Origin of the sequence: Nocardia sp. NPDC058518, assembly GCF_042719655.1 — a bacterium.
Classification (GTDB): Bacteria; Actinomycetota; Actinomycetes; order Mycobacteriales; family Mycobacteriaceae; genus Nocardia.
The window spans coordinates 173,014-230,684 of record NZ_JBHXNJ010000011.1; the positions used below are offsets into that span (position 1 = coordinate 173,014).

Annotated in this window: 39 protein-coding genes (2 of these 39 only partly in view); 14 read left to right on the forward strand and 25 right to left on the reverse strand. The window is 68.4% G+C overall.

All coding sequences use genetic code 11. From position 1 onward, the window contains the following. Positions 1–126, reverse strand: the 5' end (the start) of a protein-coding gene (locus ACFWPX_RS20480; protein WP_378928718.1) for a thioesterase II family protein. The gene continues 627 nt to the left of window position 1, outside the view; the window shows 126 of its 753 coding nt (coding positions 1–126); it begins with the start codon at positions 124–126; the stop codon falls past the left edge of the window. Between the two features lie 256 nt (positions 127–382). Here ACFWPX_RS20480 and ACFWPX_RS20485 point away from each other — a divergent pair, with 256 nt between their 5' ends. After that, a complete protein-coding gene (locus ACFWPX_RS20485) occupies positions 383–1,045 on the forward strand; it encodes a GNAT family N-acetyltransferase (protein WP_378915912.1) in 663 nt (220 codons plus the stop codon). A gap of 70 nt (positions 1,046–1,115) precedes the next feature. Here the strand turns inward: ACFWPX_RS20485 and ACFWPX_RS20490 are convergent, their stop codons facing one another. Next, the gene (locus tag ACFWPX_RS20490; protein WP_378915847.1) at positions 1,116–2,387 is read right to left on the reverse strand and encodes a SidA/IucD/PvdA family monooxygenase; all 1,272 of its coding nucleotides are present in this window, start codon (positions 2,385–2,387) and stop codon (positions 1,116–1,118) included. 103 nt (positions 2,388–2,490) lie between these two features. Here ACFWPX_RS20490 and ACFWPX_RS20495 point away from each other — a divergent pair, with 103 nt between their 5' ends. The 3 genes from ACFWPX_RS20495 (at position 2,491) to ACFWPX_RS20505 (ending at position 5,033) form a co-directional block, all read left to right on the forward strand. After that, the gene (locus ACFWPX_RS20495; RefSeq protein WP_378928719.1) at positions 2,491–3,198 is read left to right on the forward strand and encodes a siderophore-interacting protein; all 708 of its coding nucleotides are present in this window, start codon (positions 2,491–2,493) and stop codon (positions 3,196–3,198) included. 129 nt (positions 3,199–3,327) lie between these two features. After that, a complete protein-coding gene (locus ACFWPX_RS20500; RefSeq protein ID WP_378928720.1) occupies positions 3,328–3,747 on the forward strand; it encodes a TIGR03667 family PPOX class F420-dependent oxidoreductase in 420 nt (139 codons plus the stop codon). Positions 3,748–3,821: 74 nt separating this feature from the next. After that, a complete protein-coding gene (locus tag ACFWPX_RS20505; RefSeq protein ID WP_378928722.1) occupies positions 3,822–5,033 on the forward strand; it encodes a pyridoxal phosphate-dependent aminotransferase in 1,212 nt (403 codons plus the stop codon). 159 nt (positions 5,034–5,192) lie between these two features. On the opposite strand, the gene ACFWPX_RS20510 is transcribed toward ACFWPX_RS20505, so the two are convergent. Next, entirely contained in the window at positions 5,193–6,032 is an 840-nt protein-coding gene (locus ACFWPX_RS20510) for an NmrA family NAD(P)-binding protein (protein WP_378915838.1), read from the reverse strand. After that, positions 6,029–6,454, reverse strand: coding sequence for a nuclear transport factor 2 family protein (locus tag ACFWPX_RS20515; RefSeq protein WP_378915836.1), 426 nt, complete (start codon positions 6,452–6,454; stop codon positions 6,029–6,031). The genes ACFWPX_RS20510 and ACFWPX_RS20515 overlap by 4 nt, the downstream gene beginning before the upstream one ends. Positions 6,455–6,543: 89 nt before the next feature. On the opposite strand from ACFWPX_RS20515, the gene ACFWPX_RS20520 reads away from it, so the two are divergent. Continuing rightward, positions 6,544–7,152, forward strand: coding sequence for a TetR/AcrR family transcriptional regulator (locus tag ACFWPX_RS20520; protein ID WP_378915835.1), 609 nt, complete (start codon positions 6,544–6,546; stop codon positions 7,150–7,152). 101 nt (positions 7,153–7,253) lie between these two features. On the opposite strand, the gene ACFWPX_RS20525 is transcribed toward ACFWPX_RS20520, so the two are convergent. Next, the gene (locus ACFWPX_RS20525; protein WP_378928723.1) at positions 7,254–8,990 is read right to left on the reverse strand and encodes an ABC transporter ATP-binding protein; all 1,737 of its coding nucleotides are present in this window, start codon (positions 8,988–8,990) and stop codon (positions 7,254–7,256) included. Beyond that, positions 8,987–10,819, reverse strand: coding sequence for an ABC transporter ATP-binding protein (locus tag ACFWPX_RS20530; RefSeq protein WP_378928724.1), 1,833 nt, complete (start codon positions 10,817–10,819; stop codon positions 8,987–8,989). Before ACFWPX_RS20530 ends, ACFWPX_RS20525 begins: the two co-directional genes overlap by 4 nt. Before the next feature lie 408 nt (positions 10,820–11,227). Here ACFWPX_RS20530 and ACFWPX_RS20535 point away from each other — a divergent pair, with 408 nt between their 5' ends. The 4 genes from ACFWPX_RS20535 (at position 11,228) to ACFWPX_RS20550 (ending at position 15,676) form a co-directional block, all read left to right on the forward strand. Then, positions 11,228–11,803 carry a putative glycolipid-binding domain-containing protein gene (locus tag ACFWPX_RS20535; protein WP_378915828.1) on the forward strand — a complete coding sequence of 192 codons (576 nt, stop codon included), beginning with the start codon at positions 11,228–11,230 and terminating at the stop codon, positions 11,801–11,803. A gap of 45 nt (positions 11,804–11,848) precedes the next feature. Continuing rightward, a complete protein-coding gene (locus tag ACFWPX_RS20540) occupies positions 11,849–12,790 on the forward strand; it encodes an RluA family pseudouridine synthase (protein WP_378915826.1) in 942 nt (313 codons plus the stop codon). A 127-nt stretch (positions 12,791–12,917) separates the two neighbouring features. Further along, complete coding sequence (locus ACFWPX_RS20545) at positions 12,918–13,652, forward strand: type II CAAX prenyl endopeptidase Rce1 family protein (protein ID WP_378915823.1); 735 nt, start codon at positions 12,918–12,920, stop codon at positions 13,650–13,652. A 182-nt stretch (positions 13,653–13,834) separates the two neighbouring features. Continuing rightward, a complete protein-coding gene (locus ACFWPX_RS20550) occupies positions 13,835–15,676 on the forward strand; it encodes a hypothetical protein (RefSeq protein ID WP_378928725.1) in 1,842 nt (613 codons plus the stop codon). Between the two features lie 12 nt (positions 15,677–15,688). Here ACFWPX_RS20550 and ACFWPX_RS20555 read toward each other — a convergent pair whose 3' ends face one another. The 12 genes from ACFWPX_RS20555 to rpsJ all read right to left on the reverse strand — a co-directional run bounded on the left by ACFWPX_RS20555 (position 15,689) and on the right by rpsJ (position 22,258). Beyond that, entirely contained in the window at positions 15,689–16,891 is a 1,203-nt protein-coding gene (locus tag ACFWPX_RS20555; RefSeq protein ID WP_378928726.1) for an MFS transporter, read from the reverse strand. A 122-nt stretch (positions 16,892–17,013) separates the two neighbouring features. Further along, entirely contained in the window at positions 17,014–17,283 is a 270-nt protein-coding gene (gene rpsQ / locus ACFWPX_RS20560; protein WP_056818470.1) for a 30S ribosomal protein S17, read from the reverse strand. Next, positions 17,280–17,519, reverse strand: coding sequence for a 50S ribosomal protein L29 (gene rpmC / locus ACFWPX_RS20565; RefSeq protein WP_056818473.1), 240 nt, complete (start codon positions 17,517–17,519; stop codon positions 17,280–17,282). The genes rpsQ and rpmC overlap by 4 nt, the downstream gene beginning before the upstream one ends. Next, complete coding sequence (rplP, locus tag ACFWPX_RS20570; RefSeq protein WP_056818475.1) at positions 17,519–17,935, reverse strand: 50S ribosomal protein L16; 417 nt, start codon at positions 17,933–17,935, stop codon at positions 17,519–17,521. Before rplP ends, rpmC begins: the two co-directional genes overlap by 1 nt. Before the next feature lie 3 nt (positions 17,936–17,938). After that, the gene (rpsC, locus tag ACFWPX_RS20575) at positions 17,939–18,733 is read right to left on the reverse strand and encodes a 30S ribosomal protein S3 (RefSeq protein ID WP_266296840.1); all 795 of its coding nucleotides are present in this window, start codon (positions 18,731–18,733) and stop codon (positions 17,939–17,941) included. Beyond that, entirely contained in the window at positions 18,734–19,135 is a 402-nt protein-coding gene (gene rplV, locus ACFWPX_RS20580; RefSeq protein ID WP_067448312.1) for a 50S ribosomal protein L22, read from the reverse strand. Beyond that, positions 19,132–19,413: a 30S ribosomal protein S19 gene (gene rpsS, locus ACFWPX_RS20585; RefSeq protein WP_056818481.1), complete on the reverse strand. Its 282-nt coding sequence runs from the start codon at positions 19,411–19,413 to the stop codon at positions 19,132–19,134. The genes rplV and rpsS overlap by 4 nt, the downstream gene beginning before the upstream one ends. A gap of 14 nt (positions 19,414–19,427) precedes the next feature. Continuing rightward, positions 19,428–20,264 carry a 50S ribosomal protein L2 gene (rplB, locus tag ACFWPX_RS20590; RefSeq protein ID WP_378915816.1) on the reverse strand — a complete coding sequence of 279 codons (837 nt, stop codon included), beginning with the start codon at positions 20,262–20,264 and terminating at the stop codon, positions 19,428–19,430. A 32-nt stretch (positions 20,265–20,296) separates the two neighbouring features. After that, on the reverse strand, positions 20,297–20,602 hold the full coding sequence (rplW, locus tag ACFWPX_RS20595; protein ID WP_067448314.1) for a 50S ribosomal protein L23: 306 nt from the start codon (positions 20,600–20,602) through the stop codon (positions 20,297–20,299). Then, on the reverse strand, positions 20,599–21,273 hold the full coding sequence (gene rplD, locus ACFWPX_RS20600; RefSeq protein WP_101464455.1) for a 50S ribosomal protein L4: 675 nt from the start codon (positions 21,271–21,273) through the stop codon (positions 20,599–20,601). The genes rplW and rplD overlap by 4 nt, the downstream gene beginning before the upstream one ends. Then, positions 21,270–21,935 (reverse strand): 50S ribosomal protein L3, encoded by a 666-nt coding sequence (gene rplC / locus ACFWPX_RS20605; RefSeq protein WP_378915814.1) that lies wholly within the window; start codon positions 21,933–21,935, stop codon positions 21,270–21,272. Before rplC ends, rplD begins: the two co-directional genes overlap by 4 nt. A 17-nt stretch (positions 21,936–21,952) precedes the next feature. Further along, positions 21,953–22,258 (reverse strand): 30S ribosomal protein S10, encoded by a 306-nt coding sequence (gene rpsJ / locus ACFWPX_RS20610; RefSeq protein WP_040804197.1) that lies wholly within the window; start codon positions 22,256–22,258, stop codon positions 21,953–21,955. Positions 22,259–22,813: 555 nt separating this feature from the next. Here rpsJ and ACFWPX_RS20615 point away from each other — a divergent pair. The 4 genes from ACFWPX_RS20615 to ACFWPX_RS20630 all read left to right on the forward strand — a co-directional run bounded on the left by ACFWPX_RS20615 (position 22,814) and on the right by ACFWPX_RS20630 (position 26,727). Then, positions 22,814–23,290, forward strand: coding sequence for a hotdog fold domain-containing protein (locus ACFWPX_RS20615; RefSeq protein WP_378915813.1), 477 nt, complete (start codon positions 22,814–22,816; stop codon positions 23,288–23,290). A gap of 65 nt (positions 23,291–23,355) precedes the next feature. Beyond that, complete coding sequence (locus ACFWPX_RS20620; protein ID WP_378928727.1) at positions 23,356–24,234, forward strand: ABC transporter ATP-binding protein; 879 nt, start codon at positions 23,356–23,358, stop codon at positions 24,232–24,234. Then, complete coding sequence (locus tag ACFWPX_RS20625) at positions 24,231–25,466, forward strand: ABC transporter permease (RefSeq protein WP_378928728.1); 1,236 nt, start codon at positions 24,231–24,233, stop codon at positions 25,464–25,466. Before ACFWPX_RS20620 ends, ACFWPX_RS20625 begins: the two co-directional genes overlap by 4 nt. 76 nt (positions 25,467–25,542) lie before the next feature. Next, positions 25,543–26,727 carry a lycopene cyclase family protein gene (locus ACFWPX_RS20630; protein WP_378928729.1) on the forward strand — a complete coding sequence of 395 codons (1,185 nt, stop codon included), beginning with the start codon at positions 25,543–25,545 and terminating at the stop codon, positions 26,725–26,727. Positions 26,728–26,783: 56 nt separating this feature from the next. Here the strand turns inward: ACFWPX_RS20630 and ACFWPX_RS20635 are convergent, their stop codons facing one another. Genes ACFWPX_RS20635 through ACFWPX_RS20645 form a run of 3 tightly spaced genes read right to left on the reverse strand, consistent with a single transcriptional unit; the run spans position 26,784 to position 29,436 of the window. Beyond that, entirely contained in the window at positions 26,784–27,629 is an 846-nt protein-coding gene (locus ACFWPX_RS20635) for an ABC transporter permease (protein WP_378915804.1), read from the reverse strand. Then, the gene (locus ACFWPX_RS20640) at positions 27,626–28,435 is read right to left on the reverse strand and encodes an ABC transporter permease (protein ID WP_378915801.1); all 810 of its coding nucleotides are present in this window, start codon (positions 28,433–28,435) and stop codon (positions 27,626–27,628) included. Before ACFWPX_RS20640 ends, ACFWPX_RS20635 begins: the two co-directional genes overlap by 4 nt. Continuing rightward, positions 28,435–29,436, reverse strand: a complete 1,002-nt coding sequence (locus ACFWPX_RS20645; RefSeq protein ID WP_378915798.1) for an ATP-binding cassette domain-containing protein — start codon at positions 29,434–29,436, stop codon at positions 28,435–28,437. Before ACFWPX_RS20645 ends, ACFWPX_RS20640 begins: the two co-directional genes overlap by 1 nt. Positions 29,437–29,751: 315 nt before the next feature. On the opposite strand from ACFWPX_RS20645, the gene ACFWPX_RS20650 reads away from it, so the two are divergent. Beyond that, positions 29,752–31,263 carry an aldehyde dehydrogenase family protein gene (locus tag ACFWPX_RS20650; protein WP_378928730.1) on the forward strand — a complete coding sequence of 504 codons (1,512 nt, stop codon included), beginning with the start codon at positions 29,752–29,754 and terminating at the stop codon, positions 31,261–31,263. A 4-nt stretch (positions 31,264–31,267) separates the two neighbouring features. On the opposite strand, the gene ACFWPX_RS20655 is transcribed toward ACFWPX_RS20650, so the two are convergent. The 4 genes from ACFWPX_RS20655 to ACFWPX_RS20670 form a co-directional block, all read right to left on the reverse strand. Next, entirely contained in the window at positions 31,268–32,506 is a 1,239-nt protein-coding gene (locus ACFWPX_RS20655) for a TetR/AcrR family transcriptional regulator (RefSeq protein ID WP_378915793.1), read from the reverse strand. A gap of 146 nt (positions 32,507–32,652) precedes the next feature. Continuing rightward, positions 32,653–33,675, reverse strand: a complete 1,023-nt coding sequence (locus ACFWPX_RS20660) for an alpha/beta hydrolase (protein WP_378928739.1) — start codon at positions 33,673–33,675, stop codon at positions 32,653–32,655. Between the two features lie 244 nt (positions 33,676–33,919). Beyond that, the gene (locus ACFWPX_RS20665) at positions 33,920–50,830 is read right to left on the reverse strand and encodes an amino acid adenylation domain-containing protein (RefSeq protein ID WP_378928731.1); all 16,911 of its coding nucleotides are present in this window, start codon (positions 50,828–50,830) and stop codon (positions 33,920–33,922) included. Positions 50,831–50,901: 71 nt separating this feature from the next. Further along, positions 50,902–57,671 carry the 3' portion of an amino acid adenylation domain-containing protein gene (locus tag ACFWPX_RS20670; RefSeq protein WP_378928732.1) on the reverse strand. The gene runs 703 nt beyond the window's last position, so the window shows 6,770 of its 7,473 coding nt (coding positions 704–7,473); its start codon lies off the right edge, out of view — the gene reads right to left on this strand; its stop codon occupies positions 50,902–50,904.

The window sequence follows — 57,671 nt, forward strand, 5'->3', positions numbered from 1 at the left end:
CATACGCTTGGCGAACACCCGGTAGGCCGAGGCGCCGGCACCCGCGTGCGGGAAGACGATCAGCGGCGGTAGGGAATCGGTCCTGGGGGCCTGAAATTGCCTGATCCAGCCGAGTTCTCTTGCCATGTCGCTCTCCCTCACCGGCCGCGCAAAGCTACGCGGCCGTTTCGCACTATCCAACGCCGCGCTCACGCACGGGCCCGCCCGGCGCAGTCGTCCGGGACCGGGGCGAATCCTGTTGTACCCGAATCCGACCCGAATCGGAGACGGCCCGGCTATTACCGGGCGATCGGTCGGGCAACAGTAACACCCAGCCATTAGTATAGGCTAGCCTTACCAATCGAGGTGACCAAGGTTACGATTGAAACGGAGCACGAGCAAGATGAACCCCGCCGGGACCCCCACCGCGCTACCCCGCGAGCAGACCGATCTGCCCGCCGAGGTGGCCGCCACGCCCGCGCCCGTGCTGCCCGTCTTCGCGGCACCGTTCAGCTTGCGCCTGGCCGATCCCGACGGCACCGACCCCGAGCTGCTCGCCGAATGGATGGCCCGCCCGCACCTGCTCGAATCGTGGGAACAGGACTGGGACGCCGAGCGCCGCCGCGAGAACTTCCGCGTTCAGCTGGCCGGAACCTATTCCCGCCCTTGCATTCTCAGCCTGGACTTCGCCGTGCTCGGCGAGCCCGAACACGGTGTCCGCGATATCGCGTACCTGGAGTTCTATCGCGCCGCCAAGGATGAGGTCGGCCGTTTCTACGACAGCGATCCCGGCGATATCGGCTTCCACATCGCCACTGCCGACACCGCGGTGATCGGCAAGGGCATCATGTCGGCCTGGATCTCCACCATGACCACCGCCGTCTTCGCGGCCGATCCCGATTGCCGACGTGTTCTCGGCGATCCCGACCACCGCAACGTGGCGATCGGGCGCAGTCTGGCCAAGGCCGGGTTCCAGCTGATCGGCGAGATCGATGTCCGCCCCGATCGGCGGATCGCCCTGCATTACGTTCCGCGCACTCCGGACGATGTGGTCGCGCCGCGCTGAGCACAAGAAGCTGAGCAAAAGAGCCCCTTCCCGTCGAGTTCTCGACCGGAGGGGGCTCTTTCGTGTGAGCTCAGCGAGCGACAGCGGTGGCCCGTGCCCGAGCGGGCACCGTCTGTAGCACCCGGTCCGAGAGTTCGCCGAGGCAACTGAGATTCGGGAATCCCGGTCCCTGCGCCATCGCGGCCATGTTCGGGAGATAGAGCTTCCCGCCGAGCCCGGTGACGGCCAGGTCGTAGCCGATCGACGATTCGATCCGCGACTGCGTCAACGCTCCGCCGACGGCGAGTTCGAGCAGATCCGCGGTCCGCTGATCGAACATCTCGAGGAACCACAGCGGCTGACCACCGGTGGCATCCACCACCAGATCGAAGTTGTGCACCTGATCGGCCCGCAACTCGTTGCTCAGCGTCAACGCCAGCGATTCACCCTGCGGCGCGACCTTGGTGACCCGGCCCTGCAAGTGGTGAACGCGGTTGTCGCCCAGCAGGCTTTCCTGCACGCGCACCGAGAACACCCCGCGGTCGGTGCGCCGGATCACGTCGCGGCGTTCCTGAATACTCAGCGCCGCCCACTTCACGGGATCGCTGAACAGCGAGTTCTCGAAGAAGCTCTCGCCGCGGGTGTAGAGGGTGGCCAGCGGGGAGATCACCGAGATGGTGAGCATCTCGTGGCGAACCAGCTCGTCCAGCGCCGAGCCGCCGGTCTCGCCGCCACCGATCACCGCGGCCCGCGAGGCGGCGGGCAGCGTGCGTTTGCCCGCCCGGTCCCAGAATTCGGCGATGCTGAGCACGCGCGGATGATCGAGGAGCGCGCGGCTGCTGCGGCCGGGGCCCGTGATCATCAGGCCGTCGGCGGTCAGCTCGCTGCGGGCGCCGTCGGCGTCGACCACGTCGACCTGCCACTGCTCACCATCGCCGTGACTGATTCGCTCCACACGACCGAGCACCAGCTCGAGGTCGATGGACTTCGCCACCCACTGTAAGTACTTGGCCCACACATGGTGCTGCGGGCTCGGCCTGCCGCGGTCGATCCACTCGGCGTAGGTGCCGTGTTCGATCAGGAACGTGGTCCAGCTGAAAGCGGCCATCGCATGGTCGATGTCGCGGTTGCGGCCGCGCGCCCAGGTGGAGTGGTACGGGAAGCCGACGTCCTTCTCCGGGCTGGTGCCGAGACGGTGCTGCCCGTCGGTCCAGCCGCCGGTGGGTAGCCAGTTGCCGCCGACCGCATGCGCCTCGACCACGACAACGCGCGGAGCGGGCATCCCGAGCGAGCGCAGAACGTGCGATTTAGTCGCCACCGCAAGGGCTTTCGGCCCCGCACCGACTACCAGGAGGGTTTCCACCGGTTCGTTCTCCGCTCTCTTACGCACAACCTATATTTGCATAGGCTTACCTTATTAAACCACCGGGGCGGACAAACAAGTGTCGTTAGGCTAACCTAACGACATGGGTAAGGGATTGAATGGTCTGATAACCAAGGCCTGGGGCGGCGCCGACTACCAGCTGACGGTGACGTCCAACGAGCAGATCACCGACAAGTTCATCCGCATCGGTTTCACCGCGGGCGGCCTGCTCGCCGACCACCCGGTGCATCCGACCCAGTGGATCCGCCTGTGGATTCCCGACGCGACCAGCGACAAGCTGCACCACCGCGGCTACACACTGGTCGACCAGAACCCCGACGCAGACACGATGAGCATCGACTTCGCCCTGCACAACGGCCCGGCGGCCGACTGGGCCCGCCGCGCGAAGCCGGGCGACCTGCTCGACGCCACCGTGCTCGGTTCGGACTTCCAGCTCCCCGAGCAGACACCCAGCGAGTACGTGATCTTCGGTGATACCGCCTCGCTGCCCGCCATCAACTCGCTGCTCGACGCCATCGGCGACACCCCCGCGCGCGTCTGGCTGGAATGGCAGTACGAGTCCGACCAGACCATCCCGGTCAGCAACAAGCCCCACCACACCCTCACCTGGCTCCAGCGCGTCGACGACGGCCGCCTGCTGCGCGAGGCCGCACAGGAGATCACCTGTGTCCCAGGGACTTACGGCTGGGTCACCTGCGACGGGCACACCACCCGCTCGATCGTGAAGACCCTCAAGACCCAGCACGCCCTGCCCAAGACCTCGATCAAGGCGCAGGCCTACTGGAAGTAACAGTTCCCCCGGATGAATCCGGGGGCCACACGGACCGGTTCCGTGGTAGGCCGCGAGGCGGGTAGCGGCGCGGCTGGATTTCGGTAAGGGTGGAGGCGGAAGTTGTCCCCTGCCTGCGAGGAGAACACCGTGTCCATTCTCGATGCCGCCACCCCCTTCGGCGAAGAGGTCGGCAAGCGGCTGGCCGAGGAATCCGTGATCTGGCTGACTACCGTCGGCGCGAACACCACGCCTCAGCCGAATCCGGTGTGGTTCCACTGGGAGAACGACGAGTTCCTGATCTTCACCATGCCAGAGGCGAAGAGACTGCGGCATATCGCCGAGAATCCGCGGGTGTCGCTGAACTTCAACAGCACCGACACCGGCGGTGAGGTGGCGGTCTTCACCGGCACAGCCCGAGTGGGCGAACCACCGACCCAGGCCGAAATCGCCCACTACGTACGCAAATACACCAAAGGCTTCGTCAGTATCAAGATGACCGAATCGGAATTCTTCGAGGCCTACTCGGTGCCGATCCGCGTCACCCCGGAGCGACTGCGCGGCTTCTGAACCGCCGCGGTAGGGGTGCCGGATCCCGGCGAGTACTGTGGCGAGCTCCGTCCGTATCACGGTGGGGAGCCGACATGCAGTTCAAACAGTCGAGCAAGCTCGCGAACGTTTCCTATGAAATCCGCGGCCCGATAGCCGAGCATGCCGCTCGGCTGGAGGTCGAGGGACACCGGGTGGTCAAGCTCAATACCGGTAACCCGATGCAATTCGGGTTCGACGCACCGTCGGAGCTGCTGCGCGACATCATCGCCAACCTGCCGATGTCGGCGGGCTACGCGACCTCGAAGGGATTGCTGCCCGCCCGGCGCGCGGTGGTGCAGTACTACGAGGGCCGCGGGGTGGACGACCTCGATATCGAGAACGTCTTCCTCGGCAACGGCGCCTCCGAGCTCATCATGATGGCGATGACCGCGCTCATCGAGAACGGCGACGAAGTCCTCGTCCCCGCACCGGACTTCCCGCTGTGGACCGCCGCGGTGCACCTCAACGGCGGCAAAGCGGTGCACTACCTGTGCGATGAGGGCGCCGACTGGTATCCCGACATCGCCGATATCGCGGCCAAGATCACCGACCGCACGCGGGCCATCGTGATCATCAACCCAAACAACCCGACCGGTGCGGTGTATCCGACCGAGGTGCTCGAGCAGATGCTCGAGCTGGCCCGCCAGCACAATCTGATCGTGTGCTCCGACGAGATCTACGACAAGATCCTCTACGACGACGTCACCCACACCGTCACCGCCTCGCTCGCACCCGACCTGCTGTGTCTGACGTTCAACGGTTTGTCCAAGGCCTACCGGCTCGCGGGCTTCCGGTCCGGCTGGCTCACCGTGTCCGGGCCGACCCGTCATGCCGAGAGCTACCTCGAAGGCCTGACGATGCTGTCCGGGTTGCGGCTGTGCGCGAATGTGCCCGCGCAGCAAGCCGTTCAGGCAGCGCTGGGCGGGCACCAGAGCATTCACGAACTCACCCTGCCCGGTGGGCGACTACTCGAACAGCGCGATCGCGCGTGGACTGCCCTCAACGCGATTCCGGGTGTGTCGTGCGTGAAGCCCAAGGGTGCGCTGTACGCCTTCCCCAAACTCGACCGTGCCACCTATCGGATCGACAACGACGAGAAGTTCGTGCTGGATCTGTTGCTGGCGACCAAGATTCACGTGGTGCAGGGCACCGGCTTCAACTGGCCCTCGCCCGACCACTTCCGCATCGTCACCCTGCCGCAGGCCGATGAGCTCGACCAGATCATCGGCCGGATCGGCGAATTCCTCTCGACCTACCACCAGTAATACGCCCCTGAGCGGTACGACCGCCATCGCCAGGGCTGCCGTGTGCGGACCAATCGGAGTCTTGCATCAGATGAAATTGCAATCAGATGTACGGAAGGAGACGCCGCGGGCGGCGAACCTGGCGATCATCGACTGCCACCAGCGTCTACATCAGCTGCTTCATCGCATTTCCCTTTCGCAGAGGGCTCGGAAGGCCCGCGCGGGCTGACCGGTGAGGCGCTGGACATCGTCGGTGACGCGGTCCTCCGCCCCTTCGGCAATGGCACGGTCCATGCCGGCCAGCATCACGGCGAACTCCACCGGTACCAGAGCCGTGAGGCGTTCGCGAAACTGGTCGTAGGACAAACGGCGGTGGGTCACGGGCCGACCAGTGACCTCGGTGACGATCGAGGCGATGTCGTCGTAGCTGAGGGTCTCAGGTCCGGTGAGGACGAGGTCGGTGTTGGGGGCTTGCCAGTTGGTCAGGGCGTGGGCGGCGACGGCCGCGATGTCCTCGGCGTCGACGAAGCCGACCCGGCCGCTGTCGGTCGCGGTCCAGATAATGCCGTCTTCATGGATGCTGAGCGCGTGGGCGTGTGTGCCGGTGAAGTTCTGCATGAACCACGAGGGCCGCAGCACCGCCCACTGTTCGAACAGATCGGGCAGAGCCTGGTGCACCGTTCCCACTCCAGGGCCGCCCTTGGGTATGGCCGAGGAACTCAGCAGCACCGCGCGGTGCACGCCGCCGGTGCGGGCCTGCTGGAGGAAAGGCAGCATGACTGCCGCCGGGTCGGGCTCGCCCACGGGCGGTATGAGATAGACGCGGTCGACGCCATCGAGGGCGGCAGTGTGGGTAGCGGGGTCGTACCAGTCGAAGAGGACCGGCTCAGCGCCGGGGACCGCGGTGGCTTGACGGCTGGCCGCTTTGACACGATGACCGGCGGCTGTCAGCTGCGCTGTGGTGCGGCTGCCGGTGGTGCCGGTGGCGCCGATGACCAAAGTGGTGCCGGTGGTTGTCATCGGCTGCTTCCGGTGAAGTCGGTGCTGGGTTCAAGGACGGCGAGGGGGTTCCAGTAGTCACGGTAGGAGGTGATGCGCCCGTCCTGAACCGTGACGACGGCGATGTAGGTCATGTCGAAGGGAGCGTCGGTCTGCACCAGACGGCCGACACCGCGCATCTCGACCACGATGGTCTCCGGATCGGTGGTCTGGTGGATCCGTAGGTCAGGGAAGTCGTGCACATCGATGTGATCGGGGTAGTTGCGCATGTAGGCCGCGATGGCCTCCTTGCCCTCCAGCCGCTCGGGCCAGCCCGGTGCGGCGAAGGGGAACTCCATGATGCCGCCCTCGGCCCACAGGCTTACCCACCCGGCGATGTTCTTGTCCAGTAGCAGCCTCAGGCTGTGGCGGTAGAGATCCGCCGGAGAAGTCGGTGCGGACATTTGGTCTCCTTCCATCGCATAGAATGCGGACCTAAGGTCCGCTTTTGACAATACGGACCCGGGGTCCGTATTGCAAATGGAGGAATCGCATGCCCGAGCACAAGATCCGCAAGGACGCCGCCCGTAACCGGAATGCCGTCCTCGCGGCCGCCGACACTCTCTTCGCCCGTGGCGAGAGCCCCGACGACATCACCATGGCCGACATCGCAGCAGCGGCGGGCGTCGGCAAGGGCACGCTCTTCCGGGCTTTCGGCGACCGTGCCGGGCTGCTCCGCGCGCTGTACGAGGCACGACTCGAACCGATCAGGAAAGCCATCGAATCCGGACCACCACCCTTGGGGCCCGCCACCCCACCGCACCAGCGCGTGCCCGCCCTGCTCGACGCTGTCTTGTGTTTCAAACTCGACAACCGGCGCCTCGCGCTTGCCCTGGAGGAAAGCGGGAGCAGCAGCCCGTATCAGGCCGAGCATTACGTACGGTGGCACGGCTTGGTCCAAGCCGTACTGGAGCAGATCCCCGGCCTGACCGACAGCGACTTCACCGCCCACGCCATGCTCGCCGCCACCCGCGCCGACCTCGTCGAGCAATTGGCCGGACAAGAGCGCATGACGCGCGAAAGGATGCGGACGCAGCTGGCGAACTTCGCCAACAGGGTCCTGGTCTCCGACTCACAACAGGGGTTGGTCGCCGAGCCCTGATCGAGAATCGGGCGGCCAGAACATGACCACGGTCAACCCACAGCCAGTGGCTGTTCCCCGGCCGCCTCGGCGGTGTCGCAACACCGCCAAGGTTCCCGTAGTCAGGCGGGGACGGGCTCCAGGCGCCAGCCCGTTGCCCGTTCGCGCTCGTTCCAGAAGGCGGCGTAGCGGCCGTTCAGGGCGAGAAGCTCCGCGTGCGTACCGCGTTCGGAGATGCGGCCCTTGTCCAGGAACAGGATCTGGTCGGCGTGGGCGATCGTCGAGAGACGGTGCGCGACGACGAGAACCGTTTTGTCCCTGGTGAGTTCGTGGATGCCACGGACCACGACGGCTTCGCTGTGCGGGTCGAGCGCGCTGGTCGCCTCGTCGAGCAGCACGATCGGGGCGTCCTTGAGCAGGGCGCGCGCGATCGAGACCCGTTGACGCTCACCGCCGGACAGCGAGGTGCCACCTTCGCCGACCGTGGTGTCGAAACCGTCGGGCAGCCGCTCGACGATCTCGTCGACCCTGGCGGCTTCGGCCGCGCGCCGCAGGTCGTCGTCGTCCGCGTCGGGTTTGCCGATGCGGATGTTGTCGGCGACCGAGCGGTTGAACAGGTAGACGTTCTGGAAAACCAGGGCGAGCTGGTCGAGCAGGGTGTCCGAAGGCTGCTGACGCACATCGTGTTCGCCGACCGACACCACGCCGGAGTCCACGTCGTAGAAGCGGGCGGCGAGGCGGAGCAGGGTGGTCTTGCCCGAACCGCTCGGTCCGACGATGGCGGTGGTGGTGCCTGCCGGGACCGTGAAGGTCAGGTCGGACAGGACCGGTTCGTCGGGGCGGTAACCGAAGCTCACTTCGTCGAAGACCACCGCGGGCGCACCGGGCGTGACCGGCTCGGTGGGACTCGGCAGGGGCGATTCGGCCAGCAGGTCGGTGATGCGATCCGCGGCCGCGGCGGCCGAGCGCAGGGCGGCGCCCAGCTGGGCGGCCTGGTTCACCGGTTCGATGAAGCGCGCGCTCACCGCGATCAGCGCGATCGCGGCGGCGGCCGAGACCGAACCGTCGGTCACCTGCACGACCGCGATGTAGGCCAGCACCAGGAACACGGCCTGGACGAACAGCGCGAAGACGATCAGGCCGGGCACCGTCGCGACCATCATCTTCAGGACGGCCGAACGTTGCTGCACCAGTGCGGAATCCAGCTTCTTGTTCCCGGCTCCGACGGCACCGAAGGCCCGCAGCACCGGCTGTGCCTGCGCGAATTCGACTACCCGCGAATCGGCTTCGGCAGCGGCGGTGTGCAGGCGCGCGTCGGCGCCGGTGTAGGCGCGGTTCGCGAGATTGTTCACCAGGTAGAGCACCGGCGCGGCGAGCAGCATCGCCACCCCGATCCGCCAGTCGATGAACAGCATGCCGATCGCGACGACCAGCGGCACGATGATGCCGGTGAGCACCTTGGCGAGCAGGTAGGCGATCAGGCCCTGCATTTCGCGGACCTGCTCGACCATCACGCGGGAGAGCGGGCCCGCGTCGCGGTCTTCGAACCAGCCAAGCGGCAACGCGTTCAGCTGATCGCCGAGGCGGGTCTGCAGACCACGCTGCATGCCGAGACCGATGCGCAGACCGATCACGGCCTGCGCGAAACCGAACACCACCACGCCGGCCACGGCGGCCGTCATCCCCAGCGCCCACAGCCAGGCACCGTTCAGGTTGTCACCGAACAGCGCTTCCAGCACGGGGACCAGCAGCAGGTAGGCGATCGCCTGGAAGAACGCCTGGAGCACGATAACGGCGAGCAGGCGCGGGATCAGCGGGGCGAACTCGTCGGGGACGAGGCGGAAAACCTTGCGAATCATCGTGTTTCCTCCACCAGGGCCAGCGTGCCGAGCGCGGCTTCGTTGATCTCCCACAGCTGCTGGTACAGCCCTCCCGCGACCCGCAACTCGGGGTGCGTGCCCTGTTCGACGATGGCGCCGTTGTCCAGCACCAGGATTCGGTCCACACCGGTGATGGTGTGCAGGCGGTGCGCGATCACCAGGACTGTGCGTCCGGCGACCAGGGCCGCCAGCGCGTCCTGGACCGCGGCCTCGGATTCGGGATCGGCGAAGGCGGTGGCCTCGTCGAGGACGAGCACCGGGGTGTCGGCCAGCAGGGCGCGGGCGATCGAAAGGCGCTGTGCCTCACCGCCGGACAGGGTGGCGTCGACACCGATCTCGGAGTCGTAGCCGCGGGGCAGCGCCAGGATCCGATCGTGGATCTGGGCGGCCCTGGTCGCGCGCTCGATGGCTTCTTGATCGGCGTCGGGACTGGCCAGCAGGAGGTTCTCGCGGATCGAACCGCGGATCAGGCGGACATCCTGGAAGACGAATCCGACGGTGCGGTACAGCTCTTCGCTGGTGAACTCGCGAATATCGCGGCCGTCGACGGTGATTCGGCCCGCGCCGACGTCGTAGAAGCGGGGCAGCAGTTTCGCCAGTGTCGACTTGCCGGAACCACTCGGGCCGACCAGGGCGGTGATCGTGCCGGGAGTCAGTTCGAGATCGATGCCGCGCAGCACGTCATGGCCGGTGCGGTAGGCGAATTCGACGCCTTCGAAGCGGACGATCCCGGTCCGGGCGGTGGCTTCGGTCGCGACGGTTTCCAGTTCCGGTGTCTGCATCAGTTCGTGCAGACGCAGCGCCGCGGCACCACCGGCGCGCAGGGCCTGCGAACCGTAGCCGAGGCCGAGCAGCGAACTGCCGATACCCAGCCCCACCAGCAGGAACGGCAACATATCCAGGGGATCCACCCAGCCGAGGCCGACCCCGGCGAGCCCGCCGAGGACCACCACCAGCATGACGAACACCGGCATCACCACGATGTCGGAGGCCGACTGCACGCGGATGATCGGCATCTTCATCCGATGCGCGGCCTTGACCTGACCGTCGACGGCGTCCTGGAACTCCTTGTGTGCCTTGCCCGCCTGACCGAACGCGCGCACCACCTGGATGCCGTCGACGAACTCGATGGTCGCCTCGACGGTGCGGCGCTCCCAGCGGGTGTAGACCGCGAGGCGGTCGCGGCCGTCGCGGTCCATGATCTTGCCGAACAGGACGAAGTAGGCGATCAGCGGAATCAGCAGCACCAGGGTGAGCCGCCAGTCGACGGTGAACAGGTAGCCGAGGGTCACCAGCGGCACCACCAGTGCGCCGACGAACTCGAGCCGCGCGTGCGCCACCAGGTAGTGCAGGGCCTCGACGTCGTCGCGCAGGTAGTTCTTGACCTCGCCGGAGCTGCGCTCGCCGAACCAGCCGAGCGGTACCCGGGTGAGCTTGCTCGCGAGCAGTCGGCGCAGGGTGAGCTGGTAGCCGGCATCGACCGCGTGCGACCACGTCATCGCGACGGCCTGCAGCAGCGCCCGCACCACGAGCACGATCACGGCCGCGCCGAACAACCACCACACGCGGTCGGTGTCGACCGGGGTGTTCAGCAGTTCACGGCAGGCCGCCACGATCAGCAGGAACGGGACCACCGAGCAGACCGACGCCACGGCCACGATCAGGCTCGCCACCGTGAGCATGCCCGATACCGGTGCCAGAATCTCCTTGCGCGCCTGCGCTTCCCGCTGCTTCTGCGCTTTCGCTGCCGCCTTGGGCAGCCGGTTCCCCGACTCCGCCCCCGGCGGCGGCGCTACCTGCACCGTCATATCGTTCTCGCCTCTCGACCTGTCCGCGGCAACTCCGCCAAAGGTAGGTTAGCCTAAGTTGAGCGGTTGTGGCCGACCGGGGAAGGTTGCGTGAACTGCCAGTCAACCCGTCGGCAATTCGCATTTTCGGGCGTAATTTCCTCCGTACCTCTTGATCTCGTGTAGCGGTGGGAGAACGAAAATGTTTGTCACGTCAATCATTTCAGCAATTGCCGACTGCCATTCCGATCCTGGAAAGCTGTCGCCCGAACAAGCGCATCGGGCGATGCAGATACATCTGGAATGCAGCGTCGACCTGTGCCGGGTCCGACGGCGTGCGCGCCAAGTCCTCGTCGAAGCGAAACTGATGGTGCTCGATCAGCGGGCGGGCTAGCGATTGGTCAGTGGAATCGGGGGAATGCGTTTCTCATGTTCACTCCCCTGCCACCTTCGGCTGCCTGGTTACATCGCGACGCGCGCACCGGATTCGAAGTGACGTATTTCCACGATGATGCGCGCGGAGTTGTCATCGAAGGGTGCGCGACGGCGGTCGAGGACGGGATCGTCTGGGCGATCGACTATCGGCTGCGCCTCGACGGGAGCTGGCATACGCGGTCGGCACAGATCGTCGGGCGATATCCCGAAGGCAGGCGAGCGGTGAACGTGCAGTCCGACGGGTCGGGGCGCTGGCAGGTCGACGGCGCGCCCGCGCCCGAACTCGACGGGTGTCTCGATATCGATCTCGAGGCGTCGGCGTTCACCAATGCCTTGCCGGTGCATCGCCTCGGGCTCGCTGTCGGTGACGCCGCCGACGCGCCAGCGGTCTACCTGCGGGCCGCCGACCTCACGGCGGCCCGATTACCGCAGCACTATCGCCGAATCGCCGATGGGGGCGGTCAGCGCTACGACTACACCGCTCCCGACTTCGACTTCCAGGCCACCCTGGACTACGACGAAGCGGGTCTGATCGTCGACTACCCGGGACTCGCGACGCGCGCCGCCTGAACCCCACGGCGGATCGCGATCACCGGACAGACCACACTTGGTCCTATGCGACGTAGGCAGCAGCCGCCGCTGCCGAAACGGCACGGCTTGGATCCCGCCCGACTCCGGCTCCCGGAGGACGGGCAGTGGGTGACCGTGCGCGACCACCTCGTCGAACGGTTGCCCCGGGTGGATCCGGCCAGAATCGACGCGATGCTGGTGGCGGGCGAGATCGTGGATCTGGCGGGTCCGCTGGCACCGGACGCGCCGTTCGTGCCGGGCAGTGCCGTGTGGTTCCACCGCGATCTGCCCACCGAGACCGAGGTGCCGTTCGAGATCGGCATCGTGCACCGCGACGACGACATCCTCGTGATCGACAAGCCGCACTTCTTGGCGACGATCCCGCGTGGCCAGCACATCTTGCAGACCGCGCTGGTGCGGTTGCGCAACGAGCTCGAACTGCCCGACCTGATCCCGGCGCACCGACTGGACCGGGTCACCGCGGGCCTGCTGCTGTTCGTGGTGAATCCGGCGCGCCGCGGGGCCTATCAGACGATGTTCCACCGCAAGACCGTGCGCAAGGAGTACGAGGCCATCGCGCCCCACGATCCCGCGCTCGAGCTGCCGCGGATCGTGCGCAGCCGGATCATCAAGGAGAAGCAGGTGCTCGCCGCTTTCGAGGTGGACGGTGAGCCCAATGCCGAGACCGAGGTGGAGCTGGTCGAGCACCGCGACGGCCTCGGGCGCTACCGCCTTCGCCCGCACACCGGGCGAACCCATCAGCTGCGGCTGCATATGAACGGGCTCGGCGTGCCGATTCTCGGCGACGATTTCTATCCGGTGATCACCGATAAATCGGTCGACGATTACACCCGGCCGTTGCAATTGCTGGCGGCTTCTCTCGAATTCACGGATCCGATCAGCGCGGTGCCACGGCGGTTCGAGACCCGGCGCACACTGCAGGCGTGGACCGATATGGCCGGATGGTCCGGATCGGCTGTCGAGTAGCTCACAGCGCGGTGAATCCTGCTCGATCTTGGTGGGCGTACTCCGGGCCGCTCAACGCCGGGTTGGTGGGTTGTCCCGCATTCACCGGACCGTTTTCATTTCGTGATATTTCCGTACACTCGGTCGGGTGCCCGTACCCGCCATCGCCGATTCCCGGCCGAAGCTGCATGCCTACATCGATATCGCGGTGGTTGTCGTCGTGCTGGCAGGCACCAATCTGATCGCGCATTTCACGACAGCCTGGGCCAACATCGTCATCGTCCCCATCGCCGCCTTCGCGCTCTTGGCGCTGATGCGCAAACGCGGACTCGGCTGGTCCGAACTCGGCCTCTCACCCAGGCACTGGAAGCGCGGCACGGTGTACGCGCTCGGCGCGGTCGGGATCGTGCTGACCGCGGTCGCGATCGGCGCACTCCTACCGCTCACCAGGCCGTTCTTCCTCGCCGATCGATACGCGACGATTTCCGGCGCCCTGATCGCGTCGATGATCGTCATCCCGTTGCAGACGGTGATTCCCGAAGAACTCGCCTTCCGCGGCGTACTGCACGGCACCCTCGATCGGGTCCTCGGCGTCCGTGGGCTCTTCGCGGCCGGATCGCTGATGTTCGGACTCTGGCACATCGCCTCCTCGTTCGGCCTGACCTCCGGTAACAAGGGCCTGGCAGGCATCGTCGGTGGCGGCCTGCTCGGCCAGCTCGCCGGAATCGCCCTCGCCGTCGCCGCAACCGCCGCCGCGGGCGTCGTATTCACCTGGTTGCGCCGCCGCAGCGGCAGCCTGCTCGCCCCGATCGCCCTGCACTGGTCGCTCAACGGGGCGGGCGCGCTCGCGGCGGCCCTCGTCTGGCACACCGCCCTGCGCTGAACCGGCGCGCCGAAAAACGGCTGCTCCGCGACGATTCCGAATTCCGAATTCCGGCGTGTCGCTGCCGGGAATTCGGCGGAATCGACCCGTTGTCGTTGACCGGGGCACGGTCGGCGTTTACGCTCTCTGGCAATCACACATATGTTCGATAGTCCATATGTTCGAGTGGCGGAAGGCGCGATATGTCCGACGATCGGTTGAGCGAGAATGCCGCGATCGCGCCGAACACCGAGATCACCGCGCTCGCCCAGCAGGTCGCGACGGCCCGCGACAAGCTCCCCCTGCAACACGACACCGCCCTCTACGACGCCCTCTCCGACGACGAGATCCGCGCGGAACGCGAGCTGGCCGAATGGATCCGGGCCCAGCGCCGTAAACAGCGGCGCCGCGCCATCGTCGACGAACTGGCCGCCGACCAGCGCGACCGGCGTACCGGCACGCTCATCCGCCGTACCGACGAAGCCGACGCGCGCTGGCATCGCAAGGCATTGGCCGCCCGACGGCGGGTCTCCAGTGCCGATGCCCGGCTCGCGCAGCTGTATCGGCGGGCGGAGTGGTCATCGCGCGCGCTGATCGCCGTCGTCATCCTCGGGATGGTGTGGGCGGGCGTCAACGTGCAGCACAACCTCGTGCCCAGCGGTGACATGAGCGACCCGCTCTACTGGCTCAGCTTCGGCATCGAGGCGATGATCTCGATCCCGATCATCGTCATCATGATCGCCGCCACCACCGCCGCCCGCTGGGGCCGCGAACTCGAACGCGGCAAGGTACTCGTGTTCGAACTCGCCCTGCTCGGCACCACCGTCGCCCTCAACGCGGGCCCCCACCTGGCCTCCGGATCCTTCGGTCGCGCAGCCGAATTCGCCATCGCCCCGGTGATGGTGGGTGTGGTGATCTGGCTGCACGCCTGGGTGTCGGCACGGTACGCGATATTGATCGAGAGCGCCTCGGTGGAATTGCCGGGGGACACGAGCTACTCCCCCGCCGAGCGGATGATGTCGCCGGCTCTGACGCCGACGTCGGAAGGTGCGCTCCACAGTGTCGAGGCCGTTGCCGGTGTCGAGGCTGCTGCCGGTATCGATACCGTTGCCGTTGCCCGTGTCGAGGCCGTTGCTCCGCCCGCGGAAACGGCCGCGGTGGATCACGAGATCGTCGAAACACCGGCCCAACCGGTCGCTTCGGAGCCCGTGCCGAGTCTGGATCCGCTGGTCGCCGAGGCCGAACGAATCGCCGCGGCGGCGGCCGAGCGCAGCTACCCGCACGGACTTCGCCGCCCCTCCACCGACAAGCCGAACGCCCCCGGCACTCTCGAACTCATCCACAAGGCGGCCGCCGACCATCGCCGCAACGGCACCGAGCACGCCACCCGAACCAACGGTGCCGCCTCGACCTTGCGGCGAATACCGGTCACCACCGCCACGCAGTCCACCGCGGGCGAAGCGACCGGCACCGACCCGGTTCCCGAGGCGACGATGCACGCCGGCACCGTCGCCCGTGACCCTGATGGCGACACTCCACCGATCACCGATCCGGTAGCGGTGCACAACGATCCACAGCCTCCCGCCGCGGAGCCGGAGCAGCTGACGCTCACCGCCGAACCCACCGAGCAATTGGTCCTGCCGACAGAGCCCACCCAGATCGAACCCGTGGCAACCGAGCGGGCAGCGGCGAAACCCGCACCGAGCCCGACCCCCGAGCCGGTCCGCGTTGCCCCCGAACCCATCCCAGCCGCACCCGAGCCGGTCGACGTGGACGTCACCCTCGACGAAGACGACGAAGACCTCCCGTCCCCCGACGACTTCGACTTCGACGAAGACACCGAGGTCCGCGCCCTGGCACGCCAGATCGCCCACCGCAGCCCCCTGCGCCTGACCCTCGAGCAGATCGAAGAGATCCTCGAGCTCACCGACCAATCCTGGTCGGCCCGCAGCATCGGCAGCGAAGTCGGCGTCCCCAGCAGCACTGTCACCAACATCGTCGAATTCGCCCACAAGATCCGCCAGCCCTACGCCTTCACCGGCTGACCACGGATACCGCTATCGCACAGTCGGATCCACGACCGTTGCCGATCCCGCGACAACCTTCGTAGCGCCCCGCCATCCGATCCACACGGCAAATCCCGCCCCCACCGCGATACCGAACAGGCCGGCAACCCCGAAACCGGCTCTGGCACCGCCGATCTCGATCATCGCCCCGCCGAGCACGCTGCCGAACGCACCACCAAGCGTCATCGCCGCACCGTGCCAGCCGATCGCTTCTCCACGACCGCCCTCTGGAACGATGCGGCTCAACTGATCGATCGCCGCGGTCAGCGCAGGCGCGCACAGCAGACCGGCGATGAATCCGGTGATGCCGAGCGTCAGCGGTCCGGTCGCGATCGCCAGGGGCACCGTCACCACGCCGAGCGCGATCAACAATCTGTCGGCGGGAATCGGACGGCGCAGCGCACCGTAGACCAGACCGCCCACCAACGAGCCGAGCCCCCACACCGCCAGGATCACCCCGAGCCACTGCTGGGCGCCGAAGCCGCGCACCGCCGAGACGAAGGTGAGCTCCGAGGCCGACAGCACGCAGATCGCCGCGGCGGCGACACCACACAGCGCGACGAAATCGGCGCGGAACCAGGCGCGACGGGCAACGCGCTCGACTCCGCTCGCACCGGAGTCCGAGCGCAGCAACGGGTTCCACAGCCACAGCACGACACCGGCGAGCACCATGCACATCTGCGCGCCGAACAGCGCGGCGGTCGTCGACCAGTACACCGCGGCGGCCACCCCGAGGACCGGACCGATCATGAACGCCGTCTCGACCGACACCGACTCCAGGGCCAGCGCGGGCTGACGCTGCCGTTCCGTCGTCGCGGCGATGATCGCCAGCCGCACCACACTGAACACCGGCACGTCGTAGAGCCCGGACACCCCCGCGAGGATCAACAGCGGCAGATATCCGGCAAAGGGCGCGATCGACCAGCACACGACGCCGAGCACGATCGCGGGAGCGACGGTGGCCCGCAACCCGTATCGGTCGAGCATCTGCCCACGCCACGGCCCACTCACCGAGACACAGACCGTCACCACCATCGCCAGCGATCCCGCCTGCAACCACGACCCGTGCAGCGTCTCGACCACATGGAGGGCGAGCAGGACCGCCCCGGCGAAATGCGGAATCCGCACCAAGACACCGAGCAACAAGATGTTGCGCACCGCCCCGATCGACAGCACGTCGCGATAGGCCCGCATCGACAAAGCGTGGCAGCCGCGATCCCGCACCGCCACCGAATTTCACCGGCAACGACGAAGGCCCGCCTCCCAGAGGGAAACGGGCCTTCGTAGCAACGATCTCGATGGATCGAGGAGGGACCTTACTTGGCCTTCTCCAGGACCTCGACCAGACGCCAGCGCTTGGTGGCCGACAGCGGACGGGTCTCCATCAGCTGAACGTGGTCGCCGACGTGGGCGATCTCGTTCTCGTCATGCGCCTTCACCTTGGAGGTGGTGCGAATGATCTTGCCGTAGAGCTTGTGCCGGTGACGGTCTTCCAGCTCGACGACGATCGTCTTGTTCATCTTGTCGGAGACAACGTAGCCGCTGCGTACCTTGCGGCTGTTGCGCTCTTCGGTGTTCTCGCTCATGCCGCATCTCCCTTGCCAGCGGGCGCCGTGGCCAGGCCGAGCTCGCGCTCACGCATGACCGTGTAAATGCGCGCGATCTCGTGGCGGACGACGCGCAGTCGACGGTTGTTGTCGAGCTGACCCGTCGCCATCTGGAAGCGCAGGTTGAACAGCTCTTCCTTCGACTCGCGCAGGCGTGCCACGAGCTCTTCTTCGTTGAGCTCACGGAGCTCTGCGGCCGGTGTTTCGGTAGCCATCAGAACTGCTCCTCCCTGGTCACGATCCTGCATTTCATCGGGAGCTTGTGCATCGCGCGGCGCAGGGCCTCACGAGCGGTCTCCTCGTTGGGGTAAGACATCTCGAACATGACCCGACCGGGCTTCACGTTCGCGACCCACCACTCCGGCGAACCCTTACCGGAACCCATGCGGGTTTCGGCCGGCTTCTTCGTGAGCGGACGGTCGGGGTAGATGTTGATCCAGATCTTGCCGCCACGCTTGATGTGGCGGGTCATCGCGATACGCGCCGACTCGATCTGACGGTTGGTGACGTAGGCGGGCTCGAGAGCCTGGATGCCGTACTCACCGAAGGCCACCGCGGTGCCGCCCTTGGCCATGCCGGAGCGACCGGGGTGGTGCTGCTTGCGGTGCTTGACCCTACGGGGCATCAGCATGCGTCAGCCCTCCTTGTTCTCTGCCGGAGCCTCCGCCACTGCAGTGGCGGCGCGACCGACCTCGGTGCTGGTCGCGGTGGTGCCAGTGGCGCCGGACCGACGAGGGCGGCTCGGACGCTCGCGACGCGGGCGCTCCGGAGCAGCGGCGGCGGCGGTCAGTTCACGACGACCACCGACGATGTCACCCTTGTAGATCCAGACCTTCACACCGATGCGACCGAAGGTGGTCTTGGCCTCGTAGAGGCCGTAGTCGATGTCCGCACGCAGCGTGTGCAGCGGAACGCGACCTTCACGGTAGAACTCCGAGCGCGACATTTCGGCGCCACCGAGGCGGCCCGAGCACTGCACGCGGATGCCCTTGACGTTCGGCGAACGCATGGCCGACTGAATGGCCTTACGCATCGCACGACGGAACGCCACACGGTTGGACAGCTGCTCGGCAACACCCTGAGCAACCAGCTGCGCATCCGACTCGGGGTTCTTGACCTCGAGGATGTTCAGCTGAACCTGCTTCTTGGTGAGCTTCTCCAGCTCGGCGCGGATGCGGTCGGCTTCCGCGCCACGACGACCGATCACGATGCCGGGACGCGCGGTGTGGATATCCACACGGACGCGATCACGGGTGCGCTCGATCTCGACCTTCGAGATGCCTGCCCGCTCCATGCCAGTGGCGAGGAGCTTGCGGATCTGAACGTCTTCCTTCACGTATTCCGCGTACTGCTTGTCCGCGTACCAACGCGACTTCCAGTCGGTGGTGATACCGAGGCGGAAGCCATGGGGGTTAATTTTCTGTCCCATTTACTTTGCCCCTCCCTTCCGGCGGCTACGAGTGGCAGCGCCGGTGGTGGGCACGCTCTCGACCTCGATGGTGATGTGGCTGGTGCGCTTGCGAATCCGGAACGCACGGCCCTGGGCCCGCGGCTGGAAACGCTTCATGGTGGCGCCCTCGTCGACAAAAGCAGTCGAGATGACCAGGGTGGCCGGGTTGAGGCCGAGGTTGTTCTCGGCGTTCGCCGCGGCCGAAGCCACGACCTTGGCCACGGGCTCGCTGGCAGCCTGCGGTGCGAACCGCAGGATCGCCAGCGCGTCCTCGACGCTCTTGCCGCGGACCAGGTCCACGACTCGACGGGCCTTCATCGGGGTGACCCGAACGTGCTTGGCGGTTGCGCGTGCAGTCGGGTTCTGAATGGTTTCAGTCATCGCCGCTTGCTCTTCCGGTCGTCCTTGACGTGGCTCTTGAACGTCCTGGTCGGCGCGAACTCACCGAGCTTGTGGCCGACCATGTTGTCCGAGATGAACACCGGGACATGCTTGCGACCGTCGTGGACGGCGAAAGTGTGTCCGATGAAATCGGGGATGATGGTCGAGCGACGCGACCAGGTCTTGATGACCTGCTTCGTGCCCTTTTCGTTCTGCACGTCCACCTTCGCGAGGAGGTGGTCGTCGACGAACGGGCCCTTCTTGAGGCTGCGTGGCATTTCTTACCTCCTCCTTAGCGCTTCTTGCCGGTCTTACGACGGCGAACGATGAGCTTGTCACTCGGGCGGTTGGGCTTGCGGGTGCGGCCCTCAGGCTGACCCCACGGGGAGACCGGGTGGCGACCACCGGAGGTCTTACCCTCACCACCACCGTGCGGGTGGTCGACCGGGTTCATGACGACACCACGGACGGTAGGACGACGGCCCTTCCAGCGCATACGGCCGGCCTTGCCCCAGTTGATGTTCGACTGCTCGGCGTTGCCGACCTCGCCGACGGTGGCGCGGCAGCGCACGTCGACACGGCGGATTTCACCGGAGGGCATACGAAGGGTCGCGTACGGCCCTTCCTTGCCCAGCAGCTGAATGCTCATTCCGGCGGAACGAGCCATCTTGGCGCCGCCGCCCGGACGCAGCTCCACGTTGTGAATCGTGGTACCGGTCGGGATGTTGCGCAGCGGCAGGTTGTTGCCCGGCTTGATGTCGGCCGTGGGGCCGGACTCGATCGGGCTGCCCTGCTTGATGCCCTTCGGCGCGATGATGTAGCGCTTCTCGCCGTCGGCAAAGTGCAGCAGTGCGATGTTGGCGGTGCGGTTGGGGTCGTACTCGATGTGAGCGACCTTGGCCGGGATGCCGTCCTTGTCCAGTCGACGGAAGTCGATGACGCGGTAGGCACGCTTGTGACCGCCACCGCGGTGACGCGTGGTGATGCGACCGTGCGCGTTACGACCACCGGACTTGGTGAGCGGGCGCAGCAGCGACTTCTCCGGCGTCGACCGGGTGATCTCGGCGAAGTCCGAGACGCTGGAGCCACGACGGCCCGGCGTTGTCGGCTTGTACTTACGGATTGCCATGAGTTCTTCTCGCTTTCTGGAGTCCCAGGCGCTTACGCGACCGGTCCTCCGAAGATCTCGATGGGCTTGCTATCGGCCGAGAGGGTCACGAGTGCGCGCTTGGTGTCCTTGCGCTTTCCGTAACCGAATTTGGTCCGCTTGCGCTTGCCCTGACGGTTGGCGGTATTGACGCTGGTGACCTTGACGCCGAAAACCTTCTCAACGGCGATCTTGATCTGCGTCTTGTTCGAATCCGGGTGCACCAGGAAGGTGTAGGTGCCTTCCTCGATCAGCCCATAGGACTTCTCCGAGATGACCGGTGCGAGCAGGATGTCGCGGGGGTCGGCGATGGTGCTCACTTGCTCTCCTCCTGGGCCGCCTCGGCGGGACCGTGAACGAAAGCGTTCAGGGCCTCGACGCTGAACACCACGTCGTCGCTGTTGAGCACGTCGTAGGTGTTGAGCTGATCCGGGGCGATCGGCAGCACGTTCTGCAGGTTCGCCACGCTCTTCCACGCGGCGACGTCCTCGCGGCCGACGACGACCAGGAACTTCTTGCGGCCCGAGAGCTCGGCCAGGAAGTCCTTGGCAATCTTGGTCGACGGGTTCTGACCCGAGACCAGTTCGGTGATCACGTGGATGCGCTCGTTGCGGGCCCGGTCGGAGAGGGCACCGCGCAGGGCGGCGGCCTTCATCTTCTTGGGGGTCCGCTGGCTGTAGTCACGCGGCTGCGGGCCGTGGACGGTGCCACCGCCGGCGAACTGCGGCGCACGGGTCGAGCCCTGACGGGCGCGGCCGGTGCCCTTCTGGCGGTACGGCTTCTTGCCACCACCGGAGACCTCGCCACGAGTCTTCGTGGAGTGGGTGCCCTGGCGAGCGGCGGCCAGCTGCGCGATGACGACCTGGTGCATCAGCGCGACGTTGGCGGTCACGTCGAAGATCTCCGAGGGGAGTTCGACGGTGCCTTCGGTCTTGCCGCCTGCGGCCTTAACGGTCAGCGTCAGGTTGGCCTTCTTGTCGAGGCTGGTCATGCGTGCGCACCACCCTTCACGGCGCTCTTGACGATCACGATGTTGCCCTTGCGGCCGGGGATAGCACCCTTGACCAGGAGCAAACCGTTCTCGGCATCGACCTTGTGAACCGAGAGGTTCTGCGTGGTGACGCGGTCGTTACCCATACGGCCCGACATGCGCATGCCCTTGAACACGCGGCCGGGAGTGGCACAGCCACCGATGGAACCCGGGCGACGGTGCACAGCCTGCGCACCGTGCGAGGCGCCCTGGCCCTTGAAGCCGTGACGCTTCATGGTGCCGGCGAAGCCCTTGCCCTTGCTGATTCCGGTCACGTCGACGTAGGTGCCCTCTTCGAAGACATCAGCCGAGAGTTCCTGGCCGATCTCGAAGGTGGAGGCATCCGCGACGCGGATCTCGGTGACGTGGCGGCGCGGGGTGACACCGGCCTTGGCGAACTGGCCGGAAGTCGGCTTGTTCACCTTGCGCGGGTCGATGGCGCCGAAAGCGATCTGCACGGCCGAATAGCCGTCGCGCTCCACGGTACGAATCTGGGTGACCACGTTCGGGCCCGCCTTGATGACGGTGACCGGGACGACGCGGTTCTTCTCGTCGAAGACCTGGGTCATGCCGAGCTTGGTGCCCAGGATGCCGGCTGCGGGCCGGTTCTTGTTGTCAGTCATTGTGTCTCGAGTCCCCGTCACTGAATGTTGACGTCGACGCTGGCCGGCAGGTCGATGCGCATCAGCGCGTCAACCGTCTTCGGCGTCGGGTCGAGGATGTCGATGAGGCGTTTGTGCGTGCGCATCTCGAAGTGTTCGCGCGAGTCCTTGTACTTGTGCGGCGAACGGATGACGCAGTAGATGTTCTTCTCGGTCGGCAACGGCACAGGCCCGACCACACGGGCGCCGGTGCGGGTCACCGTTTCCACGATCTTGCGCGCTGACGCGTCGATCGCCTCGTGGTCATAGGCCTTGAGCCTGATGCGGATCTTTTGTCCCGCCACGCTAAGTGTCCTTTTCTCCGCTTTCCTTCGTGGTCACAGGAGCTGGCTCCCGCACCACCCTCAATTTGCACAGCCCGAACACAGAAAGACGCCTCAGCGTGGTTTCCCACTAAAGACCCGCAACCAGGGCGCACCAAAAGGCACTACCTAGTCCTCGCCGCTGTTCATCTGTCATGGTTCTCCGGTCCACGCGGTCGGGCGTGTCGCCCTAACGCTTATTCTCCGACCCCGGTCATCTGCTCACCTTGGGCCGGAAGTGCGTGGTCCCGAACGTATCCACACCGGCGAACCGGCGAGATACAAACTACTGCTCCCCTTGCCCAGGCCAACCGCTCCGAAGAGTGGGGATCCTGCGCAAGGCAACCCGAACAGTATGCACCATGCCGACGACGTCCTTCAAATCGGGGGTCATGAGGTATCGATCACGCCACCAAAGGGGCTACTACCTGGACCGCACCGCCGGCTGGGCTGTACCGCGCAATGGTAGCTGGCCTGTCGCCGCGCCTGGTCACCGGAGGGTTCCCAGACAACTTACTTCTGAGTAAGATAGCTGGCATGACACAGGAAACCGCGACCTACCGCGGCTGGAAGAAGCTGCCCGACAACCGCATCGGACACGCGCTGTTCTCGCTCGGCATGGTCGCCCGGGTCCCCTACTTCGGCACCGTGCTGCCCCAGGTGGTTCGCCTCGAACCAGGCATCTGCGAGGTGACCTCGCCGAAGTGGTTCGGCATCCACAACCACCTCGGCACCTTCCACGCGATCGCGGCCTGCAATCTGGCCGAGGTGGCGATGGGCATGCTCAGCGAGGCCACCGTCCCCACCACCCACCGCTGGATCCCCAAGTCGATGAACGTCCAGTACCTGGCCAAGGCGGAATCGGGCCTGCGCGCGGTCGCGAAACTCGACGAGATCCCGGACTTCGACGCCATCACCACGGGCCGGGAACTGACCGTCCCCGTCTCGATCTACGACAAGGACGGCATCGAGGTCGTCCACGCCGACATCACCACCTGGGTGACGCCGCGCTGATTCCGGCCGGGTAAACCGTTGCACCGGTACGGTTGTGGGCAGTCAACGACAGGATGGGGAGTCCGATGTTGGAAGTCGACCGGCTGACGCGGCGGTTCGGGGACAACGTCGCGGTCGACGATGTGTCGTTCGCGGTGCTGCCCGGCGCGTTGACCGGGTTCGTCGGAGGGAACGGGGCGGGCAAGACCACCACGATGCGAATGATCATGGGGGTCTTGGCTATTCAATCCGGCGAGATCCGGTGGGACGGCCGGCCGGTGACCGAGCTGGATCGGCGCTCGTTCGGGTACATGCCCGAGGAGCGCGGGCTCTATCCCAAGCAGCCGGTGTTCGACCAGCTCGTGTACCTGGCCCGCCTACGCGGGCTGCCCGCCGGCGAGGCGAAGGCGCGCACCGAAAGTCTGCTGGAGCGCTTCGATCTGGGTGCGCGCGGTAAGGACAAGCTCGAATCGTTGTCGCTGGGCAATCAGCAGCGCGTCCAGATCGCGGCGGCGGTGATCGCAGCGCCGACCGCGCTGATCCTGGACGAACCGTTCTCCGGACTCGACCCGCTCGCGGTGGATTCGATGGTGGAGCTGCTGCGCGAGTACGCCGATCAGGGCGTGCCGGTGCTGTTCTCCTCGCATCAGCTGGATCTGGTGGAGCGGCTGTGCGATCAGCTGGTCGTGCTCGCCGCGGGCCGGGTGGTCGGGCACGGCTCGGTCGAGGAGCTGCGGTCGAGCGGTGGCTCGCGGTATCGGCTGGTGCTCGACGGTGATCCGGGGTGGTTACGGGAGTATCCGGGGGTTCGGGTGGTCGAGAGTGCCGGGCCGGGCGTGTTGTTCGAGGTCGACGGCGCGGGCACCGATGGGGTGCTGAAGGAGGCGCTGTCGCGGGGGTCGGTGCGGGAGTTCGCCGAAGTGCGGCCGACGGTCGCCGAGATCTACCGGGAGGTGACGAAGTGAGAGGTCAGAGCCCGGAGACAGCTCCTCGCACGGCCACGGTGAACCCCGTCAGCACGAGTGCGTCGCGCAGCGTGTGGCGGATCGTCGCGGCCAGGGAGATCGTGGTGAAGCTGCGTGACCGCAACTTCGTCATCTCGACCGTGGTGACGATCGTGGCGATCGTCGCGTCCCTGGCCGTCAGCGGGTTCCTCAGCAGCAGGCCCGACAAGGTGGACGTGGCGATCGCCGGTTCGGACACCTCGGTCGTGGTCGATACGGCCAATACCCTGGCTGCGGGCGCGGGCACCGACACCACCTTCACCGCGCGTCCCGTCACCGACCGGGCCGCGGTCGAGCAGCTGGTCCGCGAGGACGAGGTCGATGTGGGTCTGGTGCCCGCCGAACCGAGCGGGTGGCAGCTGATCGGCAAGACCGCCGAGGACGATGACGCCACCACCTACATCACCGCCGCCGCGCAGCAGATCGCGTTGCAGCGCAATGCCGCCGCCGCGGGCGTCTCGCTCGAGGAGCTGGGCCGGGGCGCGACGGTGACCTATGACCTGCTCGAGCGGGGCTCGATCGACCCTGGACTCGCCAAGATCGTCTCGTTCGTCTTCGCGTTCCTGTTCTATCTGGCGTCGGTGATGTTCGGCATGTCCATCGCGCAGAGCGTGGTCGAGGAGAAGCAGAACCGGATCGTGGAGATCCTGGCCAGTGCGATGCCGTTGCGGCAGTTGCTGATCGGCAAGGTGGCGGGCAACGCGACACTGGCGTTCGCGCAGCTCGCCCTGTTCGCCGGGGCGGGGCTGGCCGGGTTGGCGATGACCGGCAAGGGCGCTCAGCTGGGCCAGATCGCCGGGGCGGCGGGCTGGTTCATCGTGTTCTTCCTCGTCGGCTTCCTCGCCCTGGCCAGTCTCTGGGCTGTCGCGGGCGCGCTCGCCACTCGCAGCGAGGACCTCCAGTCCACCTCGACGCCGCTCGGGATGCTCATCATGATCGTGCTGTTCGCGGGCATCTTCCTCACCGGCACCGCCCGCGTCATCGCCTCGTACGTCCCGGTCATGTCCATCGTCGCCATGCCTGCCCGCCTGGCCGACGGCACCGCCGCGTGGTGGGAACCCTTCCTCGCCCTCGCCCTGATGGCCGTGGCCACCTACGGCATCGTCGTGATCGCCGAGAAGATCTACCGCCGGTCCCTCATGCAAACCCAGGGCCGTCTGACGATGCGCCAGGCTCTGGCGCTGGAGGACTAGCCACCGCACCGAGACGAAGTGAGTACCGGGTCACAGGGTGCTTGCGTGGCGCGGACGCTGGCGATTGAATGCGGACGTGAGCGTTGCGCGGGAATTCGATATCTGTGTGGTCGGGCTCGGACCGGCTGGGCGGGGGCTGGCGCATCGGGCCGCGGTAGCCGGGTTGCGGGTCGCGGCGGTGGATCCTCGGCCTGAGCGACTGTTTCCCCCGACCTTTTCCTGCTGGGTGGACGAGCTGCCGGAGTGGTTGCCCGCGAGTGCGATCGCGCAGCTGATCGCGGCGCCGACGGTGTGGACCAAGGGTGAACATCGGATCGAGCGGCCCTATTGCGTGTTGTCGAAGGCTGGGTTGCACGCGGCGCTGGCACTCGATGACGCGACCGTTTTCGCGGATCGGGCGCAGCGGGTGGATGCGCACGAGGTGGAGCTCACCGACGGCACGGTGATCGCCGCGGGGGCGGTGTTCGATACGCGGGGGCTGCCGACATCGGGCCGGCGCAGGGCTGCTTCGGCGCACGGGATCTTCGTCGACGCGGAGACCGCGGCGCCGATGGTCGCCGAAGGCGAAGGGCTGCTGCTGGATTGGCGGCCGGAGAACGGGGCGGGCCCTGATGAGCCGCCGTCGTTCCTCTACGCGGTGCCGCTCGGGGACGGGACGGTGATCTTCGAGGAAACGAGCCTCGGGTTGCGCGGCGGGATGCCGCAGCACGAGCTACGCAAGCGCACCTTGACCAGGCTCGCGGCGCACGGCATCCAGCTCACCGGCGACGAACCGCACGAAGCCGCCCACTATCCCCTCGACCAGCCGCCCCCGAAGAAGGGCACTGCGGTGGCGGTGCCCTTCGGCTCGCGCGGCGGGATGATGCACCCGTGCACCGGCTACAGCGTGGCCGACTCACTCGCGCTGGCCGACACCGCCGTCGCCGCGGTGCAGCGCGGCGAGAACCCGATCGAAGCTCTCTGGCCGTGGCGGGCCAGGGCCGTGTACTGGATGCGCATGCGCGGCCTGTGGGGTCTCGGCCGGCTCACCACCGACCAGTCCATCGCCATGTTCGACGCCTTCTTCACCGAATCCGAACGCGGCCAGCGCGCGCTGCTCTCGGCCCACGACGACTACACCGCGCTCGGCGCCGCCCTGTTCAACACCGTCGCCCACACCTGGCCGTTCCGCTGGCGCTACGACCTCGTCGGCTGGACCAACCGCGACCGCTGGCTCGACTACCCCTTCGCCCCCGCCGAAATCGACTCACCCCGCCCATAACGCACTGATCGCCGCCACAGAATTCGTGGCGGCGATCAGCGTTCGACGGCTCGGTCTCAGGACGATTCGGCGGCCTTCTTGTAGCCGACGATCGCCGGATAGGCGAAGACCGCGATCATCCCCACCGTCCATGCGACGGTCTTGAGCAGCGGTTCAGCGACCGGCCCACCGTAGGACAGCCCCTTCATCGCATCGATCGCACAGCTCATCGGCTGATTCGCGACCACATCCTGCAACCAGGTCGGGTAGGCGAAGACCGGAACGAAGCCGGTGTTGAAGAACATCAGCAGCGTGTTGAGGATGCCGATGAGGCTGATCAGCATCACGCCCTCGGTGATCGTGGCCAGCGCCGTCACCATCACCGCGAATCCGATGCCGAACAGCACCGGAACCAGCACCAGCGCGATATTGGCGAACGGGTCCTCCATGAACAGGAACCCCAGCGGCACCGCGACGAGCAGCACGATCACCGTGGTGATCAGAATGCGCAGCATCTCGGCGAACAGCCGACCGGTGAGCAGCGAAGCCTTGTTCAGCGGCATCGTATAGAACCGGCTGAGCAGCCCCGATGCCTTCTCGCGCTTGAATCCGAGCGCACTCACCACCGCGCCGGTCATGGCCGCGACCAGGGTCAGCAGCGCGGCCTGGCCGTAGATGCTGGGGGCACCGGTGGCCGCGGTGATCGAGTCACCGAGCACGATCCGGAACATCAGCAGGGTCACCGCCGGGTAGGCGATGGTCTGGATGGTCGTCGACGGGTCACGCAACCACACCATCAGCAGCCGTTTGGTCTGGATGAGGCTGTGGGTGAACCACACCGACACCGAACCCTCCGGCTTGGCGTGCACCACCGGCAGGTCGGCCGCGGCCTCCTCGACCGACGCCTTCTCGATTGTTGTCATGATCGCCTCACACTCGCCCACACAGCCAGTGGGAGGAAGAAAACAGCCAGTCCGCCGAGCCACGCCAGCGATACCCACGTGCCTGCCCAGCTCAGATGGCCCGCGGCCATATCGCTGAGCGTCTGGGCGAACTGGGAGATCGGCTGGTTGCGCGCGAACGGGCGCACCCACGACGGGAAGCTGGCCTCTGGCACGAACCCGGTCGACATCATGCCGAAGATCAGAATCGGCAGGGTGAGGGCCTGGCTGAGCGCCTCGGGATTCTTGGTCAGGCTGCCAAGCGCGTCGGCGCCGAGCGTGAGCACCACGCCGACGGTCAGCGCGAATCCGCAGAACGCGAGCGCCTGCAACCAGCCGCCGGTGAACCGGAAGCCGATCACATAGCCGTAGCCCACGGTCGCGATCAGCGACACGATCGACCGCACCAGACCCGCGCAGATGCGCGACATCAGCGGAACGAGCGAGCCGATCGGCATGGTCTGGAGTCGAGTACTCAACCCGGTGAGCGCTTCGAACGCCGCGAGCTGCGCGTTCGACATCATCGTCATGGCCATCGTCTGCAGCACGACGATCGGCATCACGTACTGCGCGTAATCGATGCCCTGGACCTTCATCACGTACCGCAAGGGCAGGTAGAAGGCCACGGTGACCACGAGCGGGGTGAGCACCGCGACGATCAGCTCGCCCTTGGTGGCCATGGTGTGCACGATGCGCCCGGTCAGCGCGCGCCACTGCGCGAAGCTGCTCGGGTGCACAGCGGGAAGCTCGGCGAACAACGTGTTCGCCGCGGGGGTGGAGACGCTCACTAGTGGCCGCCCGAATGACCGGTGATCGAGAGGAACACGTCGTCGAGCGAGGGCCTGCGCAGGGCGATGTCGGCCAGGTCGATGCCCGCGTTGTCGAGCCTGCGCAGCGCCTCGGCGAGGGTGGCGGCGCCGTCGGCCGCGGGGATGGACACCTTGTCGGCGCCGTCGATATCGGCGGCGACGGCGGCCGGGACCAGATCACCGAGTGCCTGCACGGTCGCCGGGAGGCGGCTCGGGTCGAGCGGGACGATCTCGCAGTAGCTGCCGCCGGTCTTGGCCTTGAGCTGGTCGGCGGTGCCTTCCGCGATGACCGTGCCCTTGTCGATGACGATGATGTTGTCGCTGAGCACGTCGGCCTCTTCGAGGTACTGCGTGGTGAGCAACACCGTGATGCCCTGATTCTTGAGCGCGGTCACCAGATCCCACACGCCCTGACGGCTGCGCGGGTCGAGGCCGGTGGTCGGCTCGTCGAGGAACACCACTTCGGGCCGCACGACCAGCCCGCAGGCGATGTCGACGCGACGGCGCATGCCGCCGGAGTAGTTGCGCACGGCCCGCTTACCAGCGCTGACCAGGTCGAATTCTTCGAGCAGCACCTCGGCGCGCTTGCGGGCGGCCGACTTGGTCAAGCCCATCAGCCGACCGAACAGCTCGAGGTTCTCCCGGCCGGTCAGGTTCTCGTCGAGCGCGGCGTACTGGCCGGTCATCATGATCGCGCGGCGCACGCCCGCGGCGTCGGTGAGCACGTCGTGCCCGGCGACCACGGCGGTGCCGGAGTCGGGGCGAAGCAGCGTCGACAGGACCTTCACCATGGTGGTCTTGCCCGCACCGTTGGGTCCGAGGATGCCCAGCACACTGGCCTTTTCGGCCTGGAAACTGATGCCCTGCAGGGCGTGCACGTCACCGAACGACTTGCGCACGTCGGACACCAGCACCGCGGGTTCACTGTCGCGCGACGCGACATCACCTGCGGGCGAATCCACTGAGATCGAACTCGGCATCAACTCTCCACCATCGGCCGGGTGCGCACGGCCTGAACGAGACGAGCGCACGCGGAAAAAATCTTCCCGGTAAGTGATCCATACCGTTCGGCGCGATGTTACCGGTCCGGCGGTTTTCCCGGCCCGGGTCCGCGTTGACGCGCCCGGTTTGCCGGGCGTTCTTCGCCGACCGCGGTGGTGTTACGTTTCTCACGTGGGCAGTGCAAGGGCAGTGCGCCGACCTTGTCGGCCGGGCTGTGCACCCATACCCTGACAGCGGGGAAACACTCGTCTCACCGGCCCGCGTGCGGGCATGTTCGATCTGGGGAGGTGACCATGGTCGAGTCGGCTTCTACCGCCGCCGCGCCTACCGGTCGATCCGATGTGCTGACGGCATTCGATCCGCGCACCGGTGAACAGCTCGCGCAGTATCCCGTGCAGGGCACGGCCGAGGTCACCCGCGCGGTGCGCACCGCACGCGCCACCCAGAACTGGTGGGGGGAACTGGCTTTCGGCGACCGCAAGCGCCTGCTGCTCGAATGGCGCCGCCAGATCGCCCGCAACGCAGGCGAATTGGTGGAGATCCTGCGCAGCGAGACCGGCAAACCGGAAGCCGACGCCACCCTGGAAGTGATGCTGGCGGTGGAGAATCTGGATTGGGCCGCCCGCAATGCCGAGCGCACCCTCGGCAGGAAACGCCTGCCCACCGGCTGGTTGACCCGCAATCAGCACGCGTCCGTCGGCTATCTGCCGCTGGGTGTGATCGGGGTGCTCGGCGCGTGGAACAACCCGGTGTTCACGCCGATGGGTTCGATCGCCTACGCCATGGCCGCCGGCAACGCGGTGGTGTTCAATCCGCACGAACTCAGCACCGGCGTCGGCACCTGGCTGGCCGACAGCTGGGCCGCGGTATCGCCCGAACAACCTGTGCTGCAAGCGGTTACCGGAAATTCGCGGACCGCCACCGCCCTGTGCAAGGCCGGGGTGAACAAGATCGCCTACGCCGGGCCCGAAGCGCGCGGACGCGAGGTGATCGCGCTGTGCGCCCAGACGCTGACGCCGGTGGTGGTGGAGAACAGCGGCAAGGGCAGCATGATCGTGCACGTCGACGCGGTGCTCGACGCGGCCGCGGAGGCAGCGGTGTTCGGCGCGATGGCCAACGCCGGGCAGAACTCCTCGGGCATCCAGCGCTGTTATGTCGCCGATTCGGTGTTCGACGATTTCCTGGCCAAAGTGGCCGAGCGGGCGGCGAAGTTGCGTCCCGGCGCCGACAACCGCTCCTCTTATGGGCCGATGATCAATGCCACCCAGGTCGACGTGGTGCGCAAACAGGTCCGCGACGCGCTCGCCCGCGGCGGGCACGCGGTGCTCGGCGGGCTCGATTCGTTCCGCGACCCGTATGTGGAACCGATCGTGCTGGCCGAGGTTCCCGAGGACAGCATCGCGATCACCGGCGAAGGGATCGGCCCGGTGCTCGTGGTGAACCGGGTCGCCGATCTGGCCGACGCGGTCACCCGGGTCAACGCGGCGGGCAACGGCATCGCCGTCACCATCTTCACCCTCGATATCCCCAGCGCCGAACTCATCGCCGAACAGATCGAAGTCGGTGTGGTGACGGTGAATTCGTCGACCGCGTTCACCGGGATCCCGGCGCTGCCGTTCGGCGGTGTCGGCGAATACGGCCAGGGGCACAGCCACGGTCAACAGGGTCTGCGCGAATACAGCCGCACGATGTCGATCGCGCGCAGGCGCTACCGGGCGCCGATCCGGCTGTCCACCTTCGACCGTCGCCCAGGGCATTTACAGGCGGCGAAAGCGCTGTTCCGCTTACGCCACGGCCGCGGCTGACCCGCTAGTTCCCGTCCGCCGAGCCGCTGCCGAGCAGCACCGCGTCGGTGAGGGCGGCCAGGCGGGCCAGCTGTTCGGGACGCGAGTCGAAGCGCAGCAGCCGACCGACATCGATGATCTGGCCGACGGCGGCGTGCACGCGGAAACGGGCTTCGATCTGGTCGCCGTCGAGCAGGTTCGCCCATTCGAGGATGTTCTGCCGCTGGATGGCGCGCAGGCGGTGCTGCTCGGCCTGCGGGAGGTTGCTGAACTCCGCGTAGTAGACCGGCATGATCTCGGGCGTCGCGAAGGTGAGGCGGGCGTGCTGGTCGGCGATGCGGCGGGCGGCGTCGGCGCGGTCCTCGCCCTCGGCCAGTGCCTCGCCGATCGCGACCGCGAGCCGATCGGCGGTGCGATGGAAGGCCGCCGCGAGCAGATCGGCCTTGCTGTCGAAGTGGCGGTACACGCTGGAGGCGTTGATGCCGACGGCGGCGCCGATCTCCTCGATGCCCGATTCGTGATACCCGTTGCGGCCGAAGATCCGGATCGCCTCGGTGAGCAGCTGTTCACGTTTCGAGGTGACCGGCAAGCCACGTGGCTGCTTGTCGGGCTCGGCCTCGGCCGGGGTCGGCGGCAGCTCGGCGCGCACGATCGCCCAGGCCATCTCGAGCTGCACCGCGAGCATGCGTCCGTGCGAGAGGGTGGTGCGGTGCGCGGCGATACTTGCCAGCGAACTCAGCGCGCCGACCGCGAGCAGGATGACATCGTCGGCGCTCGCCTCCGGCCGCACCTCGGCGACCCGCGCGGCGACGTTCGCCTCGAGTTCGCGATAGAACGCGCGAATGCGCACCCGGTCCTCGCGCTCGAGGTAGCGGCGTTCCCAGCGGTAGAGCCCCGCCTCGCGGCGGATGTCGATATTGCGTTCGGCGACGGCGGTGAGCACCGCGTCGAGCCTGGCTTCGGGGCTCAGCGCCGGATCGTCGGCCGCGGCCGCGACATCGCGCAAACCCCGGGCACCCTCCTCGGCGGCGGCGACTAGCAGCGCGTATTTGTTGGCGAAGTGGCGGTACAGCGCGGGTCCGGAGATGCCGACCTCGGCGGCGATCTCGTCCACGCCGACCGGGTAGTAACCACGCGCGCTGAACGCACGGGCGGCGGCCCGCATGATCTGCATCTTGCGGTCCTTGGGCCTGCGGCGCACGACGCGGGCAGGTGCGATCGTCGGCTCGCGGGCCTGTTCGGCCTCACTGCGATCGGCGACCATGCACTCACTTTCCGTTGCGCGAACCGGATTGGACCAGTCAACCTAAGTTAACCACAATTCGCAAACGGCGAGGGCAGGACGAGGAAATGGAACCGCCCCGGCAGCGACGTACTCGCTACCGGGGCGGTTCGGGAGAAAACCGGCGCCTAGAGGCCGAGCCCGCGAGCCAGCGTCGGCCACGACAGCTTCAGCTCGTCCTTCCAGTAGCCCCAGGAGTGGGTGCCGTTGGGACGGAAGTTGAAGGTCGCCGGGATACCCAGCTCGTTGAGCCGGTTGGCCAGGTTGTGCGTGCAGTAGTTGGTGCCTGCCTCGATGACGCCACCGATGACGATCTGGTTGGCCAGGCCGTAGGCACCGGGCAGCGCGTACGGACCATCGAGGGTGTCGTACGGGCCGGGCAGGCCGTTGCCGGTGGAGACGTAGAGATCGACGCCCCGCAAACCTTCGGCATTCACGTACGGGTCGTTCTCGACCCATTCCGCAGAGCCCTGCGGACCCCACATGTTCATGGTGTCGCCGCCGCCCCAGGTCTCGACCGTGACCTTCACGAACTCCGAGCCGACGGGGTCGGAGGTCTGCGCGCAACCACTGTAGGCCGCGGCCGCCTTGTAGAGGCCGGGCTTGGCGATCGGCAGCGCGAGCACGGTGGTGCCCGAGGTGGACAGACCCGCAATGGCATTCACGCCGTTGGTGCCGAGCGCGCCGTCGACCAGTGGCGGCAGCTCCTCGGTGAAGAAGGTCTTCCACTTGTTGCGCCCGAGGACCGGGTCGTCGGCGATCCAGTCGGTGTAGTAGCTCCAGGCGCCACCGATCGGCTGGATGACGTTGACGTTCTTGTCGCCGAGGAACTCGAGCGCATCGGTCTTGGCCACCCACGAGGCCGAATCCTCGCCGCCGCCCGCACCATTGAGCAGGTACAGGGTGGGGCGCGGGACCGAGGCGTCGGCGGGGCGCTGCACGTCGACGATGATGTTCTGGTCCATGGCCGCGGAGTACACGTGCAGTCGCAGACTGCGCGAGTCCTTCACCTCGGCCTTGACGATCTTGGAGCCGTCGTCGGAGACCGGGTTGGCCAGCAGGCTCTTGGAATCGATGATCGGGTCAGCTGATGCCGGGCTCGTGCCGATACCGGACATCAGTCCCGCCGCCACTGCCGTTGCCGCGATCATCGCCGCGGCCCTGGAGCCACGACGCCGGGTGGGCCGACGCATCAATTTCGCACCTTCGCTTCGTCTCGAATTCCGACTCGGTCCGTGCTCCCAACAGGGCACGAAGTTGCAACACGCCAGACCCTACGGGTTATCCGGTAGTTACAACAGGGGTAATCGTTACAACAGCGCGGTCACATCATGCCTCACCGGCACCGCTGATGTCATCGCGCCCCCGCGCAATGTGATTGCGCCCGGGTTGATGTCACCGCGCTCCGGCCGCACGATCACCGGCATCGAGCAACTCCGCCAGCCGTGGCCCGATCTCGGCCAGCGCCTGTGGCGAGGTCATCTGATCATGCACCACCGCGACCGGCCGATCACGCACCGCGCCGTCGACATACGGTGCCCAATTCGCCGCCGCCGCCTCGTGTCCGAGCGCGCTGAAGTACTCGAGCCTGCCGCGGAACACCGCGGGGCGGTGCTCGGCGATCAACTCGGCCGAGCGCACCGCGCTGCGATAGATCCGGCGCACCCGCTCCGGAGTGAGCACGGCCATGTTGGCCGGGATGATCGCGTGCAGCGCGGCCAGTGCGTCCTCGCTGAGTTCGCGCACGCCCGCGGCGGGCAGCGCCGCACTGATGTCGACACCGAGTTCGGCGAGCGCGTCGCGGACCGCGGTGTGGAAATCGGGGACGTCGATATCGGGATGGGAATCCAGCATCGCCAGCAGCGACACCTGCTCCCCCGCCGCCTGGAGTTCGGTGGCGACGGCGTGGGCGAGCACACCGCCCAGCGACCAGCCCATCAGCCGGTACGGCCCGTGCGGTTGCTGGGTCCTGATCTCGGCGGCGTAGCGGCGCGCCATCTCGGCGAGCGTGCCAGGTAGATAGCCCGCCTCGCTCAGCGCGGGTGACTGTAGGCCGAAGATCGGCCGCCGTGCCGGAATGTACTGCGCCAGCCCGGCATAGCACCAGGACAGCCCGTACATCGGGTGGATGCAGAACAGCGCGCCGCCCGCTTCGGTGCCGTGCGGCACCCGGTTGCGGATGGCCAGCAGGACACCGAGGGCGTCGTCGGATTCGAGGTCGGCGGTGAGGTCGGGGTCGCCGCCCGCGGACTGGGTGGCGTCGATCCGGGCGGCCAGCGCGGCGACGGTGGCGTCGGTGAAGAACCACTGCACCCGCACCTCGGCGCCCACCCTGGTGCGCAACCGGCTGATCGCTTTGGTGGCGACCAGGGAGTTGCCGCCGAGTTCGAAGAAGTCGTCGTCGAGGCCGACCTTGCCCGCGCCGAGCACCTCCGCGTAGACCTCGGCGACGGCACGCTGCAACGGCGTGGTCGGCGGACGGTAGGCGCGGGTGGTGAAGGCGGGCACGGGCAGGGCCTTGCGGTCGAGCTTGCCGCTGGCATTGAGCGGCAGGGCCTTCAGAGTCACCAGGCTCGCCGGAACCATGTACGACGGCAGCGCCGCCCTGGCGTGGGCGAGCAATGCCGATTGATCGAAACCGGCCGTGGTGGCGCCGCTTTCGATCGAGTAGCCCTCGGGGCGAGCGGCCGCGCGAGCTTCCTCGACCGGCTCCTCTGCAGGCACCACGTAGCCGACCAGACGATCACCCGTCGGGCCGTGCACCAGCGCGACCGCGGCGTGGCGGACACTGGGGTGGTCGCGCAGGACGGCCTCGACTTCACCGAGTTCGATGCGCTGACCGCGCAGTTTCACCTGGAAGTCACTGCGGCCCAAATATTCCAGGCTCTCGTCGGCGGTCCAGCGCACGACGTCGCCGGTGCGATAGAGCCTGCCGCCGCCGGGATGGGCGACGAAGCGTTCGGCGGTGAGCGTGGGAGCACCGAGGTAGCCACGGGCCAGCTGCACACCTTCCAGGTACAGCTCCCCCGCGGTGCCTGGTGGGACCGGCCGCAGCTGACGATCCAGCACATGGACGCGCGTATTGGCGACCGGTACACCGATCGGAACGCCCACGGCGGGACCGGCTTCGACCTGCGCCGCGGTGACCACGGTGGCTTCGGCGGGCCCGTACCAGTTGACCAGTGTCGCCGCCGGTAGCACCTGATCGAACCGGCGGGCGGTCGAGGACGACAGCGCCTCGCCCGCCGCGAATACCCGCCGCAGCGAGGGGAATTCACCGCTGCTGCGATCGGCGAGGAAGGCATCGAGCATCGAGGGCACGAAATGCACGGTGGTGACGGCGCGTTCGGTGATCACCTCGGCCAGGTAGACCGGGTCACGGTGACCGTCGGGGGCGGCGATCACCACGGTGGCGCCGGTATGCAACGGCCACAACAACTCCCAGGTGGAGATGTCGAAGGTGACCGGGGTCTTGTGCAGGACCACGTCGCCGGGGCCGTGCGGGTAGGTGCGCTGCGCCCAGCGGAACTGGTTGACCAGCTGCCGGTGGGTCAGCATCACGCCCTTGGGCATTCCGGTGGACCCTGACGTGTGGATGACGTAGGCGAGATTGTCCGCCGTCGGCAGCTCGAGATCCGCCACTCCCCCACTGACAGCATCGATTTCGATGACCGGCAGGCCCGAGGTCGTCGTGAATCCTGCGGTGGCGAGCACACAGATCGGGGCGGCCGCGGCCAGCACCCGCTCGGTCCGTTCGGCCGGATGGTCCGGGTCGACCGGCACGTAGGCCGCCCCGGTCCGCAGCACCGCGTAGATCGCCGTCACCAGGTCGATGCCGCGCCGCATGGCGACCGCGACGAGCGTTTCCGGCCCGGCACCCCGGGCACGGAGGGCGCCGGCGAGTTCGCGTGCGCGCTCGTCGAATTCCGCGTAGGTGTAGGTGGTTTCACCGTCGATCAGCGCGGTGGCGTGCGGTGTGCGCTTGACCTGCGCGTCGAACAATGACAGCAGAGTTGCCTCGTCGAGCAGTTCGGGCGCGTCGGTGGCATTGACCGTCGCCAGGGTCGCGCGCTCCTCCGCGAGCAGCACATCGATCTCGGCGATCCTGGCCTGCGGGCTGGCGGTGAATCTCGCCAGCAACATCGAAAAGCGTTGCGCCATGGCGTGTGCGGTGTCCTCACCGAACACATCGCGCAGGTACTTCACCGATACCCGGAGCTGGCCGTCGGCGACAACCTGCACGGTCAGCGGGTAGTGGGTGCCGTTGGCGGCGTCCATCCCGGTGACGGCGGCCGACCCGGACGCGGCCTGCGCGAGCCCTTCGCGGTCGACCGGGAACGACTCGAAGACGACGAGCGAGTCGAACAGCGCGTCGATACCGGCGATCTCCTGGATCTCCCCGAGGCCCAGGTAGTGGTGATCGAGCAGCGCGGCCTGATCGTCTTGCAGCCCGCGCAGCAACTCGGCGACGGTGTCGCCGGGGCGCAACCGCACCCGGACCGGAATCGCGTTGAGGAACAGCCCGACCATCCGCTCCACACCGTCGAGCTCGGCGGGCCTACCAGAGACGGTGGCGCCGAACACCACGTCGTCGCGATCCACCAGCCGTGCGATGAGCAGACCCCATGCCGCCTGCACCACGGTGTTCACCGTGACACCGAGGCCGGCGGCGAGCTCGCTCAGCGCGGTGGTGTCGGCCTGCGAGAGGGCGAAGCCGGTTTCACCTGTGCCCGTGGCGATCTCGCGGCCCTGATCGACGGGCGCGAGCGGCGTGGGCTCGGCCAGGCCGGTGAGCGCGGTGCGCCATGCCGTCCTGGCGGCTTCGAGATCCTGATCGACGAGCCAGGCCAGGTAGTCGCGGTAGGGCGCGACCTTCGACAGGCGCCTGCTCCGACCGCCGACCACGTACGCGGTGAGCAGTTCCTGCAGCAGCAGTGGCGTCGACCAGCCGTCGATCAGGATGTGGTGGCTGGTGACCAGCAGATGGGCGGTTTCGGCGGTGCGTACCAGGGTGAACCGCAGCAGCGGCGCGGCGGCCATGTCGAAGTGCGCGGCCAGGTCGGCGGCGCGAATGCGCTGGTAGGCGGCGTCGTCGGCATCGATCACCTGCCACGGCACGTCGATGTCGTCGAGCACCACCTGGAGCGGGGTGCCCGCGGCGTCGGTGGCGAACGCGACGCGCAGGTTGTCGTGCCGGTCGAGCACGGCCTGCGCCGCCTCGTGCAGCCGCTCGGCGTTCACGGATAGGTCGAGATCGAGGACGAACTGGGTGATGTAGGGGTCGACCGAGTTCTCCGCGAGCAGCGCGTGGAACAGCATCCCCGACTGCAGCGGGGTTACCGGCCACACGTCACTGAGCAGTGGGTAGCGGCGGGCAAGTCGCGTCAGTTCGGTCTGACCGAGCCGCACCAGCGGGAAGTCCGACGGCGTGAATCCGCCCGCACCGGGCCGCAATCCGTGTTCGGCGAGCCCACCGAGCGCGCGGATCCAGTGTTCGGCGAAGGTTTTGACCGCGTCCGCGGTGAGTACGGCGGTGGCGAAGTCGAATCGGGCGACCAGCCCGTCGTCGGTGGCGTCGACCGTGAGCACCAGCGCCAGGTCGTCGGCGGCGACATCGGTGTGCACACGCGCCGGGCGCAGGTCGCGCAGGCGCACCGCGAATCGGCCGCGGTCCAGCGCGCGGACACCGTCGGAGGTCTCGGCGTCGAGGTAGCGGAGCAGGCCGAAACCGGCGCCGTGGGCCGGGACCGCGCGGCGCAGTTCCTTGATCTGGGCCAGGGCCGTCCCCGCGGCGGGACCGCCGACGAGCGCATCGGCGACATCGACCCCGTCCAGGCGCAGTGCCAGCGGATAGTCGGTGGTGAACCCGCCGACCACGTTCTCGGCGTCGGCCCGGCCGAGCAGGCGCTGGTCGGCGCGCAGCCGCACCACCGTGCCGATCACCCGGGCCACGGCGGTGTCGGCCGCGGTGTGCAGAGCCAGCGCGGCGGCGGTGAGCAGTACCTCGTCGACGGTGGCGCGGTAGGCCTCGGCGACCGTGCGCACCGCGGTGGTGCCCTCACCGGTGATGCTCAGCGAGACCCGGTTGCGCTGGTGCAGATCGGCGGATTCGCCTGCCCTGGAGCGGATCGCGCGGTGCCAGTACTCACGTTCGACGCGCGCCGCGGCCGTGGACGGATACGCGGCGAGCCGCCGGACCAGGTCGCCGAGTCCGGCATCGGGGGCGGCGGGTGCGGCGTGGCGGCCACGGCTCCACGCCGAGGTGAGCTGGTCGACCACCGCGCGCCACGAACTCTCGTCGAGGACAAGGGCATTCGCGACGACGACCAGGGTGGCCGAGCTACCGGCGTCGCCGGTGAGCACGAAGTGGATATTGCGGCCCTCGTCCGGGTCGAGCGCGGCGGCGGCCGCGGCGACGATGTCGTCGACGGGCAGCGAGGACTCACCGTCTTCGGAGTCGAGCCTGCGGAAGGCGTCGCCGGTGCGTTCGTCGGCGGGCGGGATGCGCAGCACCGGGGTGTCGCCGGTGCGGTCGAGCAGCGCCCACAGCATCGGGTGCTGGTTCATCACCGCGGACGCGGCGGCCGCGACGGCCGCGTCCGGGCAGTCGGCCGGTACCTCGAGCACCACCGCGCGGGGTTCGACCGCGGTCTCCCCCGCTTCGGTGAGCGCAGCGGCGGTCGCGGTGAGCGGGAGCGAGGCGGACGGGGCGCTCGGTTCGACGGTGATTTCGGCGCGTCCGGCGAGCGCGGCGACGGTGCGCGCGTCGAACAGGTCACGCGGTCGCAGCGTGACTCCGGCCGACGTGGCCCGCGACACCACCTGGATGGCGGTGATGCTGTCGCCGCCGAGGGCGAAGAAGTCGTCGTCGAGGCCGACCCGGTCGTGGCCGAGTACATCGGCGATCACCCGGGCGATGGTCTTCTCGGCGAGGGTGCGCGGCGGGCGGTACTCGCTGCGGACGGCCACCGGGTCCGGCAGCGCGCGCCGATCCAGCTTGCCGACGGGGGTCAGCGGGATCTCGTCGAGGACGACGATCGCGGCGGGCACCATGTAGTCGGGCAGCACCTGCGCGGCGAGCGCGGTGAGCTCGGCGGTGTCGAGATATCCGCCCTGATCGGCCATGACGTAGGACACCAGCATGGTCGAGCCGGTGCCGTTGTCGCGGCCGAGCGTGGTGACCCAGGCGACGCCGGGTGCGGCGGCGAGCACGGCGTCGATCTCACCGAGTTCGATGCGCAGACCACGGATCTTGACCTGGAAGTCGTTGCGGCCCACGAATTCCAGGACATCGCCGCGTCGGCGGACGAGGTCGCCGGTGCGGTAGAGGCGAGCGCCTGCGGCGGCGTTCTCCACAGGGTCGCCGAAGGGGTCGGCGATGAAACGCGATGCTGTCAGAGCGGGACGCCGGTGGTAGCCGCGCGCCAGTTGGACGCCGCCCAGGTAGAGCTCGCCGGTGACGCCTTCGGGGACCGGGCGCAGGCGTTCGTCGAGGATCAGCGCGCGGATGCCACGGATCGGGCCGCCCATGTGGACGGTGTCGCCGGGGTGCAGCGCGTCACTGATGGTGTTCATGATGGTGGTTTCGGTGGGGCCGTAACCGTTGTGGAAGTGCCGCTGGGGCAGCGTGTTCCAGCGTGCGACCAGGTCGGCGGGTACATGTTCGCCGCCGACGATCAGGGCGCGCAGACCGGAGACACCGTCGGGGTCGAGGGTGGCCAGAACCGAGGGGGTCAGGAAGGTGTGGGTGACGCCCTCGGTGCGGATCAGCTCGGCGAGTTCGGTGCCGCCGACGGATCCGGCGGGCGCTACCACCAGGGTGCCCGCGCCACCGAGGGCGAGCAGCAGTTCCAGCATGGACGCGTCGAACGACGGCGAGGCGAAAGCCAGTGCGCGCGTACCGGAGTCGAGGCGGTAGCGCTGTTTCTGCTCGGCACAGAAGTTGGCGAGTCCGGCGTGGGTGACGACGACGCCCTTGGGCAGGCCGGTCGAGCCGGAGGTGTAGATCATGTACGCGGCATTGCCGGTGTTCGACGGGGCGCGCAGTTCGATTTCGCGCAGGCCGACGGTCGCGCAGCCGGCGATCTCGGCGGTGAACGCCCGATCGTCGAGCGCGACCCAGCCGCCGTCGCCGGGCAGTGCGGGCAATCCGGCGAGTTCGGCGACGAGGGTGATGCCGAAGACAGCCCCCGAGTCGGTGACCATGTGGCTGATCCGCTCGGCGGGGTAGCCGGGGTCGATCGGCACGATCACCGCGCCGGTGCGCGCGATCGCCCACACCGCGAGCACCGATTCGACCGAACGCCGAATAGCCACGGCGACAGCGACTTCCGGACCGGCGCCGCGAGCGATGAGACCGCGGGCCAGCTGGTTGGCGGCGGCATCGAGTTCGGTGTAGGCGAAGCCGCGACCGTCGCCGCGCAGGGCGATGCCGGTCGGATTGGCGCGCACCGCGTCGTCCATCAACTGCGCGAGCGTGCGTTCCGGCTCGGCCGCCGGGCCCGCGAACGTGGTTTGCGCGAGGAATTCGGCGGGGTCGAGCAGGTCGATATCGCCGACGGCGAGGTCGGGGTCGGCGGCCACGGCGGCGAGCAGGCGGACGAAGCGCTGACCGAAGCTCCGCACGGTCGCCGCATCGAACAAGTCTGTCGCGTAGCCGAATTCGGCGTGCATGCCGCCGTTGTCCTGCTGCTCACGCACGGTGAGCAACAGGTCGAACTTGGCCTCGGCGGTGCGGGCGTCCAGCGCGCCCACCGTGATCCCCGGCAATTCGAAGGCGACCGGGGCGAGGTTCTCGAACGACAGGGCCACCTGGAACAGCGGATGCCTGCCCGCCGACCTGGCGGGCTGGATCGCGTCGACCACCCGCTCGAACGGGACGTCGGCGTGGGCGAAGGCGCGCAGATCGGTGTCGCGGGTCTGCGCGAGCAGCGCGGTGAACGGCTCGCCTTCGGTGATCCGGCTGCGCAGCACCAGGGTGTTGACGAACATGCCGACCAGATCGTCGAGCTCACGGGCGCCACGACCCGCGATCGGGGTGCCGATGGCGACGTCGTCGGTGCCGCTGAGCCGGGCGAGCAGCACCGCGAGCGCGGCCTGCACGACCATGAACACCGTGACACCCTGCGCGCGGGCAAGTCCGGCGAGTTCGGCGTGCAGTGCGGCGTCGATCTCGAAGGTGCTGGTGGCACCGGCGAAGGACTGCACCGCCGGGCGTGGACGGTCGGCGGGCAGCGCGATTTCCTCGGGCAGCCCGGCGAGCTCGTCGTGCCAGTAGGCAAGCTGTGCGGCGGCCGTGGAGGTGGGGTCGGCTTCGTCGCCGAGCGAGTCCCGTTGCCACACCGCGTAATCGGCGTATTGCAGCGGCAGCGGCGACCAAGCGGGCGACGCGCCTGCCGTACGCGCGGTATAGGCGAGGACGAGGTCGCGGGTGAGCGGCCCCATGGAGAAACCATCCGCGCTGATGTGATGGGCGACGAAGACCAGCACGTGGTCGTCGGCGCCGAGGCGCAGCAGTCGCAGCCGGACCGGGGGCTCGGCGGTGACGTCGAATCCGGTGGCGACGGTTCGGCGCACCTCGTCGGCGAGGTCGTCGGGGGCGAGCTCGACCGGTGTCAGGTCGACGCGCACCGCATCGGGCGCGAGCACATCCTGGACCGGCACGTCCCCACGCGCCGGATAGCGGGTGCGCAGTACCTCGTGCCGGGCGAACAGGTCGGCCACGGCGAGACCGAGGGCAGTCAGGTCGAGGGCGCCGGTGAGGCGGATCGCGGCCGGGATGTTGTAGACGGTGGCGTCGGGATCGAGCCGGTTGAGCAGCCACATCCGCTGCTGGGCCAGCGACAACGGCACCCGCTGCGGGCGCGGTCCGGCGAGCAGCCGCGGCGTGGTGGCTTCCTCCGACCGGTGCACGCGCAGTGCGAGATCGGCCACCGTCGGCGCCTCGAACAGCAACCGGACGCCGACCGCGCGATCGAGCGCCGTCCCGATCCGGGCCGCCGCCCTGGTGGCGAGCAGCGAGTTGCCGCCGAGGGCGAAGAAGTCGTCATCGGCGCCGACGGAGGCGACACCGAGGATCTCGCCGTAGACCTCCGCGACCAACTGTTCGGTGGGGGTCGCGGGGGCACGGAAGGTCGCGGCCTCGAATACCGGCGCGGGCAACGCCTTTCGATCCAGCTTGCCGTTGATCGTGTACGGCAGCTCGTCGAGGACGACGAACGCATCGGGCACCAGATACGTCGGCAACTTGTCCCGCAGCGCGGACTTCAGCTGTGCGACATCGAGATCTGCGCCGACCACATAGGCGACCAGCCGATCACCGAAGTGGGCGTCGGTGCGGGCCAGCACCGCGGTCTGCGTCACCCCGGGCAGCCCGAGAAGAACAGCCTCCACCTCGCCGGGCTCGACCCGGAACCCACGGACCTTCACCTGGAAGTCACTGCGGCCCAAGTAGACCAGCTCGCCGCCGTCCGAGTCGGTCGCGGGACCACCGGTGGTGCGGGCGACGAGGTCGCCCGTGCGGTACATGCGCGCGCCGGGCTCGAAGGGGTCGGCGACGAAGCGTTCGGCGGTCAGGGCCGCCTTGCGCAGGTAGCCACGAGCCAGCTGGACGCCGCCAAGGTAGAGCTCACCCCTGATACCGGGTGCGACGGGACGCAGGCGCTCGTCGAGGACGTAGACGCGGCTGTTCCATTCGGGGCCGCCGATCGGAACGGTCAGCACATCGGCGGTGGTGACACGGTGGTCGGTGATCGAGACGGCGGCCTCGGTGGGACCGTACAGGTTGTCGATCCTGGTGCCGGGCAACGCATTCAGCAGTCGCTGTGCCAGCGCGGCGGGCAGGGATTCGCCGATCGCGAGGATGCGGGTCAACGCGACGGCGCCACTCGCAGGCCCGGTGCCGTTCTCGTCGTGCGAGTACGACTCCCAGTAACCAGATAGTGCGTCGAGCAGGGACGGCACCGCGGTCAGAGTGGTCACGCCCGCGTCGGTGATGAGGGCGTCCAGGTAGGCCGGGTCGCGGTGGCCGTCGGGGGCGGCGATCACCAGGCGGCCACCGCAGACGGCGGCGGACCAGAATTCCCATACCGACAGGTCGAAGGTGGCGGGGGTCTTCAGCAGGAATACATCGGACGCGGTCGTGCCGAACTCACCGCGCAGCCATTGCAGCTGGTTGATCACCGCCGCGTGCGGCACCGCCACGCCCTTGGGGCGCCCCGTGGAGCCGGAGGTGAAGATGACGTAGGCGGTGTTGTCCGGGTGCAGCGGCGCACGGCGGTCGGCGTCGGTGATCGGGCTGGGATCGGCGGAGGCGATCACCGGGTGGTCGACCCGCACCACGGGCGCGGCGTCGGTGCGGAAACCGTTGGTGAGCACGCAGATCGGGGCGGCCGTGTGGAGGATGTAGTCGGTGCGATCGGCGGGCTGGTCGGGGTCGATGGGCACGTAGGCACCGCCGGACCTGGTCACCGCGTACATGGCGACCACGAGATCGATCGAACGCGGCAGGGCGAGCGCCACGAGTGACTCCGGACCGACCCCGATCGAGATCAGGTGGCGCGCGAGCTTGTTCACCCGCGAGTCGAACTCGGCGTAGGTGAGCTCGAGGCGACCCTCTGGCAGATCGGCGACGAGCGCGATGGCTTCGGGGCGGGCGACCATCGGCAGGTCGGCCAGGGTTCCACCGGGAACAGCGAGATCGGCCGCACCGCTGACAATTTCGGATGCCCGCTCAGCGGCGGTACGAAGGTCGACGTCGCCGACCACCACGGCGGGCTCGCGCACCACCGCGTCGAGCAGCAGCGTCAACCGGTCAGCGAAGGCCGTCACGGTCGCGGCGTCGAAGAGGTCGGTGGCGTAGGTGAAGAAGCCCTCGATGCCGGTGGGTGCGCCGTCGGCGTCGTAACCGTCGCCGACGATCAGGTGCAGATCGAATTGCGACACCGCGAGTTCCGCGGCGACCGGCGCGATCCGCAAGCCGGGTAGCTCCAGTTCGGCACGGTCCACGTTCTGGAAGGACAGACCCACCTGGAACAGCGGATGACGCGCGGTGGAGCGCGGCGGTTCGAGCACCTCGACCAGCCGCTCGAACGGAACATCGGCGGCGGCGAACGCGGCGAGATCGCTCGCGCGCTGGGCGGAGAGCAGATCGGCGAAGGTGGCGCCACCGTCGTAGCGGGTGCGCAGGACGACGGTGTTGACGAACATGCCGATCAGATCGTCGAGTTCGCGCTCACCACGCCCGGCGACGGGCGTACCCACCGCCACCTCGGCGGTACCGGAGAGCCGAGCCAGCAGCACGGCGAACGCGGTGTGCAACACCATGAATACGGTCGCGCCACTCTCGCGCGCGATCCGGGCGAGCGCGGCATGGGTATCGGCATCGATGCGCACCGGCACCCGCCCACCCGCGAGTGAGGCGACAGCGGGCCGCGGGTAGTCGGCGGGCAGTTCCAGCAGATCCGGCAGGTCGGCGAGTTCGGAACGCCAGAACGAGAGCTGCTGGGCGGCAGCGGAATCCGGGTCGTCCTCCGCACCGAGCCGGTCCAGCTGCCACAGCGCGTAATCGGCGTACTGCACCGGCAGCGGCGACCGATCGGGGGCGCGGCCCGCGGCGCGGGCGAGGTAGGCGGTGGTCACATCGCGCACGAGCGGCGACATCGAGGAGGCGTCGGCGGCGATGTGGTGCACCACCACGGCGAGCACGTACTCGGTGGGCGCGTCCGGCCCGCTTCCGGTGATGTCGAGCAGCCGCACCCGCAGCGGGACCTCGGTCGTCACATCGAACGTGGTCGACGCGAGCGCGGTGACCTCGGCCATCAGCGCTGTCGCGTGATCCGCACCGATCCGGTGCACGGTGACGTCGAGGTCCACGTCGTCGACCGGCAGGATCCGCTGAATCGGGCCGTCGGCGGTGTCGGGGTAGATCGTGCGCAGGACCTCGTGGCGGGCGAGCACATCGCGCAGCGCGGTGGTCAGGGCCGCGACATCGAGGGTGCCGGTCAGACGTAGCGCGAAGGGGAGGTTGTAGGCGGCGGCTCCGTCGTCGGCGCCCTGGTCGAAGCGGTTGAGGAACCACATGCGGCGCTGGGCGGGCGAGAGGGGTAGCTCGTCGGGGCGGGGCAGGGTGCCCAGGCCGCTGGCCGGTTCCGCCACCGCGTCGAGGTCGAGGATCGCGGCGAGTCCCGCAACGGTGGGGGTTTCGAAGAGCGTGCGCACGGCGACGCGACCACCGGTGGCGGCACCGAGACGGGCGACCAGGCGGGTGGCGATCAGGGAGTTGCCGCCCAGCGCGAAGAAGTCGTCGTCCGCGCCGATGTCGTTGCGGCCTAGCACTTCCCCGAACAGATCCGCGACGAGCCGCTCCTGCGCGGTGCTCGGCGCGCGGAACGCCCGCGCGGTGAAGCTCGGCGCAGGCAGCGCCTTGCGGTCGAGTTTGCCGCTGGGGTTGAGCGGCAGCTCGCCGAGCACGGTGATCGACGCCGGAACCATATAGACCGGAAGGGTTTTCGAGGCGGCCGCCTGCAGCCGGTCCGGCTCGGCGGCGTGGCCGGGGGCGGGCACCACGTAGGCGACCAGCTGGTCGCCCAGCTCGGTCGAGACGACCAATGCCACTGCCTGGCTGACGGATTCGTGCGCCAGCAGCGCGGTCTCGATCTCGCCCAGCTCGATCCGCTGACCACGGAACTTCACCTGGAAGTCGATGCGCCCCAGGTAGTCGAGCCGGTGCGGCGCGTTCGAGGTGGGCCGACGCCACACCACCAGGTCGCCGGTGCGATACATGCGCGCGCCCATCGCGGGGCCGGATCCGGACCCCCTGGCCGACCCGCTGCCGAAAGCCGAGGCGAACGGGTCGGCGACGAATCGATCGGCGGTCAGGCCGGGTCGCGCGACGTAACCACGGGCGAGCTGATCACCCGCGAGATAGAGCTCACCGGCGATGCCAGGTGGCACCGGCCGCAGCCGCTCGTCGAGGACGTAGACGCGAGAGTTCCACTGCGGCAAGCCGATCGGCACCGAACGCTCGCCCGGTCGCGCGGGCCAGTAGGTCACCGAGACAGCGGCCTCGGTCGGGCCGTACAGATTGTGCAACCTGGCCGAGCTGATCGCGGCCATGGCGTCGACGGTCTCCGCGGGGAGCGCCTCGCCGATGACGAAGATCTCGCGCAGCGACTCCAGGTCGGCGTGGCTCCCTGACCCGGCGTCCGCCGCTGCCTGCGCGGCGAACATCGTGAGCATCGACGGGACGAAGTCGGTGACGGTGACCTTGTGTTCGCCGATCAGATCGATCAGGTAGGCGGGGTCGCGGTGGCCGTCGGGCGTGGCGAGCACCAGTTTCGCGCCGACGCGCAGCGGCATGAAGTAGCCCCACAGCGACACGTCGAAGGTGGTCGCGGTCTTCTGCAGGTACACATCACCCAGTGCGAGTGGGTATTTCGCCAGCATCCACACCAGCTGGTTGTGGATGGCGGCATGCGAGACCGCGACGCCCTTGGGCTTGCCGGTGGAACCCGAGGTGAAGATGACGTAGGCCGGGTGGTCGGGGTGCAGCGGAGCGCGCAATTCCGACGAGAGCACCGGATCACCCGGTACGCCCGTGAAATCGAGTTCGTCGAGCAACAGCAACGGGGTGCCGGGCGCGACGGCGATGGCGTCGGCGCGGGTGCTCAGTACGCAGGCGGGCTGGGCGGTGTCGAGGATGTAGGCGATGCGCTCGGCCGGATGGTCGGGATCCAGCGGCACGTAGGCGCCACCGGCGGTGAGCACCGCGTACATGCCGATCACCAATTCCGGTGACCGCCGGATAGCCAGGCCGACAAGGCTTTCCGGGCCGACGCCCTGCTCGATCAGCAGCCGGGCGAGGGCATTCACGCGTGCGTCGAACTGCCGGTAGGTCAGCTCCGTGTCCGCGTAGACCAGTGCGGTGGCGTCCGGATGCATCTGCACCGCACGGCGATACGCGTCGAGCATCGGTTCCGGCGGCACCGGATGAGCGGTCTCGTTCCAGTTCACCAGGGTCTGCTCGCGCTCGACGTCGGTGAGCAGGTCGATCTCGGCGATCGCGAGATCGGCGTCGGTGGCGACCGCATCGAGCAGGCGGGTGAACCGGGCGGCCAGGGTTTCGATGGTGTCGGCATCGAACAGATCGGTGGCGTAGTTGAACGACGCGGCCATCGGCTCGGCCGGATCGGCGCCGGGCACGATCGTGAGCTGCAGGTCGAAACGTGCCACCGCACCACCGAATTCGACGGCGGTGGCGTCCAGGCCGGGCAGGCGCAGGTTCGGCAGGTCAAGGTTCTGGAAGAACAGGGCAACCTGGAACAGCGGGTGATGGGCCTGCGAGCGAACCGGATCGAGCAGTTCGACGAGGCGCTCGAACGGCAGGTCCGCGTGGGCGAAGGCGGCGAGGTCGGCGCGTTTGGTCGCGCGCAGCAGTTCGGCGAAGCTCGCGCGCGGGTCGAGGCGCGAACGCAGGACCAGCGTGTTGACGAACATGCCGATCAGGTCGTCGAGTTCACGGGCACCGCGCCCGGCCACCGGGGTACCGATGGCGATGTCGTCGGTGTGCGCGACGCGACCGAGCAGCACCGCGAAAGCCGCGTGCACGACCATGAATTCGGAGGTGCCGCTGCGCTGGGCCAGCGCGGCGAGCGCGGTGTGCACCGGCGCCGGGATCTGGAAGCCGAATTCGGCACCGCGGCCGGTGAATACGGGCGGGCGCGGACGATCGGTGGGCAGGTCGAGCCGGTCGGGCAGACCCGCGAGCGCGCCACGCCAGTGCGAAATCTGAGCGGTGGCAACCGAATCGGGGTCGGCTTCGGAACCGAGCAGTTCGCGATGCCACAGCGTGTAATCGGCGTACTGCACCGGCAGCGGCTGCCACCTGGGCCGCGAACGGTTGCGACGAGCGAGGTAGGCACCGAGCAGATCACGCAGCAGCGGTGCGACCGAGGCACCGTCGGCGGTGATGTGGTGCAGGGCCACGGCGAGCACATGATCCTGCGGCCCGAGCTCGGCCAGCGCCACCCGGAACGGCACACCGGCGGCGACATCGAATCCGGTACCGGCGAACTCCGCCATCCACAGCGGCAATTCGTCCTCGGTGAGCGAGTCGACCAGCACATCGGGGACAGCTTCGGCCATCGGGAGGACGACCTGGTGGCCGACACCGTCGACCACGGCGCCGTCATCGGCGGAGCGCGCACCACGCTCGTCGGCGGTATAGACCGGGTACCACGTGCGCAGGGATTCGTGCCGGCTCACCAGGTCCGACAGCGCCGCGTGCAGTGCGCGCGGGTCGAACGGTCCGGACAGGCGCAGCGCGAACGGGATCGTCTCGGCCGTGGAACCCGGATCGAATTGGTTGAGGAACCACATCCGCTGTTGCGCGGGCGAGAGCGGGATCAGCTCGGGACGCCCACGAGGCGTCAGCGGCGCGTGCCCGCCCGCACCCTTCAGCGGCTCGAGCAGCACGGCGAGTCCCGCGACGGTGGGACTTTCGAAGACATGCCCCGCGGGCACCCGCGCCGAGAGCTCCGCCCCGAGACGCGCCGCTGCCCGGGTGGCGAGCAGCGAATTGCCGCCGAGGGCGAAGAAATCGTCATCGGCGCCCACCGGGTTCTCCGGCGCGAGCAACTCGGTGAAGATGTGCGCCACGAGCTCTTCCATCGCACCGGAGGGCGCACGGAATTCCTCGGCACGCAGGGTCGGTGCGGGCAGCGCGGCCCGGTCGAGTTTGCCGACCGGAGTCAGGGGAATGGTGTCGAGCACGGTCAGCGCGGTCGGCACCATATGGGCGGGCAGACCGACCTTGGCGTGCTCGAACAGCTGGTCGGTGTCGATTCGCGCGCCGGGTGCGGCGTGCACGTACGCGGCGAGAATCGTTGTGCCGTTGTCGAGTTCGTGCCCGATGGTCACCGCGAAGTCGACGGTGTGGTGCTCGGTCAGCACGGTGTCGATCTCACCGAGTTCGATCCGGAAACCGCGCACCTTCACCTGGAAGTCGTTGCGCCCCACGAACTCGATCGCACCGTCCACCCGGCGGCGCACCAGGTCGCCGGTGCGGTACATCCGCCCATCGCCCCCGGCGAAGGGATCGACCACGAAGCGCGAGGCGGTCAAACCAGGCTGACGGTGATAACCACGCGCCAGCCCGTTGCCGGCGATGTACAGCTCGCCGATCATCCCGTCGGGCACCCGGACCAGGCGCTCGTCGAGCACGTACTCGGTCACCCCGCGCAGCGGCGCCCCGATGTTCATCGTGTCGCCGACCACCAGCGGCACGCTGATATTCGTCACGATGGTGGTCTCGGTCGGGCCGTAACAGTCGTGGAACCGGCGCGAGTCCGTGGCCCAGCGCCGGATCAGGTCCGGCGGGCACGCCTCGCCACCGGTGGTGACCACGGCCAGCGCGTCCAGCCCGGCCGGATCGAGCGAGGCGAGCGCGGCGGTGGTGATGAACATGTGCGTGACGGCCTCGCGGCGCAGCACCTCGGCCAGCTCGGCACCGCCGAGAATGCCCGCGGGCACGAGCACCATCGTGGCCCCGGCACCGACCGCCATCAGCAGTTCGAGGACGGCCGCGTCGAACGAGGGCGAGGCGAAATGCAGGGTGCGCGAAGTCGGCTCGATCGCGTAGTGCGCGCGCTGCTCGGCGCAGTACCCGGCCAGCCCGGCGTGGGTCACCACCACGCCCTTGGGCAGGCCGGTGGAACCGGACGTGTACACCACGTAGGCGGGGTGCGGTAGCCGCAGCGGGCGCACCCGGTCGGCGAAGGTCACCGGATCACCGGGCTGATCGTCGGTGGCGCGACGCACGGCGTCGTCGTCGAGGCACAACCAATCGAGCGCGCCGGGCAACCGGTCCACCGCCGCACCGACCGCGACGCCGAGCACCGCACCGGAATCGCCGAGCATGTGGCTCACGCGCGCGGGCGGATAGTTCGGGTCGACCGGCAGGAACGCCGCGCCCGTCTTGGTCACCGCCCACATGGCCAGCACCGATTCCGGCGAACGTGGAATGCCGACGGCCACCACGTCCTCGGGACCGACACCACGGGCGATCAGCAGCCGGGCCAGCCGGTTGGACCGTTCGTCGAGCTCGGCGTATGTCCAGTGCACCGGCGCGGACACGCCGTCGTCCCACGACAGCGCGAGGCCGCCGGGGTTGGATTCCACCGCCACGGACAGCAGTTGCGGCAGCGACTTCCCGCGCTGCCTGGCACGGGCGCCGGACGCCCGGTTTGCCCGGGTCACGACAGTTCCGTCCGATCGTCGGAGTCGACTTGCCGTTGCCCGGTCATGCACACCTCGTACCGATATCGACGCGCACTGCCACGTTCGCGCACCGCGCGCGGACCAGCCAGTGTTCGTTCCACCTATCCATCCATCCCGACCACCGTGCGCCGCTCGCGCGGCTGCCCGGCGTTGCCGATCATCTCACTGAGCGCGACAATCCTCGCACCTGTCCCGTCGCCGGGTTCGGCGACGGCCACCGCGGCCTCGGTGAACACGTGACTCACCTCGTCCGCACCCCCCTTGTCTGCCCCCATCACCAGCGTCGCACCCGCGATCGCGGCCGCGACGATCTCGAGCACGCCCGCCACCGAATCCGGTCTGCCCGCCGCTCGCGTGCGTGATTCGAAGTTGAGCCCGGTGCGCTCGGCGACTTGCTCGGCCGCGGTCGCCAGCTCGTCGTAGCTCAGCGTGCGGCCACCGCCGACGAAGGCCACGTCGTCACCGCGCAGGGCGCGGGTGCGGTGGGCGTAGCCGATCGGGCGCGGTGATTCCGCGGCCAGTTCGGCGCGCAACGCCGGGTCGGCGAGGTCGTACCAGTCCAGGCCGTCGGGCGCGTCGAGGATATCGATGGTCAGGCCGAGTTTCACCTCGAGGCTGCCCGGCAGGCCCGCGTCCATCGTCATCAATGGCACCACCGCGGCACCGGCCTTGAGCACCGCCCAGGTCGCGATCGCCGCGTCCACCCCGCGGTCGAGGCGGACCGCGACTCCGGTGCCGGGTCCGGCGCCGCGGGCGATCAGCGAGCGAGCCAATTGTGAGGAGCGGGCGTCGAATTCGGCGTACACGATCTCGGATTCACCCAGATCGAGGGCGGGCGCGTCCGGGTCCTCCTCCACCGCCGAGGCCAGTTCCTGCGCCAGCGCGGCACCGTTGGCCGACGGCGTCGGCGCATAGGCCGCGGCGGTCAGTTCGCGTTCGCGTTCCCTGGCGTCGCGCAGGTCGATATCGCCGACTCGCACCGCGGGATCGGCGACGACCGCGGTGACGATCTCGGTGAGCCCGCGTGCGAAAGCCGCGACGGTGTGCTCGTCGAAAAGGTCGGTGGCGTAGGTGAACACGACGCCGATCTCGTCGGGTTCACCGGTCGCGGACAGGCGCGGTTCCACATTGACCTGGAGGTCGAACTTGGCGGGCCTGGCCGCGAGGTCCATCGCCTCGATGGTGAGGCCGGGCAGGCGAAGCACCGGTGTCTCGTTGTTGTGGAACGAGAGCACCACCTGGAACAGCGGGTTGTGCGACACCGTGCCGGTCGGGGCCACCTCCTCGACGACGCGCTCGAACGGCAGGTCGGCGTTGGCGAACGCGGCGAGGCCGACTTCGCGGGCGGCGCTGACCAGTTCGTCGAATCCGTGGCGCGGGTCGACTTCGGTGCGCAGGGTCAGGGTGTTGACGAACATGCCGACCAGGTCGTCGAGTTCGGGTTCGCCGCGGCCCGCGATCGGGGTGCCGATCGCGATATCGGTGCTGCCCGAGATCCGGGCGAGCAGCACGGCCAGTGCCGCGTGCACGACCATGAACAGCGACGCGTTGTGCCTGCGGGCGATCTCGGCGAGGCCGGCGTGCACGTCGGCGGGCAGGGTGGTGCTCACGTCGGCGCCGCGCAGCGAGGCGTGCGAGGGGCGCGGATGGTCGTGCGGGAGTTCGACCGTGCCGGACTGCCCGGACAGGGTGTGGCGCCAGAATCCCAGCTGCCTCGCGGCGGTGGAATTCTCATCCGATTCCGAACCGAGTACCTCGCGCTGCCACAGCGCGTAGTCGGCGTACTGCACGGGCAGTGGCGCCCAGGCGGGTGAGCGGCCTTCGACGCGGGCCCGGTAGGCGATCACCAGGTCACGGGCCAGCGGAGCGAGGGAGGCACCGTCGGCGATGATGTGCTGCACCACCACGGCGAGCACGTATTCCTCCTCGGCGAGCGGGTCGTCGGCGGGGGACGTGAACAGCCCGGCGCGCAACGGAACTCGCTCGGCGACGTCGAATCCGCCCGCGAGCAGCCGGATTACCCGCTCGCGCGGATCGTCGCACTCCTCGAGCGCGAGGCCGTTCGGCAACACGGCACTGACGGGCAGAATCTCCTGGTACGGAACGGCGTCGGCGTCATCGGCCGGGAACCGGGTACGCAGTGCCTCGTGCCGTTCGAGCACATCGGCGACGGCGTAGCGCAGCGCCGAGGTGTCGAGCGCGCCGCGCAGCCGCAGGACCAGCGGGATGTTGTAGGCCGGTGAGTCGGGGTCGATGCGGTTGAGCAACCACATCCGCTGCTGCGCGGGTGAGAGCGGAATGACGCCACGATCCTGCGCCGGGATCAGCGGCGGTCGTGGCGCGGCCACCGAACCCGGGCGAACGCGGGCGGCGAGCGAGCCGACGGTCGGCGCCTCGAACAGGTCACGCACCACCAGATCGGTGCTGAGCGCGTGGTCGATGCGGGCGATGGCCCTGGTAGCCAGCAGCGAGTTGCCGCCGCGGTCGAAGAAGTTGTCGTCGAGGCCGATCTCGGGCACGCCGAGCAGGGTCGCGAACACCCCGGCCACGCTGAGTTCGATGGGAGTGGTCGGCGCGCGGAAGGTGGTGGCGGCGGTGAACTCCGGTGCGGGCAGTGCGGCCCGGTCGAGCTTGCCGTTGGTGGTCATCGGCAGTTCCGGTACCACCACGACCGCGTCGGGAACCATGTAGCCGGTGAGGAATTCGGCGACGGCGGCACGCACGCGCACCGGGTCGAGGGCGGCGGCCACGCGATCGGCAGGCCCGGAGTCCGCGACGGGATCGACCGCACCGGTGGCCGCGACGACGTAGGCGATCAGGCGATCACCGGCGTGCTCGTCGGCGCGCACGATGACCGCCGACTGCCCGACGCCGGGAACGCGGAGCAGGGCGGCCTCGATCTCGCCCGGTTCGATCCGGAAACCGCGCAATTGGACCTGCTGGTCGCCGCGGCCGCCGTATTCGAGGGTGGGGGTGCCACGGAACCCGATCCAGCGGCCGAGGTCGCCGGAGCGGTAGCGGCGGGCACCCGGCTCGCCGAACGGATCGGCGACGAAACGGGTGGCGGTGAGGCCCGGCTTGCCGAGGTAGCCGCGCGAGAGTTGGTTGCCCGCGATGTAGAGCTCACCCGCGACGCCGAAGGGCACCGGGCGCAGACGGTCATCGAGGACGACCACCGACAACCCGGGCAGCGCGCGGCCGATCAGGCTGCCGGGTAGTTCGGCGGCATAGTCACGCCGCGCTACGTCCGCATCCGCTCCTCCGCTGTGGTCGGAGTCGGCACCAGATCCCGCCCGGTCGGCCACGAGTTCCGCGGTTCGCGAGGTCAGGACCTGGTGGGAGACATGGACGGTCGTCTCGGTGATGCCGTACATGTTGACGAGTTCCGGCGCGCCCGGGCCGTTTCCGTAGCGGTCGTACCAGCGGTTGAGCTTGCGGGGGTCTAAAGCCTCGCCACCGAAGACCACGTAGCGCAGCGGCAGCGGGGTGGCGCCCGCGGCTTGCGCGGCACGGTCGGCTTCGTCGAGCTGGGCGAAGGCGGTGGGGGTCTGGCTCAGCACCGTCACGTGTTCACGGGCCAGCAGTTCGCGGAATTCGATCGGCGAACGGGAGGTCAGGTGGTCGACGACGACGACCGACGAGCCGCCCGCCAGCGCGCACCACAGCTCCCAGACCGAGAAGTCGAAGGCGAAGGAGTGGAACACCGACCACACATCGTCGACGTCGAAGGCGAACAGCATCTGGGCGTTGGCGAACAGCTCGAGCACATTGCGATGGGTCACACCGACGCCCTTGGGCAGGCCGGTGGAACCCGAGGTGTAGATGACGTACGCGAGGTGATCCGGGCGCAGCGGGGCGCGACGTTCGCCGGGATGCAGGGGCGCGTCGGTGTAGACGGGCTGCTCGTCGAGCAACACCACGGGCAGGTCGGCCAGCGGTGTCAGCAGTTCGCGCTCGGCCGAGGTCGTCAGCAGCACAGCGGGTTTCGCGTCCGCGACGATGTAGCCGAGGCGCTGCGCGGGGTAGCCGGAGTCGATCGGCAGATAGCCCGCACCCGACAGGAGCACGGCGAGCAGCGCGACCGGCAGCTCCTCGGTGCGCGGAACAGCAACGGCCACCAGCGTTTCCGGGCCCGCGCCCTGCGCGATGAGCGCACGGGCGAGCGCCGATGCCCGGCCGAGGAGGTCGGCGAAAGTGAGGGACCGCTCCCCCGCCCTGATCGCGATCGCCTCGGGCCGCTGATGCGCCTGAGCGGTGATCAGGTCGGCGAGAGTCACCTCGGGAACCGTGATGCCGGGCGAATGGCCCTCGCGCAGCACGAGTTCACGCTCACCAGGGGCGAGCACGTCGATATCGCCGACCGGCTTCGCCGGTTCGGCTACCACCGCGGCGAGGACCCGCGCCCAGCGGTCGGCGAAGTCGGCGACCGTGCCGCGGTCGAAGAGGTCTGTGGCATAGACGAAAGTGGCCGCCATGCCCTGCGGTGCGCCGTCGGCGCCGATGTGTTCGGCGAGTTCCACCTGCAGGTCGAACTTCGCCAGCGGCACCGTGAAGTCGGCGGCCGAGACGGCGAGGCCGGGCAGCGCGAGGTCGGTGCGGGCCAGGTTCTGGAAGGTCAGCATCACCTGGAACAGCGGGTGCCTCGCGGTCGAACGCACCGGCTCCAGCAGGTCGACGAGCCGCTCGAACGGCACGTCGGCGTGCCCGAAGGCCGCGAGATCGCGCGATCGGACCTCGGTGAGCAACTCGGCGAAGTTCGCCGCCGGATTCACCTCGGTGCGCAGGACCAGCGTGTTGACGAACATGCCGATCAGCTCGTCGAGCGCCTGTTCGCCGCGCCCGGCGACCGGGGTACCGATCGCGATGTCGCGGGTGCCGGAGAGCCGGGCCAGCAGCATGGCCAGCGCGGTGTGCACAACCATGAACAGCGTGGCGTTGTGCTCGCGGGCCAGCGCGGACAGACCGGCGTGCACCGAGGCGGGCACCTGAACGCTCAGCGACCCGCCTGTCCGGTTCGACACGGCGGGACGCGGCCGGTCGGTGGGCAGTTCGAGCTGTTCGGGCAGGCCGGACAGAGTCTTTCGCCAGAAGGCCAGTTGCGCGGCGAGCAGCGAATCCGGATCGTGCTCGGCGCCGAGCAGTTCGCGCTGCCACAGCGTGTAATCGACGTACTGTACCGGCAGCGGCGGCCACTGCGGCGCACCGCCCCCGCGCCGTTCGGCGTAGGCGGTGAGCAGATCTCTGGTCAGCGGCGCGAAGGAGAATCCGTCGGCGGCGATGTGGTGCACCACGCAGACGACGACGTGCTCGTTGTCCGAGATCGCCAGCACCCGCACCCGCACCGGCGGACCGGCGGTGACGTCGAAACCGGTCAGCGCCGCGGCTCCGATCGCCTCGGTGAGCCCGTCCTCGGCCACCTCGATGACCTCGAACTCGGGCACCGCGGCAGGGTCGCCCGCCGCCAGCACCAGCTGGTGACCTTCGCCGTCGAGCACCCCACCGAACCCATCGGAACCGACGCCGTCGGACACCGGGTAGACCGTGCGGAGCACTTCGTGGCGCGCGATCAGGTCGGCGATCGCGGCGCGCAGGGCGGGCAGGTCGAGGCGGCCGGAGAGGCGGACCGCGACCGGGATGTTGTCCACCGCCGACGCGGGATCGAAGCGGTTGAGGAACCACATCCGCTGCTGGGCATAGGACAGCGGCACCAACTCGGGGCGCGGACGCGATGTGAGCGGCAGCGCGTGCGCCGTAAGCCGTTGCTGCTCGGCCCGATTGGCGAGTGCCGCGACCGTCGGCGCCTCGAAGACCGCCTGCACCGGCACCCGCACGTCCAGCGCGGCACCGATGCGGGCGACAGCCTGAGCGGCGAGCAGCGAGTCGCCACCCAGTTCGAAGAAGTCGTCGTCGGCGCCGACCCGGCCCGCGCCGTCACGCAGCAACAGCGCGGCGAACACATCGGCCACCACCTGTTCGGCCGGGGTGGCGGGCGCGCGGAAGCCGCGCGCGGTGAACACCGGCGTCGGCAGCGCGGCGCGATCGAGCTTGCCGACCGAGGTGAGCGGCAGCGCGTCGAGGACCATGATGACCGACGGAATCATGTACGCGGGCAGCGATTCCGCGAGGAATTCCGCCAGCGCCCCGGTGTCGACCGTGCGGCCGGCGCGCGGCAGCACATAGGCCACCAGCGCCGTCGCGCCCGATGGCATCGTCTTGCCCAGCGTCACCGCGTAATCGAGGTCGGGGTGGGCGGTGAGGGCGTTGTCGATCTCGCCGAGCTCGATCCGGAAACCGCGCACCTTCACCTGGAAGTCGGTGCGGCCCAGGTATTCCAGCGTGCCGTCGTGTTCGAATCGGCGCACCAGATCGCCGGTGCGATACAGCCTGCCCGGCCCGAACGGCGAGGCGACGAAACGTTCCGAAGTGAGCCCCGGCCTGCCCAGATACCCCTGCGCGAGCGCGGGGCCGGACAGGTACAGCTCGCCGACCACCCCGGCGGGCACCGGCCGCAACCGCGCGTCGAGCACGTACAGGCCCATGCCGGGCACCGCGGTGCCGATGGTGATCGGCGCATGCGCCCGCAGCGCCGTGGTGCTGGTGGCGAGGATCGTGGCCTCGGTGGGCCCGTACCCGTTGTAGAACGCGCGCCCGCCGGTTGCCCAGCGGCCGACCAGCTCCGGACCGAACCGGTCGCCCGCGACGATCACGGTGCCCAGATCCGGCAGCCCGGCGGGGTCGACGGACTCGAGCGCGCCCGGGGTGATCAGCAGGTGGGTGATGCGTTCGCGGCGCAGCAGGTCCGACAGTTCGAAACCGCCGAACACCCGTGGCGGCGAGATCACCAGCGTCGCGCCGACACCGAACGGCAGCA

Bases quoted from the DNA above. Each gene is read 5' to 3' on its own strand.
- ACFWPX_RS20515 (WP_378915836.1), bottom strand. From the start codon at position 6,454: ATGTCCGCACCGACTTCTCCGGCGGATCTCTACCGCCACAGCCTGAGG.
- rpsC (WP_266296840.1), bottom strand. From the start codon at position 18,733: ATGGGACAGAAAATTAACCCCCATGGCTTCCGCCTCGGTATCACCACC.
- ACFWPX_RS20495 (WP_378928719.1), top strand. From the start codon at position 2,491: ATGGGTAAGGGATTGAATGGTCTGATAACCAAGGCCTGGGGCGGCGCC.
- ACFWPX_RS20650 (WP_378928730.1), top strand. From the start codon at position 29,752: ATGGTCGAGTCGGCTTCTACCGCCGCCGCGCCTACCGGTCGATCCGAT.
- ACFWPX_RS20550 (WP_378928725.1), top strand. From the start codon at position 13,835: ATGTCCGACGATCGGTTGAGCGAGAATGCCGCGATCGCGCCGAACACC.
- rpmC (WP_056818473.1), bottom strand. From the start codon at position 17,519: ATGGCTACCGAAACACCGGCCGCAGAGCTCCGTGAGCTCAACGAAGAA.
- rplB (WP_378915816.1), bottom strand. From the start codon at position 20,264: ATGGCAATCCGTAAGTACAAGCCGACAACGCCGGGCCGTCGTGGCTCC.
- rplV (WP_067448312.1), bottom strand. From the start codon at position 19,135: ATGACTGAAACCATTCAGAACCCGACTGCACGCGCAACCGCCAAGCAC.
- ACFWPX_RS20525 (WP_378928723.1), bottom strand. From the start codon at position 8,990: ATGATTCGCAAGGTTTTCCGCCTCGTCCCCGACGAGTTCGCCCCGCTG.
- rplD (WP_101464455.1), bottom strand. From the start codon at position 21,273: ATGACCAGCCTCGACAAGAAGGCCAACCTGACGCTGACCGTTAAGGCC.
- ACFWPX_RS20655 (WP_378915793.1), bottom strand. From the start codon at position 32,506: ATGGTCGCCGATCGCAGTGAGGCCGAACAGGCCCGCGAGCCGACGATC.
- ACFWPX_RS20520 (WP_378915835.1), top strand. From the start codon at position 6,544: ATGCCCGAGCACAAGATCCGCAAGGACGCCGCCCGTAACCGGAATGCC.
- rpsS (WP_056818481.1), bottom strand. From the start codon at position 19,413: ATGCCACGCAGCCTCAAGAAGGGCCCGTTCGTCGACGACCACCTCCTC.
- ACFWPX_RS20505 (WP_378928722.1), top strand. From the start codon at position 3,822: ATGCAGTTCAAACAGTCGAGCAAGCTCGCGAACGTTTCCTATGAAATC.
- ACFWPX_RS20620 (WP_378928727.1), top strand. From the start codon at position 23,356: ATGTTGGAAGTCGACCGGCTGACGCGGCGGTTCGGGGACAACGTCGCG.
- rplC (WP_378915814.1), bottom strand. From the start codon at position 21,935: ATGACTGACAACAAGAACCGGCCCGCAGCCGGCATCCTGGGCACCAAG.
- rplP (WP_056818475.1), bottom strand. From the start codon at position 17,935: ATGCTGATGCCCCGTAGGGTCAAGCACCGCAAGCAGCACCACCCCGGT.
- ACFWPX_RS20660 (WP_378928739.1), bottom strand. From the start codon at position 33,675: ATGATCGCGGCAACGGCAGTGGCGGCGGGACTGATGTCCGGTATCGGC.
- ACFWPX_RS20485 (WP_378915912.1), top strand. From the start codon at position 383: ATGAACCCCGCCGGGACCCCCACCGCGCTACCCCGCGAGCAGACCGAT.
- ACFWPX_RS20535 (WP_378915828.1), top strand. From the start codon at position 11,228: ATGTTCACTCCCCTGCCACCTTCGGCTGCCTGGTTACATCGCGACGCG.
- rpsQ (WP_056818470.1), bottom strand. From the start codon at position 17,283: ATGAGCGAGAACACCGAAGAGCGCAACAGCCGCAAGGTACGCAGCGGC.
- ACFWPX_RS20645 (WP_378915798.1), bottom strand. From the start codon at position 29,436: ATGCCGAGTTCGATCTCAGTGGATTCGCCCGCAGGTGATGTCGCGTCG.
- ACFWPX_RS20615 (WP_378915813.1), top strand. From the start codon at position 22,814: ATGACACAGGAAACCGCGACCTACCGCGGCTGGAAGAAGCTGCCCGAC.
- ACFWPX_RS20540 (WP_378915826.1), top strand. From the start codon at position 11,849: ATGCGACGTAGGCAGCAGCCGCCGCTGCCGAAACGGCACGGCTTGGAT.
- ACFWPX_RS20635 (WP_378915804.1), bottom strand. From the start codon at position 27,629: ATGACAACAATCGAGAAGGCGTCGGTCGAGGAGGCCGCGGCCGACCTG.
- ACFWPX_RS20530 (WP_378928724.1), bottom strand. From the start codon at position 10,819: ATGACGGTGCAGGTAGCGCCGCCGCCGGGGGCGGAGTCGGGGAACCGG.
- ACFWPX_RS20510 (WP_378915838.1), bottom strand. From the start codon at position 6,032: ATGACAACCACCGGCACCACTTTGGTCATCGGCGCCACCGGCACCACC.
- ACFWPX_RS20555 (WP_378928726.1), bottom strand. From the start codon at position 16,891: ATGCGGGCCTATCGCGACGTGCTGTCGATCGGGGCGGTGCGCAACATC.